Consider the following 46,632-nt stretch of genomic DNA (forward strand, 5'->3'; position numbering starts at 1 on the left):
CGCGCGATCGACGACGGTCATGGGCTGCTGCACCGCGACCGGGAGACCCTGGACGCGGTCGAGGCGGCGGTCACGACTCTCACCGCGGCGGAGCCCGCCCCGCAGAGCCGCGGCACCGTGCCGATCAGCGTGCTCGCTCACCGCCTCGGCGTACGACCCGCGACTCTGCGCAAGTGGGAGTCGGCCGGGATCCTGGGGCCGGAGCGCGACCGGGTGACCCGTCACCGCGTCTACTCGCCCGACGACGTCCGGGACGCCGAACTCGCGCACCTGCTGCGCCGGGGCGGATACCGGCTGGACCACATCGCCGACGTGCTACGTCGGGTGCGTGACGCCGGTGGCGCCGATCCGCTCGCCGCGTCGCTGCGCCAGTGGCGCCGACGGCTCACCGAGCGCGGCCGGGCCATGCTCACCGGGGCCGCCCGGCTCGCCGAGTACCTCGACACCGGCGTCGGAGATCAACCATCGCGGGCCTTGACCAGTGAGGCGAAGACCACCAGGTTGTCCGAGTAGCCCCGCTCACCGCCCACCCACCGGCCACCGCAGGTGATCAGCCGCAGGCTGGGGCGGCTGAAGTCGCCGTACACCTCGTCCACCGGCAGCCGGTCCTTGTCGAACCGCTGCACCGAGTCCACCTCGAAGACCGCGACCCGGCCGTCGGAGCGGGTGACCTCGATCTGGTCGCCCGCGCGCAGGTCCCGCAGCTGGTGGAAGACGGCCGGGCCGGTGGTGGTGTCCACGTGTCCGACGATCACCGCCGGTCCGTACTGGCCGGGGGTGGGGCCCTTGTCGTACCAGCCGGCCTCCTGCGCACGGGCCACGTCGGGCACGGCGATGGTGCCGTCCGGGGCGATGCCCACGTCGTGCAGCGGCGCCCGCAGGTCGATCTTTCCGATGGTGAGGGCGGTCGGTCGGCTGGCCGGCAGCACCGGGAACTTCTTCGGCGGCGGTCGCAGGCCGGCGCTGATCCGGTCCGGCAGCAGACTCACGCCGGTCACCTGCTCGACGCCCAGCATCGCCACGATCACCACCATCAGCGCGGCCACGGCCAGGACCGGAATTCCCGGCCCGGTGCCGAGCCCACGCCGCGTCGACCCGACCCGGCGGCGCGGCGGCAGCGGCTGCGCGTCCGGATCAGTGGTGGCGACGCTGGCGAACCCCGCCTGCCCGGCGGCCTGGCGCAACCGACCCGAGGCCCGGGCCGCGAGCCGTCCGGAGGCGCGCAGGGCCGCCGCGGCCCGGAGGCGGGCACGGTGGTCCGACCGCGCACGCGCGGATCTGCGGGTCATGGCAGGTCCGGCTCAGGAGCCGGCTCCGCTCCGACGCCGGCCGCCAGCCATGCCGAGCGCGACCGCGGCGGCCACCAGGGCCACACCGCCGACGACCAGGACCGAGCCGGTGCCCCGGCCACCAGCGGTGCCGCCGCCGCCCGTCGCCGGCCCCTTGCTGGGCGACGCCATGTTGAGCACGGTCAGCATCGTCTGGGCCGTCTGGTTGTTCTGGCAGCGCAGGTCGACCTGGTAGTCACCGGGTTCCTTGTTGCCCGGAACGGTGACCTCCCCCTTGAGGAAGCCGTTGTCCGGTCTGAGCATCACGTGCCCGAACGCGTCGGAGTGCACGTTGGCCTGTCGATCGTTGTTGTTGTCGCAGCTCGCGCGGATCGTGACCCGGCCGCCCGCCGGGACGCTGTTCGGCGTCACCTCGACGAAGGTGTTCTCACCGGCACGCGCGGGCGCGACCGACAACAGGACGAACGCCCCGATGAGCCCCACAAGTGTCAGGACGGACGAGAGCGCGCGGTTGATCGTGCGAAGTCCCTGCATGATTTCCCCCCAACCGGCGACGACCGCCGGAACCCTCCCCTGGGCACGGGCGCTGAGTTCCCGCTGGCCCGGAGGCAAACCAGCGGGCGGGGAGGGTCAGCGGTGTCGGGCGCCGGAGTCGGCGGGAGGCAGTGGGGTGATCGGCTGCCAGTCCAGCGGGGACGACAGGACCATGGTGCTCGACGGCTGGCCGTACGGGGCGAGCCGGTCGATGACCGCCTCGAAGTCACCGATCGAGCCGGCGGCCACCTTGAGCATGCTGCACGCGTCGCCGGTGATCCGGTGGATCTCCAGGATCTCCGGCCAGCCGGACACCTCCGGGTCGTGCAGGATGCACCGCGCGCCGTAACAGGACATCCGGATCAGGGCGACCACCGTCCGGCCGGCCCGGGTCAGGTCCACGTGGGCGTGGTAGCCGGTGATGACCCCGGCCTCCTCCAGCCGGCGGACCCGCTCGGCGACCGCCGGCGGGGACAGGTGCACCCGGCGGGACAACTCGCTGAAGGAGAGCCGGGCGTCGGCCTGCAACTCGCGCAGCAGCGCCCAGTCCATGTCGTCCACGCTCGAACCTTACTTTCGTGAACCGAATTCGCCTAGCTGCCTTTGGTTCGTCAGGTCACGTCGGTAAGTGCCGTTGATTCGGCATTCCGCAGGCCGATCCCACCGCGAGATCATGACGTCGGTTGGTCCGGGGGAGGGAGACGAGATGGTGGATCAGACGGAGCGGCGGGCGCCGAACCGCCGTGCCACGGTGCAACCGGTGACCCCCGGGCAGCGCGCGGCGCAGGCGGAGCGCACCGGCGGTGAGCCGACCCTGGAGTTCGCCGACATGGTGCCGTACGACGCGTACGTGCAGGCCAGCGCTCTACACAAGATGCAGCACCCGCTCAGCGACGACCCGGGCGAGATGTCCTTCCTGATGGTCAGCCAGATCATGGAGCTGTACTTCGGGTTGACCTGCCACGAGCTGCGGGAGTCCCAGCGGCTCATCCGCGCCGACCAGATCTGGGAGGCGCTGGCCCCGCTGGGCCGCGCCGAGCTGCACCTGGAGGGGCTCAACGCCGCCTGGCAGGGCCTGCGCTGGATGAGCCCGGCCGACTTCAACAGGTTCCGCAACCTGCTCGGTGAGGCCTCCGGCTTTCAGTCGGCGATGTACCGGCAGCTGGAGTTCCTGCTCGGGCTTCGCGACCCGACGCTGATCCGCCCGTTCCGGCGGCAGGCCGAGGTGTACGCCGAACTGAGCGCCGCACTGGCCACCCCGAGCCTCTGGGACGACGTGCTCGCGCTGCTCGCCCGGCGCGGCTTCGACCTTCCCGCCGACCTGCTGAACCGGGACGTGTCGGTCGAGCACGACCCGCAGCCGGCTGTCGAGGCGGCCTGGGTGCGGATCTACGACGACGGCGGTCCGGACAACCACCTGCGGCTGCTCGGTGAGGCGCTGAGCGGTGTCGCCGAGGAGTTCGGCGACTGGCGGTGGAACCACGTCAAGGCGGTGCAGCGGACTATGGGCGCCAAGGTCGGCAGCGGCGGCTCCGCCGGACTGGCGTGGTTGCAACGCAGCATGGCCCGGGTGGTCTTCCCGGAGCTGTGGTCGGCCCGCACCGCGATGTGACCGGAGAGCGAGAACAAGCAATGACGACCCCTGAAGCCGAGCCGCTGGGCCTCGCCGCTGGCGAAGCGCAAGCGCACCGCCGCGACGAGGCCGACCCCGGCCACCGGCACCTGTTCCACGTGCCGCCCGCCGACGGCGGCGATCACCCCGAGTCGGCGTACCTCGCCGGCAACTCGCTCGGCCTGCAACCCCGGGCCACACGCGACGAACTCCTCGCCGACCTGGACGCGTGGGGGCGGCTCGGCGTCGAGGGACACCTGGAGGCGGAACGCGCCTGGCTGCCGTACCACGAGCTGTTGACCGGCCCGGCCGCGCGACTCGTCGGCGCCCGGCCCGCGGAGGCCGTGGTGATGAACTCGCTCACGGTCAACCTGCACCTGCTGATGGTCAGCTTCTACCGGCCGGCCGGCGTTCGCACCCGCATCGTCATCGAGGACAGCGCCTTCCCCTCGGACAGCTACGCGGTGCGTAGCCAGGCCCGTTTCCACGGCCTGGACCCGGACGACACCGTGGTCCGGCTGCGCCCGCGCCCCGGCGAGGACGCGCTGCGCACCGAGGACGTCACCGACTACCTGGCCGCCGAGGGTGACCGGGTGGCGCTGGTGCTGCTCGGCGGGGTCAACTACCTCACCGGTGAGCTGCTGGACATCCCGGCGATCACGGCGGCCGGCCGGGCGGCCGGCGCGGTCGTGGGCTGGGACCTGGCGCACGCGGTGGGCAACGTGCCGCTGGCCCTGCACGACTGGGACGTCGACTTCGCTGCCTGGTGCTCCTACAAGTACCTGAACTCGGGGCCGGGCGCGCTGGCCGGTGTCTTCGTGCACGAGCGGCACCTCGGCGACGAGGACCTGCCGCGCTTCGAGGGGTGGTGGAGCACCGCGGCGGCCACCCGGTTCGAGATGACGCCGGTGTCCCGGCCGCCGTCCACGGTGGAGGCCTGGCAGATCTCCAACCCGCCGATCTTCGCGATGGGCCCGGTGCGGACCTCGCTGGAGCTGTTCGACGCGGTCGGCATGCCGGCGCTGCGGGAGCGCAGTCTCCGGCTCACCGGCTGGCTGGAGTCACTGCTCGACGAGGTCACCGCCGACCGGCCGCTGCGCGTGGTCACCCCGCGCGACCCGGCCCGCCGGGGTTGCCAACTGTCGGTACGCGTCGGCGCCGGCAACGCCGCCGAGCTGACCAAGCGGCTGCGGCACGAGCACGGCGTCATCGCCGACGCCCGGGAGCCGGACATCGTCCGCTTCGCCCCGGTGCCGCTCTACTCGACGTACCTCGACTGTTGGCGGGCCGCCGCCGCGTTGGCGGCGACTGTGGGGCGGGTGACCTCATGACCGCGCGACGCGACGAGATCGCGATCATCGGTGCTGGCCTGGCCGGCTGTCTGGCCGCCTGCTTCCTGGCCCGGCGCGGCTATCCGGTGGCCCTCTACGAGCGGCGGCCGGATCCGCGTACCGGCACGGCCGAGCGGGGGCGCTCGATCAACCTTGCGCTCTCCGAGCGCGGGCTGGACGCGCTGCGCCGGATCGGCCTGGCCGAGCAGGTGATGACCGACGCGCTGCCGATGCGCGGCCGGATGATCCACCCGGTCGAGGGTGAGCCGCAGTTCCAGTCGTACAGCGCGGCCGGTGACCGGGCGATCAACTCGATCAGCCGGGGCGCGCTGAACAACGCCCTGCTGGATGCGGCGGCCGCGCTGCCCGGGGTCCGGATCGTCTTCGACCACCGGCTCGTCGGGCTCGATCCGGCCGACGGCACCCTGAGCTTCGACACCCCGCAGGGCCCGGTCGGCGCGAAGGCGTCGGTCGTCCTGGGCGCCGACGGTGCCGGCTCCGCGGTACGCGGGCAACTGCTGGCGTACGGGCTGCTGCGCGAGAGCGTGGACTTCCTCGACTACGGCTACAAGGAGCTGACGATTCCGCCGCTGGGCGGGGACTTCGCCCTGGATGAGCACGCCCTGCACATCTGGCCGCGGGGCACCTCGATGATGATCGCGCTGCCGAACCCGGACCGGTCCTTCACCTGCACGCTGTTCTGGCCCAACGAGGGCGCCGGCAGCTTCGCCGCGCTGGACGATCCGCTGGCGATCGAGCGGCACTTCGCCGAGCACTACCCGGACGTCGTCCCGCTGGCCCCGAACCTCGTCGACGACTACCAGCACAACCCGGTGGGGGTGCTCGGCACGGTGCGCAGCACCCCGTGGCAGGTCAACGGCACCGTCGGCCTGCTCGGCGACGCGGCCCACGCCATCGTGCCGTTCTACGGCCAGGGCGCCAACTGCGCCTTCGAGGACGTGGTCGAGCTGGACCGCTGCCTGGACGAGTGCGCCGACGACTGGTCGGCGGCGCTGCCGCTGTTCCAGCGCCGTCGGCAGGAGAACGCCGAGGCCATCGCGCGGATGGCGCTTACCAACTTCGTGGAGATGCGGGACAAGGTCGCCTCACCGGTCTTCCAGAACTGGCGACGGGTGGAGCACGCACTGGAACGGGCCCTGCCCGGCCGGTACGTTTCCCAGTACGAGTTGGTGTCCTTCTCCACCACCCCGTACGCCGAGGTGCGCCGCCGGGTCCGCCGGCAGCACCGGGTGCTCGGGTTGGTCGCCTGTGGTGCCGCGCTGTTGCTGGTCGGCGCGATCGGCGCGGCACTGAGCCGAGGGAGGCGCGCATGACCGGCACCTGGGACGCCACGCTGATGACCGGCCACGCCCCGGCCGGGCCGTCGCGGCTGCGCAACTTCGTGGGCGGCGAGTTCGTCGACGGCGTGTCGACGTTTCCCAAGGTGAGCCCGGTGACCGGCGAGCCGGTCTTCGAGGTGGTCGAGGCGTCGCGGTCCACCGTGGACGACGCGGTGGCCGCCGCCCGCGCGGCGCTGCGCGGCCCGTGGGGCCGGATGGGGGAGCGGGAACGCGCCGAGGTGCTGCGCCGCGTCGCCGACGAGCTGGAACGTCGCTTCGACGACCTGGTCACCGCCGAGGTCGCCGACACCGGGAAGTCCATCGCCCAGGCCCGTACGCTGGACATCCCGCGCGGCGCGGCGAACTTCCGGGCGTTCGCGGAGATCGTGGCGACCGCGCCCACCGAATCGTTCACCACCGTCACCCCGACCGGCGGCCGGGCGCTCAACTACGCGCTGCGCAAGCCGGTAGGTGTGGTCGCGGTCATCGTGCCGTGGAACCTGCCGCTGCTGCTGCTCACCTGGAAGGTCGCCCCGGCGCTGGCCTGCGGCAACGCCGTCGTGGTCAAGCCCAGCGAGGAGACGCCCGCCTCGGCGACGGTGCTCGCCGAGGTGATGGCCGCCGCCGGCGTACCCGACGGGGTGTTCAACCTCGTGCACGGCTTCGGCCCGGACTCGGCGGGGGAGTTCCTCACCCGCCACCCGGGCGTGGACGCGATCACCTTCACCGGCGAGTCGGCCACCGGTGGCGCGATCATGCGGGCCGCCGCCGACGGCGTGAAGGCGGTGAGCTTCGAGCTGGGCGGCAAGAACGCCGGCCTGGTCTTCGCCGACGCCGACCTGGACGCGGCGTTGGCCGGGTCGATGCGCTCAAGCTTCACCAACGGCGGGCAGGTGTGCCTCTGCACCGAACGCATCTACGTGCAGCGTCCGGTCTTCGAGGAGTTCACCGCCCGGCTGGCGAAGCGGGCCGGCGAGCTGGCGTACGGGTGGCCTACCGACGAGGCAACCGCCACCATGCCGCTCATCTCCCCGCAGCACCGGGCGAAGGTGCTCGGCGCGTACGAGCTGGCCCGCGCCGAGGGCGCCGAGGTGCTCACCGGCGGCGGCACGCCCACCTTCGGTGACGCCCGCGACGGCGGTTCGTACGTGCAGCCGACAGTGCTCACTAGCCTCGGCCCGGACGCGCGCACCAACCGGGAGGAGATCTTCGGCCCGGTGGTGCACGTCGCGCCGTTCGACACCGAGGAGGATGCGTACGCGCTGGCCAACGGCACCGAGTACGGCCTCGCGGCGACCGTGTGGACCCGGGACGTGGGTGTCGCGCACCGGGCCGGCGCCCGGCTGGACGCCGGCATCGTCTGGGTCAACACGTGGTTCCTGCGTGACCTGCGGACCCCGTTCGGCGGGGTGAAGGCGTCCGGCATCGGCCGGGAGGGCGGCGTGCACTCGTTGAACTTCTACTCCGAACTCACGAACGTCTGCGTGGACCTGTCGTGAGCCGTAGCGAGGGAGCGGGCATGGAAGCTGACATCGAGGCCGCCAACCGGGAGCTGGCCGACGCCCGCAGCACCGGCAAGCCGTGCGCGCCGCTGCGGGGCCGGCTGCTGCCGGAGGGCGACGTCGAGGCCGCGTACCGGGTGCAGCAGCTCCAGGCGCGGGCCTGGCAGGGCCGCGGCGAACGCCGGGTCGGCGCGAAGATCGGGTTGACCTCTCGGGCGGTGCAGGAGACCTTCGGGGTGTTCCAACCGGACTTCGGGATGCTCACCGATGCGATGGCGGTCGGCGACGGGGTCGAGGTGCCGATCGACCGGCTGCTCCAGCCGCGGGTCGAGGCGGAGATCGCCTTCGTGCTCGACAAGGATCTCGCGGACCCGCAGATCACCACAGTCGACCTGATCCGCGCGGTGGACCACGTGCTGCCGGCGATCGAGATCGTCGACTCGCGGATCGCCGGCTGGGACATCTCCATCGTGGACACCGTCGCGGACAACGCCTCCAGCGGGCTCTTCGTGCTCGGCACCACGCCTCGCCGCCTCGCCGACGTCGACCTGCGGCTGTGCGGAATGGTGCTGGAACACGCCGGCGAGCCGGTCTCGGTGGGCGCGGGCGCTGCCTGCCTGGGCAACCCCTTGCACGCCGTGGCGTGGCTGGCGAGCACCCTCGCCCGCGCCGGTGACCCGCTGCGCGCCGGGGACGTGGTGCTCTCCGGGGCGCTCGGCCCGATGGTGCCGGTCACCCCGGGCGCCGCGTACGAGGCCCGGATCTCCGGCCTCGGCTCGGTGCGGACATCCTTCAGCGACAGGGGCGGCCAGTGACCACCAACGTTGCGGTGCTGGGATCGGGAAACATCGGCACCGATCTGATGATCAAAGTGTTGCGGCTGAGTGACAGCCTGCGGATGGTGGCGATGGCCGGTATCGACCCGGCCTCCGACGGCCTGGCGCGCGCTCGCCGGCTCGGCGTGGCCACCACCGCCGACGGAGTGGACGGGCTCGTGGCGATGCCCGAGTTCGCCGACATCGAGCTGGTCTTCGACGCCACCTCGGCCGGCGCGCACCGCAGGCACGACGAGGTGCTGCGCGCGCACGGCCGGACTGTGGTCGACCTGACCCCGGCCGCGCTCGGCCCGTACGTGGTGCCGCCGGTCAACCTCGACGAGCACCTGCACGAGCCGAACATCAACATGGTGACCTGCGGTGGGCAGGCGACAGTGCCGATCGTCGCCGCAGTACGCCGGGTCACCCCGGTGGCGTACGGGGAGATCGTCGCGTCGATCGCGTCGAAGTCCGCCGGGCCGGGCACCCGGGCCAACATCGACGAGTTCACCGAGACCACGGCCCGGGCCATCGAGGTGGTCGGCGGGGCCGAGCGGGGCAAGGCGATCATCGTGTTGAACCCGGCGGACCCGCCGCTGCTCATGCGGGACACCGTCTACTGCCTCTGCCCGGACGCCGACGCCGACACTGCCGCCATCGCCGCCTCGGTGGCCGAGATGGTGGCGACTGTGCAGGAGTACGTCCCCGGCTACCGGCTCAAGCAGGACGTGCAGTTCGACCGGGTGCAGGCGTACGTGCCGACGCTCGGGCGGCAGCTCAACGCGTTGCAGGTGTCGGTCTTCCTGGAGGTCTCCGGTGCCGGGCACTACCTGCCGGCGTACGCCGGGAACCTGGACATCATGACCTCCGCCGCGCTGCGCACCGCGGAGCGGCTGGTCGCCATGCGTTCTTCGGAGGTGGCCGCGCCATGACCGACCTGTACATCCAGGACGTGACGCTGCGCGACGGCATGCACGCCATCGCCCACCGGTACACAGTCGACCAGGTACGCACCATCGCCGCCGCGCTGGACGCCGCCGGGGTAGCCGCGATCGAGGTGGCGCACGGTGACGGGCTCGCCGGTTCCAGCGTCAACTACGGCCACGGCGCGGCCAGCGACGCCGAGTGGATCTCCGCTGCCGCCGAGGTGCTGACCACGGCGAAGCTGACCACGCTGCTGCTGCCGGGCATCGGCACGATCGCCGACCTGAGGGCCGCGAAGGCGCTCGGGGTGACGAGCGTCCGGATCGCCACCCACTGCACGGAGGCGGACATCTCCGCCCAGCACATCTCCTGGGCCCGGGAGAACGGCATGGACGTGGCCGGGTTCCTGATGATGTCGCACATGAACGATCCGGCCGGGTTGGCCGGGCAGGCGAAGCTCATGGAGTCGTACGGGGCGCACTGCGTCTACGTCACCGACTCCGGCGGCCGGCTGCTGATGTCCGACGTGGCGCAGCGGGTCGACGCGTACCGGCAGGTCCTCGCCCCGGAGACGCAGATCGGCATCCACGCGCACCACAACCTGTCCCTCGGGGTGGCCAACAGCGTGCTCGCCGTCGAGCACGGCCGGATCCTCGGCGCCGGCCCGCTCGGCTCACCGTCCGGCCGGACCGTCCGCGTGGACGCCTCCCTCGCCGGCATGGGCGCGGGCGCGGGCAACGCGCCGCTGGAGGTCTTCGTGGCGGTCGCCGAGCTGCACGGCTGGAAGCACGGCTGCGACGTGTTCGCGCTGATGGACGCCGCCGACGACATCGTCCGCCCGTTGCAGGACCGGCCGGTCCAGGTCGACCGGGAGACGCTCTCCCTGGGGTACGCCGGGGTCTACTCCAGCTTCCTGCGCCACGCGGAGCGGGCCTCCACCAAGTACGGCGTGGACGTCCGGTCGATCCTGGTCGAGCTGGGCCGCCGCCGGATGGTCGGCGGCCAGGAGGACATGATCGTGGACGTGGCACTGGACCTGGCCGACAAGGAAGGTGGCGCAGCATGATCGGCGTAGACATCGCGGGGATCGCCGACAAGCTGGGTGCGGCTGCCGACACCGCCACCGCGATTCCGCAGCTCGCCGCCGAGACCGGTCTCGACGTGGACACCGCGTACGGCGTGCAGGCCGCACTGGTGCAGCGTCGCCTGGCACGTGGCGAGCGATTGGTCGGGCTGAAGATGGGGCTGACCAGCAGGGCGAAGATGGCCCAGGTCGGCGTGGACGAGGTGATCTGGGGGCGGCTGACCGACGCGATGCGGGTGCCCGACGGCGGTGCCGTGGACCCGGCCGCGTACATCCATCCCCGGGTCGAGCCGGAGGTGGCGTTCCTGCTGGACCGGCTGCCCGAGCCGGGTGAGCCGGTCGGCGACTTCGCCGGCGCGGTCCGCGCGGTCGCGCCGGCCATCGAGCTGATCGACTCCCGGTACGCGGACTTCCGCTTCTCGCTGCCGGACGTGATCGCCGACAACACCTCGGCGGCCGCGTTCGTTATCGGGCCGTGGTCGCCGGTGCCGTCGGGGTTGGACAACCTGGGTGTGCTGCTGGAGGTCGACGGGCGGGTGGCCCAGGTCGGCTCGACCGCGGCGATCCTCGGTGATCCGCGCCGGGCGCTCGACGAGGGCATCCGGCTGGCCGGCCGGCACGGGGTGCGGCTGGAGTCCGGCTGGGTGTTCCTGGCCGGAGCGGCCACGGCGGCGGTGCCGTTGCGTCCCGGCGCCCACGTCCGCGCGGTCGTGGAGAAGCTCGGCACGGCGTCTCTGCGGGCTTCGTCGTGAGGGGTCTCGTGGGCGCGGCCGTGGGGGTTCCGGGCAGCCCGACCGGCTCCGGGCGGTCAAGCTTGATCCCTGCGCCGGTCGGGCTGCCCGGAACCCCTGACCTGGTTGCGGTCCGCACGGCGGTGCCCGGGGGTGGGTGGTCATGAGTGGCGTCGCGCGCGTGGTGGCTGGCAAGGCTGTGCCGCGGGGGGCTTTTCCGCACGTGAAGGTCGCGGGTGGGTTCGTCTTTGTCTCCGGTACGTCGTCGCGGCGGCCGGACAACACGTTCGCCGGCGTGTCGGTGGACGGGTTCGGGACGACGAACCTCGACATCCGGGTGCAGACCCGGGCCGTCATCGAGAACGTGCGGGATCTGCTGCGTTCGGTCGGGGCGGACCTCACCGACCTCGTCCAGGTGACGTCCTACCTGGTCAACATGAACGACTTCGGTGGTTACAACGAGGTGTGGGCGGAGTTCTTCGACGCGTCCGGGCCGACCCGCACCACTGTCGCGGTGCACCAGTTGCCGCACCCGCACCTGCTCATCGAGATTCAGGCCGTGGCCCTTCTTCCCTCGGGAGGTCAGTCGTGAGTGAGATCGCCGAGCCGTTCAGCTTTCCGGGCTGGATCGCGGACAACCAGCACCTGCTGAAGCCGCCGGTGGGCAACAAGGAGATGTTCCCCGGCGGGGACGACTTCATCGTGATGGTGGTGGGCGGTCCCAACCAGCGCACCGACTTCCACGTGGACCCGTACGAGGAGTTCTTCTACCAGGTCAAGGGCAACATGCACATCAACCTGATGACCCCCGAGGGGCCGCGTACGGTGCACGTGCGCGAGGGTCAGATGTGGATGCTGCCGCGCAACACACCGCACTCGCCGCAGCGGCCGGAGGCCGGTTCGATCGGCATGGTCGTCGAGCGGGTCCGCGAGGAGGGCACCCTGGAGACCTTCCAGTGGTACTGCCTGGAGTGCGGAAACAAGGTGCACGAGGTGGAGTTGCAGGTCCGCGACATCGCGGCCGACCTGCCGCCGGTGTTCCAGGCGTTCTACGCCGACGAGCAGGCGCGCACCTGCGCCAACTGCGGCACCCTGCACCCGGGCAAGGGCTGATGCCCGCTGGTGTGGTCGACGTGCACACGCACGTCGTACCCAAGGGATGGCCGGACCTCGGCGCGGCGTGCGGCGGGTCCGGCTGGCCGTGGTTGCGGGTCGACTCCGAGCGCGCCGCCATGATCATGGTGGGCGAGACGGAGTTCCGCCCGGTCGGCGCCGAGTGCTGGGACGCCTCGACGCGACTGGCCGACATGGACGCCGACGGCGTGGCCGTGCAGGTGGTCTCGCCGACGCCTGTCTTCTTCAGCTACGACCGCCCGGCCGACCAGGCGGTGAAGGTCGCCCGGATCTTCAACGACCTGACCCTGAAGGTCACGGCGGCCGGCGGTGACCGGCTGGTGCCGTTCTGCCAGGTGCCGCTCCAGGACCCGGACGCCGCCTGCGCCGAGCTGGATCGCAGCCTGGCCGCCGGGCACGTCGGCGTGGAGATCGGCAACCACGTCGGCGACCGGGACCTCGACGACGAGGGCGTGGTCACCTTCCTGCAACACTGCGCCGAGGTGGGCGCGCCTGTCTTCGTCCACCCGTGGGACATGCCTGGTGGCCCCCGGCTGGACCGCTGGATGGCCCGGTGGCTCGCCGGAATGCCTGCCGAGACACACCTGTCGGTGCTGGCGATGATCCTGGGCGGCGTCTTCGACCGGGTGCCCGAGACGCTGCGGATCTGCTTCGCGCACGGTGGCGGCAGCTTCCCGTTCTGGCTGGGCCGCGCCGACAACGCCTGGCACCGCCGCGGCGACCTGGTCCGGGGCGCGTCCGTCGCCCCGCCCAGCAGCTACGTCGACCGGTTCAGCGTCGACTCGGTGGTCTTCGCGCCGCCCGCGCTGCGGCTGCTTGTCGACACGATGGGGGAGGACCGGGTGCTTGTCGGCAGCGACTACCCGTATCCGCTCGGTGAACGCCCGGCCGGCGCGGTGGTCCGGGCCGCCGACTTCCTCACCGACGCCCAACGCGACAAGCTCCTGTCCATTAACGCCAGGCGTTTCCTGCACGGCTGAGCCCTCCACGTGAGCAGATCTTGGACACTTTCCGTCATCCGCGAACGGAAACTGTCCAAGATCTGCGGAGTGGGCGGGTGGAGCGGAGCGGATCGGGCCGCCGTGTCGACCGCTTCCGGCAGCTCGCAGCGGGCAGGATGACGGGATGGCCGAGCCGCACGACCTGACCGCGCTGGAGCAGGCCGCCGCGATCGTCCGCGGCGAGCTGACCAGCGTCGACCTGGTCGAGCACTGCCTGGACCGGGTGGCGGCGCTCGGCGACACCGTGGGCGCGTTCGTCACGGTCACCCCCGACCTGGCCCGGCAGGCCGCGCGCGCCGCCGACGCCGCCCCGGTGCAGGGGCGCGGCCCGCTGCACGGCGTGCCGACCGCGATCAAGGACCTCACCCTCACCGCCGGGGTACGCACCACCTTCGGCTCGGCCGCGTTCGCCGACTTCGTCCCACCGGTCGACGCCGACGTGGTCCGGTTCATCAAGGCCGCCGGCCTCGTCAGCCTCGGCAAGACGACCACCTCCGAGCTGGGCTGCTCGCTCTACTCCGAGGGCCGCGTCGCACCGCCGGCCCGCAATCCGTGGCAGCTCGCGTACACCGCCGGTGGTTCCAGCGGCGGCGCGGCGGCTGCGGTCGCGGCCGGGCTGGTCCCGATCGCCCAGGGGTCCGACGGCGGCGGCTCCCTGCGCATCCCGGCGTCGCTCTGCGGCCTGATCGGCTACAAGCCCAGTCGTGGCCTGGTCTCCGGCGGGCCGCTCGGCTCCGGCGCGTTCGGACTGCCCACCAGCGGCCCGCTCGGGCGGACCGTCGCCGACGTCGCCGCACTGCTCGACGTCATGGCCGTGCCGGTGCCCGGCGAGCCCTACCTGCCGCCGCCCGCGCCGCCCGGGGGATACCTGGCCGTCGCACGCCGGGCCGAGCCCGGCCGGCTGCGGATCGGCCGGTTCACCACGCCGATGCTCGCCGACGAGCCGGTGCACCCCGACTGCGTGGCCGCCGTCGACAGGGCCACCGCCCTGCTCACCGCCGCCGGCCACGAGGTGGTCGAGGTGCCGCCGCCGCTGGGGCCCCAGGCGTGGCCGCTGTTCGAGATCATCTGGTACGTGCTGGCGCTCGCCCCCGTGCCCCCGCAGCGCGAGGCGGAGCTGCTGCCGTTGACGCGACTGCTACGGGCCCGGGGCGCCACGGTCTCGGCGGGCGCGTTGGCCGCCACCCTCGGTGAGCTGCAGGCACAGGTGCGGCTCGGCGCCGCCCGCACCGCCGGCTGCGACCTGCTGCTCTGCCCCACCCTGGCCGCACCGCAGGCGCCCGTCGGCTGGTTCACCGCCGACGGCGACCCGGCTGCCGATTTCGACAGGCAACGCCGCTTCTCGCCCTACTGCGCCATCTTCAACGTCACCGGCGATCCCTCGGTGTCCCTGCCGGTGGGCGCCACGACCGACGGGCTGCCCGTCGGGGTGCTGCTCACCGGCCGGTACGGCGACGACGCGCGACTCATCGCGACCGCTGCGCAACTGGAGCACGCCAGTGACGGATGGGATCGGCACCCCGCGATCTGGCGGGCCGTCGACTCCGCTAACGTGAATGGTGACGGAGCTGGCCGGTCGCCATCATGATCGTCCATCCGACCCGATTGTTCGAGGTCCTTCTTCCGCCTGGGGGCGTTGGGATTGTCTGTTACCGAGACGTTGCTGGTCTTCGTCGGCATCCCGGTGGCCGCGGTGCTGGTGATCGCCGGCCTGTCGTACGCCGGTAGCCGTGGTGGTAGCGCCGGTGGCCGTGGTGGCGCCAAGCGCTACCGGCCGGGCCGGCCCTTCGACTTCACTCCGGTCTGGTTCCTGGGCCGCCCGGAGCAGCTGGCCGACTCGGCCGGCACCGCGCTGGCGGCGGGCGCGCAGGCCCCCGCGCTGACCAGCCACAAGCTAGAGCAGGCCAGCGTCGAGGCGCCGGCCGGTGGAACCGGAGGCGCAAGTGACCGTTGGTGAGAAGCAGACCGCGACGGACAGTCCGCCCGAGGTGCTGGACGGGCCGTTCTCGACCCGCCAGCTGCTGCGCATCGACGAGGCCCTGCGCCTGGCCGACCAGGGCACCGGCCTGGTCTTCTCGGTGTTCGTCGGCGGCCTCGACGAGCCGATCCGCGAGCACGCCCAGCGGCTGCACCGCCAGCTCGCCGACCCCGACAAGTCGGTGCTGATCGCCGTGTCGCCCAACCAGCGCAAGTTGGAGATCGTCACCGGGCGGCACGCCCGCAAGCGCATCCCCGACACGTACGCCAAGCTGGCGGCGCTCTCCATGGTCGGCGCGTTCAGCGGCGGTGACCTGGCCGGCGGCATCATCAACGGCCTCGACCAGTTGGCCAGCCACGCCGGCAAGGGCTGACCCCTTCCACGTACGACGAAGCCCGGTCCGCTCCTCAGCGGGCCGGGCTTTCACGTGTCAGCGGGGCCAGGCGCTCGGGTCCAACCTCATCGTCCACGGCTCGTCCACGGTCACCGCGTCGTCCGGACCGATGGTGCCGACCAGGTCGTAGTGCACGTCCTTGATCAGGCGGTAGCGGTAGATGATCGGACCGAAGTCGCCTCGCTCCACCCGCCAGTAGTGAGGGATGCCTGCCTCGGCGTAGAGGCCGGGTTTGGTGAAGCGGTCATGCCGGCGGCTCGTCGGTGACTCCACTTCGACAACGAGACTGACGCCCTGCGGTTGATGCCAACGCACACCACGTGGGGTGTCTGGCTTCAGCACCGTCACATCCGGGATCAGGTTGCCCGATGGCAGCCCCAGCCCGATCTCACGAATAATCCGCCACCCATCTGGTGCCGTAGCCCCCATGGCGGTCCGGATTCTGTCGGCCAGTTCGTGGTGATCGTCGTCGGCCGGTGGGGTGACGTGCAGGCTCCCGTCGATGATCTCGTAGCGGTTCCCGTCCTCGGGAAGGTTGAACAGGTCCTGCTCGCGCCACGCGCGCGCCGGGGGCCGCCACTCGTAGGTCGGCTGTGCCATCGCGTCCACCTCCTTCCGCAACCATAATGGCCCGGGGCGGCGTGGACTCGCATCCACGCCGGCCCCGGGCCGCGTACTCGCTGGTCAGCTCTGCGCGGCGTCCTTCGCGCGGGCCTTGAGCGCCCGCACCACACCGTCGCGGCCCTCGGCGACCAGTCGACGCAGTGGACCGGGGTTGCCGTCGCCGGCCAGCCACGCGTCGGTGGCCGCCACCGTGTCGTCGTCCACCAGGTAGGTCGGGTACGCCAACTGGGCGAACTCCTGCGCAGGCTCGCTGTCCCGCGTGGCCCACACCTGGCCGACCGCTGCGAAGTACCTCTCCCGGTACGGGGCGACCAGCTCCACCTGCGCCGGGTGGGCGAGGCCCTGCAACAGCGCCCGGTGCCGCCAGTTCGGCAGCGCGTCCGGACCGGTCAGCAGCGCCCACACGGCCGCCTTGTTCTCCGCGGTCGGCACCAGCGCGTGCGCGTACGCGGCCTCCCGCTCGCCGCTGGCGGTGCGGTCACCGGCCAGCTCGGCCTCGATCTCGGCGGCGCCTGCCGCGCCGTTTGCGACCAGCGCCCCGAGCACCGTCCAGCGCAGCTCGGTGTCCACGGTCAGGCCGGCCGGCGCACCGCTGCCGTCCAGCCAGCCGCGCAGCGTCGCCAGGTCCTCCTCGGACCGGGCGGCCGAGGTGTACGCGCGGGCCCACGCCAGCTGGAAGCCGCTGCCCGCCTCGGCTGCGGCGAGCGCGTCCTTCGCCGTCCGGGCGAGGGCCGCCCAGCCGGTGGCCGCCCACGCCGGGTCGGCGTAGAGGGTGAGCGCGGTGGTGGCCTGGCGCAGGGTCGCGGTCACCAGGTTGATGTCCGTCTCCGCGGGCAGCCCGGCCAGCACCAGCGCCACGTAGTCGCGGGTGGCCAGCTCGGCGTCGCGGGTCATGTCCCACGCGGCCGTCCAGCACAGGGCGCGGGCCAGCGACGAGTCGAAGCCGCCGATGTGCTGCACCACAGTGGCCAGCGACCGCTCGTCGAGGCGCAGCTTGGTGTAGCTCAGGTCGTCGTCGTTGAGCAGCAGCACGTCGGCCGCCCGGACGCCGCGCAGGTCGGCGAGGTCGGTCCGCTCGCCGGTCACGTCCACCTCGTACCGTTCGCGGCGGACCAGCCGCCCGTCGGTCAGGTCGTACAGGCCCACGCCGATCCGGTGGGTGCGCAGCGTCGGGTACGCCGTCGGCGCCTCCTGCCGGACGACCACCTGCTCGTACGTGCCGTCGGCGCCGATCGTCACTTCCGGGCGCAGCGTGTTGACCTGCGCGGTCTCCAGCCACTGCGCCGCGAACTTGCGCAGCTCCCGGCCCGACGCCGCCTCCAGCTCGGTGAGCAGGTCGTCGAAGGTGGCGTTGCCCCACGCGTGCTTGCCGAAGTACGCCCGCAGCCCGGCCACGAACGGCTCCTCACCCACGTACGCGACGAGCTGCTTGAGCACGCTCGCGCCCTTGGCGTAGGTGATGCCGTCGAAGTTGACCTCCACGGCCTCCATGTCCGGCATCTCGGTGTAGACCGGGTGGGTGGAGGAGAGCTGGTCCTGCCGGTAGCCCCAGTTCTTGCGGATGGACAGGAACGTCGTCCACGCCTCGGTGAAACGGGTGGCGTTGGTGTTGCACCAGTGGCTCGCCCACTCGGCGAACGACTCGTTGAGCCACAGGTCGTTCCACCAGCGCATGGTGACCAGGTCGCCGAACCACATGTGGGCCAGCTCGTGCAGGATCGTGTTGGCGCGCTGCTCGTACTCGAAGTCGGTGACCTGCGAGCGGAACAGGTAGTGCGACTCGGCGTGCGTGACGCAGCCGAAGTTCTCCATCGCGCCGGCGTTGAAGTCGGGCACCCAGAGCTGGTCGTACTTCGGCAGCGGGTAGCGCACGCCGAACTTCTCGTGGAAGAAGTCGAAGCCCTGCTTGGTGACGAGGAACAGGTTGTCGGAGTCCAGGTACTGCGACATGGACGCCCGGGAGAACACCCCCAGGTCGATGCCGTCGTGGGTGTCGCGCACCTCGTGGTACGGCCCCGCGCACAGCGCCGTGATGTAGGTGCTCATCCGGGGCGACTCGGTGAAGTGGAGGGTCTTGAACCCTTCGTCGGCCGGCTCCTCGCGCTGCACCGGCATGTTGGACACCACGCGCCAGTGCGCCGGCACCGTCGCGTGCCAGGTGTAGACGCTCTTCAGGTCGGGCTGGTCGAAGCAGGCGAACACCCGCTGCGCGTCGGCCGTCTCGAACTGGCTGTAGAGGTACGTCTCGCCGTCCACCGGGTCGACCGTGCGGTGCAGTCCCTGCCCGCTGTTGGAGTAGGCGAAGTCCGCGTCGACGACAAGGGTGTTCTCGCTGGCCAGCCCGGACAGGGTCAGACCCTTCTCGGCCGACCAGTCGGACAGGTCCACCGGGGTGCCGTTCAGTGTGGCGGACCGCACCGAGTCGGCGGCCAGCTCGATGAACGTGCTCGCCCCCGGTTCGCCGCAGCGGAACCGGACCTCGGTCGTCGACCGGAACGTACGGCCGTCGGCCGCCAGCACGGCGGTCGACAGGTCCAGACTGATGTCGTACCCGGTCACCTCGAGCAGGCGGGCCCGCTCGGTCGCCTCGACCTGCGTCAGGTTACGCACTCCCGGCACTGTTCGTCTCCATCCCACGTCTCGCCGTACGCCCGGCGGCGCCCGTCTGCCGACCGCTCGTGACGTCCGGCCCGATCCGAGTCTTCCACGGACCGGCAGCCGGCGGTGGCCGAGGTCACGCTCTCATTCGGGTACCGGTCGATGTGCTCCGGGGTGAGGATCGGAGGAGACGTCGGACGTCCGGCGTCACCCGTCGCGAAGGGACCGCACCGTGACCGAACGTGTCGCCGTGGACATGTGGTTCGACCCGATCTGCCCGTGGGCGTGGATCACCTCTCGCTGGCTGCTGGAGGTCGAGCAGGTCCGCGAAGTGACCATCCGCTACCACGTGATGAGCCTGTCGGTGCTCAACGAGGGCCGGGACCTGCCCGAGCAGTACCGCGAGTTGATGGACAACGGTTGGGGCCCGGTGCGGGTCTGCATCGCCGTGGAGCAGGCCCACGGCGCGGACGCCGTCCGTCAGCTCTACACCGCGTTGGGCACCCGCATCCACCTTGGCAAGGAGCAGCTCGGCCCGAAGTTGTTCGCCGCCGCCCTCACCGACGTCGGGCTGGACCCGGCGTTGGCCGCCGCCGCCGACAGCACCGAGTACGACGAGGCGCTGCGCGCCAGCCACGAGGCCGGTATGCGGCCGGTCGGCCAGGACGTGGGCACCCCGGTGATCCACGCTCCCGGCCCGGACGGCACGCCTGTCGCCTTCTTCGGCCCGGTGATCACGCCGAGGCCGAAGGGCGAGGCGGCCGGCCGGCTCTGGGACGGCGTGCTGCTGGTCGCCGGCACTCCCGGCTTCTACGAGCTCAAGCGCACCCGCGACCTGGGCCCGATCTTCGACTGAGCCGCGATCGCACGCGCCCCCGCCGGCCACCGTCTCGTGGTCCGGCGGGGGCACGCCGCGCCGGTCGGCGGGTACGCCTCGCGGTCAGGCGTCACCGCTGGGCGGGGGGCGTCGTTTCCCTCGGTGTCCGCCGCAGCGACCCGCAGGGCCGCACCCCGCAGCTCGTGGAGGCAATCCCGATGGCCAAGCACCGCGCGTCCGGTGACGATCAGTTGACCCGACAGGGGGTGAACGAGACTCCCGGAGCGGCGTACTGGTCGGTCGACGACTCCCGCTGGCCGACGGTCCGCCCGGACCTTCCCGCCCATGTGGTGGACCTGCTCGCCCCGCCCATCGTGGTCGGCGTGGCCCGGGTGCCGGTCACCTCGCGCCTGATGCCCGGCCCGGTCACACCGACGCCGGCGATGACGACGCCGGCCGTGCCGATGCCGATCGTGTCGACGGCGCCGGTCGTGGCGACCCCGGTCGTGGCGTCGCCGGTGGTGGCGACGCCGCCTCTCGTGCCGGCGGTGTCGGATCCGGTCGTACCGTCGGCCGTGGAGCCGGTCGTGGCGGCCGCGCCGGCCGAGCCCGCCCCACCCCCGCCGGCACCCACCGCCCCGCGTCCCGTGCCGACGCCACCGCTGAACCCGCGACCGGTTCCGGCGCCGCCGCCGGAACCGCGTCCCGTACCGGGGCCGCCCGCCGCCCCTCGCCGCAATGCGATCACCGGACCCGCCGCGAACGGCCGGCGGGGTAACGCCGGACCGGTCGTGGCCGGCCGACACCGGCGGCACAACGGCGCGTCCGGCCGCGCCGGCTGACCACCACGTCCCGGCCCGGCACTTTCAACTGGTGGACGCCGCGCGGGTCCCCGTCGCCCGCGACGTCGCCGCCGGTAGCGTCAGTGGGCATGACGGTCGTGCATCCGATCGCCCGGGCCTGGATCACCACTGGGGGCACCGGCGCGCAGAACTACGACGAGTTCGCCGACGACGCGGAGATCACCGCGATCATCGAGGCGAACCCGCACAGTGCCCTCGGCATCGAGATGCCGCACCGGGCCCCCGACAGCCTGGGCACGTCGTTCCTCGACGCGCTGCCGGCCTCGGTGGCCCGGCTCGCCGAGGCCAAGGCCGACGGCAGTTACACGCCCGCCGAGCAGGTGGTCGTGCTGTACCGGATCACCGCCCCGGGCGAGGAGACGGCGTACGGCCTCTTCGCGATGGTGGACACCGACCAGATCTCCACCCGCGCCGATGAGCCGGGCCTGGTGATCCGCAACGAGGACGTCTTCATCGCCAAGGTGCGCGAGCGCGTCGCGTTGGCCGAGGCGCTGGGTCACCTGCTCTCACCCGTACTCCTGCTGCAGACCGGGAGCGGCGACGAGCTGCACGCCGCGCTCGCGGCGGCAACCGACGCGGCCGGGGCGCCCGCCGCGACCGACACCGACCAGGCCGGGCGCACCCACGCCATCTGGCTGGTCGGCCCCGGCCCGGAGCAGGATGCGCTCACCGCGCTCGCCGGTGGCGGCGAGCTGGTCGTCGCCGACGGCAACCACCGCAGCCTGGCCGCCCAGACCGGCGGGTTGTCGCGCTTCCTGGCCGTGGTGACGACGCCCGCGTCGGTGGCGATCCAGCCGTACAACCGGCTGGTCAGCGAGCTGACCACCACGCCGGGTGAGCTGCTCGACCGGTTACGCGCCGCGGGGGCCGAGGTCACGCCGATCGACGGCCCGGTCGAGGTCCCGGCGGCCGGCGGCACCGTCGGACTCCGGCTCGCCGGCCAGGGGTACGCGGTGCGCCTGCCCGCCACCGCCGACGCCCGCCTGGAGAACCTGGACCACGCGCTTGTCGAGCGACTGCTGCTGCGCGACGCCCTCGGGTTGGACCCGGGCGACAAGCGGATCACCTACGTGGGCGGTGACTACCCGGCGAGCTGGCTCACCGGGGAGGTCGACGCCGGGCGGGCCGAGCTGGCCGTCCTCATCGCGCCGGTGACCGTGGCGGACTTCGTCGCGGTGAACCTGGCTCGGGAGAAGATGCCCCGTAAGAGCACCTGGTTCACCCCGAAGGCGCGCGGCGGCCTCGTGGTCGCCGAGCTGTCGCGCTGAGTGACCACCCGCACGACCGTGTGACGAACCCGGCTCTCCGGCGCCGCCCCTGCGGCGTCGGAGAGCGCGGCCTGACACACTGCCCGGTATGCGCGTCTACCTGGGATCCGATCACGCCGGTTTCGAGTTGAAGGTGCACCTGGCCAATCACCTGGCCAAGCAGGGGTACGACGTGGTCGACGTCGGCCCGCACAGCTACGACCCGGACGACGACTACCCCACGTTCTGCCTGCACACGGGTGACCGGGTGGTGGCCGACGAGACCTCCCTGGGGGTGGTGATCGGCGGGTCCGGCAACGGCGAGCAGATCGCCGCGAACAAGATCGTCGGCGTACGCGCCGCGCTCGCCTGGAGCGTCGAGACGGCTCAGCTCGCCCGCCAGCACAACGACGCGAACGTCGTCGCTGTGGGCGCCCGCCAGCACACCCTGGACGAGGCCACCGGCATCGTCGAGGCGTTCCTGAACACGCCGTTCTCCGGCAACGAGCGGCACGCCCGCCGGATCATCCAGGTCGCCACGTACGAGCAGACCCGGCAGTTGCCCGACCTGCCCTGACGCGTGTGCGGTCCGCTCGACGCCGACCGGGCCGGTCGCGGTCGGCCAGGCTGGCCCGATCGGGCGCGGTCAGCGCGGCGGGCGGGGCAGCTCTTCGCGGGGCACCCAGTTGCGGCGGACGACGACCACCCGGGCCTCCGCCTCGGCGAGGTCGTCGTCGGTGGGTCGGGCGGCGTCCCGGGCCCGCAGCGCGGCGCTCAGCCCCACCTGGGACGAGCCGGAGCCGACCAGCCCTCGTAACCCCCGCTCGCCGTCGCGGTCGTCGCCGCTGGGCCCCCGACGCCGCGGCGGCGACTCCACGCCGTCGTGTACGCCGGCGGTGTTGACCGTCGCACCGTCGGCGCCGCGCACGGCAGGATCGGAGTCGGACTGGTGGCGCAGCCGTCGCCTGCGTCGCTCCGGATCACCCATCAGCCGACCGTACCTCGCCCGGTGTGGAAATCGACACGTCGTGCCGGGTTCGCGCCGGACGGCGGTCGGCGACCGATTTGCCGGCTGGCTACCCTCGGATTCGGGCGGTGGTGGTGCCGCCGGTCAGGGGGAGGACGAGATGGCAGACCAGACGCAGCCGTGGGCGGAGCGAACCGTGGAGGTCCCACCGCAGGCCGGCGTCGGGGTGCCGCCGCAGCGGGACGGGTTCCGCCGGGGTGTCGCGCCGGTGGGCCAGCCGCGCACCTCACGGACCGAACCGTTCCCGGTGGTGGAGCAGGAGCCGACAGGTACGGGCTGGCCGGGTGAACCGGCGCCGCGCCGGCCGTTGAGCTGGCGCCTGGCCCAGTTGCGTCGCGGCGGAGAGTGGAGCGCGGCGGGCGGACTGTTCGCGTTCGTGTGCTGGGGGATCTGGGCGCTCTCCGGTGGAGGCAACCTGTCCGGTCCGCTGCTGGTGCTCGTGTTGAGCCTGCTGGTGGCGGTCGGCCTGTTCGCGCTTGCCCGGGTGATCGGCCGGTTGGTGCTGGAGCGGCAGCTCGGGCGGGTCCGGCGCAGCGCGCGGGGGGCCCACCTGGCCACCGCCGTCTTCCTCGTCGGTCTCGGCGTGGCCTGGCTGCAGCAGACCGAGTGGGTCGTCTCGGCCTGGAACTGGATCACCTCGAACTGAACCGGCGCGCGCACGGGCGGGCCGGCCACCGCCGCCCGCCCGTGCGTCAGCGTCGCGGGACACCGCGACACCGGTCGTCTCCCCACCAGGCAAGGCCGCCGCTTACCCGGCCGGCCCCGGTTCATCCGCAGCCGGCCGGCGTGACCGTCGTTCGGGTCCGCAAGACCTGCGGGTGCTCAGCGGTCGCCGCCGTGCCCCTCGGCGTCGGCCCGGGGCGAGGCGACCCGGGCGGCCGGGTCCTCGACGCCGGGCTCGCCGCCGTCCGGGGCGACCACCCCGTCGTAGTTGTAGAGCGGTCGACCGTCGTCGTGCTGCTTGGTGGTCTTGATGTAGCGGTGCATCATGCCGTCGATCTCCACCTCGACGAGGGCGCTGCCGCCGGTGTCGTGGGTGCTGCCGTCGCGCGGGCCGCCGACCAGATGGGCTGTGGTGTTGGTGTCCATGTGCTTGCCCTACCCGGCGGCCGGGAGCCAGAAACAGGTGAAATGTCGCCCGGAAGTCCCAGGCGAAGATGCCCAGGGCTCTACTCGGCGTACGCCAACTGGACGAGGGTGGTGCGACGACCACGGCGTACCAGCCGTCCCCGCCCCGGTGGCTGGACCGAGAGATGGGCCTGCGGCCAGAGCTGGCCCTCCTGCCGCTCGCCGGAGAGCAGCAGGCCGGCGCAGCCGACCTCCTTCATCCGCTGCGGCACCGGCTCGTGGACGGCCCGGCCGGCGCCACCGCTGCGGCGGGCCAGCACCAGATGGAAACCGAGGTCCTTCGACTGCGGCAGGAACTCCAGGAACGGCGCCAACGGCCCGGCGCCGCCGGTGGGAAGCAGGTCGTAGTCGTCGCAGAGCACCACGATCTCCGGCCCCTTCCACCACGACCGACTTCGCAGCTGATCGACGGTGAGGGTGTCCGGCGGCAGCCGCTTGCGGACCTCGTTGGCGACACCCTGCACCAGACCCTGGGCGGCGGTGGCGGTGCCGGCGTACGCGCCGAGGTACGCCTCGGGAACCGCGTCCAGCATGGTGCGCCGCAGGTCGACGACCGCGAAGACCACCTGGTCGTCGGTGAACTGCGCGGTCAGGTCCCGGACCAGCAGACGGAGCAGGGACGTCTTGCCACTTGCCGAATCACCGAAGACGAGCAGGTGCGGGTCGGTGCCGAAGAGATCGAGCATGGTCGGCCGTAGCTCCGCCTCGTCGAGCCCGAGGCGCACCCGCCCTTCGGCGGGCAGCCCGCCGGCCACCTCGGCGTACCCGATCATCGTGGGTAGCATCCGGATGGCCGGGGCCGAGGGGCCGGTCCAGGCCGTCGCCACCCGCGACACCAGATCGTCCAGCCCTTTCGGCAACGTGCCCACGTCGTCGCTGCCGTCGATGCGGGGAAGCGCGATGTGCGCGGTCAGGGCGTCCTGGGTCAGGCAGCGGCCGGGGGTGTCGGCCCGCAGGTTCTCCGCGGCCTGCCGCTTGATCGTCGAGTCCAGCGGGTCGTTCAACCGGAACTCGATCTTCGAGCCGATCACCGCCTGGAGCTGCATCCGCAGGTCCGACCATCGACCGGCGGTCAACACCAGGTGTACGGCGTAACCGAGCCCGCGCGCCCCGATGTCCTGTACGAGGTCCGCGAGATCCTCGAACTCCGCCCTGAGCACCGGGTAGTTGTCGATCACCAGCACCACGTCCGCGGCGGGCAACTCGGGCAGCCGGCCCTCCCGGTGCATCCGCCGCATCGTGTCGATGGAGTCGATGCCGTGCGCGGCGAAGAGCTCCTCCCGCTCGGTCATCAGCATGCTGACCTCGGTCACCGTGCGGCGGATCCGGTCCGGGTCCAGACGACCGGCCACCCCGCCGACGTGTGGCAGGCCGGCCAGCGCGTTCAGCGCGCCGCCACCGACGTCGACGCAGTAGAACGCGATGTCCTGCGGTGTGTGGGTCAGCGCCGCGCCGGCCACCAGGCTGCGTAGCAGCGTCGACTTGCCGGTCTGTGGCGCGCCGAGGATGCAGACGTGCCCCCCGCCGCCGGAGATGTCCAGGACGAACGGCTCCTGCTTCTGCTCGGTGGGCCGATCGAGCAGGCCGAGCGGGATCCGCAGCCGTCCGCGCCGTTCCATCGGGGCCACCAGGCCGTACGCCGGATCGGTCTCCAACGGGCCCACCACGGCATCCAGCGGCAGCGCCGCCGGCAGCGGCGGCAGCCAGATCTGGTGCGCCTGACGGCCGTGTTCACGCAACCGGTCGACCACCACGTCCAGCGTGCTCGGCGCCGTGACGCTCTCGTCGGTCTCCGCGTTGTCGGTCGTCAACGGTTTCGGCAGGTGTCGGGCCATGTTGTACATCAGGAACACCATCGGGTCGGGTGCGGCGTCCACCACCTCCTCGCCGGCCGGAGGGCGGTACGTGCCGGACACGTACGCCGCCTTGAACCGTTCGAAGACAGTGGTGTCGACCTTCAGGTAGCCCGAGCCGGGCAGCGGCGGCAGCCGGTACGCGTCGGGCACACCCAGCACGGTGCGGCTCTCCTGCTCGTTGAAGGTGCGCAACCCCAGCCGGTAGGACAGGAACGACTCCAACCCCCGTAGTCGGCCCTCCTCCAGCCGCTGCGAGGCGAGCAGCTGGTGGATGCCTATCGAACGGCCGATCCGGCCGATGGCGATGAACAGCTCGATGAATTCCGGTTTGGCGGTCAGCAGCTCACTGAACTCGTCGATGATCACCATCAGGTTGGGCAGCGGGGGCAGCGGACGGCCGGCGTCACGCCGCCTGTTGTACTCCGTGATGTTTGCCAACTGGCCGGCGTCGAGCAGGATCTGCTGGCGGCGTTTCATCTCCCCCTGGATCGCGTCGTGCAGCCGGTCCACCAGCCCGGCGTCGTCGGAGAGGTTCGAGATCATCGCCGAGGTGTGCGGCAGGTGTTCCAACCCGGCGAAGGTGGCGCCGCCCTTGTAGTCGACAAGGACCAGGCTCAGCCGCTCCGGCGGGTGGGTCATCGCCAGGGTGAGCACCATGGTCCGCAAAACCTCGGACTTGCCGGAGCCGGTCGCGCCGACGCAGAGCCCGTGCGGGCCCATGCCGCCCAACGCGGCCTCCTTGATGTCCAGGTGTACCGGATTGCCGTCCGGACCCACCCCGAACGGCACCGTGAGAAAGTCCGGCAGCATCCGCGGCGCCCACAGCGAGCCCACGTCGTAGCTCGCCTCGTCGACGATGCCGAGCAGGCCACGCAGGTCGACTGTCGCCTCCAGCGGTGCGTCGTCCACCGTGTCGGCCACCAGCCGCAGCGGCGAGACCCGCCTGGCCAGCAGCTCCATCTCCGTCAGGTCGAGCCGGTCGACAGTCCCGGTGGCCGCGCCGCGCATCCGCTCGCGCTGGGCCAGGATCGTCGGCGCCCGACTGTCGGTGACCTTCCGCAGGTCCTGGACGGTGATGCGGTCGTCCTCGCAGAGCACCCGCACGTCCACGTGGGACGGCTCGTGCTGCCGGTCGTCGACAAGCACCACCACCGCCATGCCCAGGTCTTCCGGGGCCAGGCCGGCCTCCAGGTGGGCGAGCGGGTCGGCCCGCCCGGCCGAGATCTGGTCGACCACGACTACCAGCCGGTTGCCCCGGAAGCGGTGCTGCGGGTCGCCCAGTCGCCGGGCCCGGTTGACCTCACCGACGCGCCGGGACAGCTCCGCGGTGAGCAGCGACGCCAGCGACATCGGGTCGGCGGCCACGAGTCGCTGCGGGGCCGGACCGTCGTACTCGCTCGGGTGTAGGCAGTGTGGAAGCCACTTCAGCCAGTCGAACTCCGGCCCGGCGGTGCCGCCGAGCAGCCAGGCGAGGCGTACGTCGTCCGGGGCGTGCAGGGTGGCGAGCTGCGCCACCAGCACCCGGACCAGGTTGCGGGTGGCTGCCGGGCTGCCGACCACCGACACCACGCCGGTGACCGGCACCGCGACGGGCATGCCGTCGAGCAGCCGATCCCGGTCCACCACCAGCCGTGCGGCGGCCAGGGTCACCGGGTCCAGGTCGACGAGCGGGTTGTTCTCGTCGGCCTGGAGGGTGACCCGGCGCCAGAGGCGGTCCTGGCCCTGACCGACCCGCAGCACCAGAAAATCCGGGTCGGCGAGCCGCCGCTCCCACCGCCGGTGCGGGTCACGCAGCAGGTCCGGCAGCACCTCCGGGGCGGGGTGCCGGTGCTGGGCGGCGGCGCGCTGGGTCACCGCGTCGGCCCTGATCTGGTCGCGTACGCGGTCGATGTACTCCAGGTACCGCTGCCGTTGCCGCGCGAAGCGCCGCGCTGCGCCGGTGCGCTGGGTGACGTACGCGGCGATCCCCCCGAACACCGTGGCGACGAGCATGGCGAGCCCGGCGATCATCATGATCGGGTTCTTGTTGGCCATCATCATGAGCAACATGCCGGCACCACCCATGATCGGGAGGAAGACCTGCATGACGCCCGCGAACCCGCCGCCACCGTCGGGCAGCGCCGGTGGCGAGACCACGTCGAGCGCGGTCGGCTCCGGTTCCGGTGGCGAGATCCGGGCCGGTCGGTGGATCACCCGCTGCGTCATCGCGACCCCTTCCGGGCCGGACCGATAGATGCATCGGCCGGGTTACCGGTAGTGCTCCGACTGCCTACAGTAGTACCGGTCGACACACTGAGCCGACCGTGCGGGGACGGAGGGTCATGGCAACCCGATTCACCCGAGTGACAGTGGTGGCCGGCGGGCGCAGCCTCGACATCAGCCTGCCGGCGGCCCGTCCGGTGCTGGAGTTCGTGCCGCAGATGTGCGAGTTGCTCTCGCTCGCGCCCGAGACCGCCGGCCGCTGGAGCCTGTCCACTCTGGGTGGTGGTGGGCTGGATCCCCGTCGGTCGTTGGACGAGGCCGGGATCATCGACGCCGAGACGCTCTACCTGACTCCGCCCGAGCAGGCGCCCCTGCCGCCGCTCGTCGACGACGTGGTGGACGAGGTTCAGGCCACTCTGGACGGTGACGGCAGCGAGTGGCGTGACACCGCCCGGCTGACGGGCACCGCGGCACTTGCCGGTGTCGTGGTGCTGACCCTCACGTACGCGCTCACCACCATGCCCGTGCCGGAGGCCGCTGCCCCTGCCCTGCTGGCCACGGTGGCCGCGCTGGCGGTGCTGGCCGGCCGCGTGCGTGGCGCGCCCGGCGGCACGCTCCTGACTGCGGCGGCCGTGCCGGCCTGGCTGGTCGCCGGCGTCGCGCTGGCCCGCGCCGCCGACTGGCCGGAGTCGGCCTGGTTCACCGCCGGCGCCGTCGGAGGCGGGCTCGGCGCCGCCCTGTTCGCCCTGATTGGCGAACGCTGGTACGGGGTGGCGGCCGGCGGAGTCGCGGTAGCGGTTCTCGGGGGGCTCGGCACCGCGCTGCTCGCCGCCGGGCTCGACGTGCAGCAGGCGGCGGCGGTGGGCTCGGTAGTGGTCGTCTTCGCGGTGGGGCTGGCACCCCAGCTCGCGCTCGGTTCGGCCCGTCTCGTCGATCTGCTGCGCCGCCAGGAGGAGAGCAAGTGGGTCGGGCGGCACCTGGTCGCGGCGGCGGTCCGCCGTGGTCAGGCCGTGCTGTCCGGTGCCGTGGCGGGTGTCGCGCTGGCCGCCACCGCCACCTGCGTCGTGCTGCTGACCGGGCCGGCCGGCGTCGGCGTGGTGCTGGGCGGTGTGCTGGGACTGGTGTTCGCGCTGCGGTCGCGGGTCTTCACCCGGCTGGGTCAGGTGCTGCCCATGCTCGTGCCACCGGTGACGACGGCCACCGTGGCGGTGCTCGGCGTCGTCCGTCTGGCCGACGCCGACGACGTGGTGACGGCCTGGTTGACCGCGGTCGGCGCGTTGGTGGTGGCGGCGGTGGTGCTCTGGGCCGGTCGTCCCCGGCTGGACGACGTCGGTGCCGCCCGGCTGCGACAGCTCTTCGACCTGGCCGAGGTGCTCGCGGTGGTCAGCCTCGCGCCGCTGGTGATCGCGGTATTCGGTGGCTTCGACTGGGCGGCCCGCTGAGCGGGTGGTGAGCGCCATCCGCTGCTCAGCCGCTCAGCGCGGCCGGCGCTGGGTGGGCACGAACGTGGCGGCCGGCTCCGACCGGATCATCGGCTCCGCCGCTCGCACGAGGAACGGACGTACGCCGTCCGGCGGCTGTTGCGGGGCCACAGCGGGGGCCAGCCCGCGTTTCTGCCGCTGTTCGGCGAGCAGTCCGCCGATGGTGGTGACGGCCCAGACCGCGACCAGCAGGAGGGCGCCGACGACCAGGCTCGCGATCACTGCCGCGTAGGGGCGGCGCAGATCGCGTGGGCCGCGCCGTGACCCGTGCAGCAACGCGGCCTTGGCCGTGGCGGTGCGCAGTGCGTGCGCCTCGACCACCACCCGGTCCCGGCTGTCAGCCACGGCCGCGCTCAGTCATGCTCGCCGTCTCGTTGGGTCTCGTGGTCTCGTTCGGCCTCGTGGTCTCGTCGCGCCTCGTGGGCCGCTGCCACCTCGGCCGGGTCGGCGGGGGTGATGCTCTGGGCCACCGCGACGATCACGTCGGTGAGCATCTGCTCCAGCTCGGGATGTGGCGTCGCGGCGCTCAGCACGGCCGTCCAGGTGGTGCCGGACAACGGCAGAAAGAGTTGCAGCACCGTCGAACGGACCCGGGTCAGCCCGCCCGGTGGGACCGTGGAGGCGACGTCGCGGTGCAGGATGCCCGGCCCGAGGGGGGTGTCGACCTCCTCCGCCGTGCCGGTGCGCGGCAGTGTCTGCCGGACCAGCGCGAGGCCTGCCGGCTGCGGCGCGGAGTCGAACCAGCCCAGGTGCAGCCCGGCGCTGCCGACCGCGCCGGTGGACATCCGGCCCAGCCGCACCAGGCTCAACGCGGTGCCGGCCCGTTGACAGTCGGCGACGAGCTGCTCGACGAACTGGAGCACCCCGCGACGCTCGGCAGCGCGTAGCCGCTGCCCGAAGAACCGGTCGTCGACCATCCGGGCAGCGCTGCGCTGCCAGGACTCCGGGTTGGTGTCGAGCAACGCCCAGTCCGAGGGAACCCCGATGAACCACGGAAAATCCGGATGCGGCGCGTGCGGATTGAGTTTCAGGTCGTGGGAGGGCAGCGGGTCGAGCATGGAAACGTCGCTCACGCCGCGCCCCTACGATTCGCTCGGGCGCAGCGCCGCAGCGGTCTGGCTGTCGAAGTCGGCGACCATCTTGCCGATCGCGCTGGAGAGCCCACCCCACTCACCGATGTTGTTCATCAACTCGAGAAGGCTGGTCTTCCACTCGTCGCGGAAATCGGAAATCGCGCCCTGGATATCGGAATGATCATCGCTGAGACCGGCGCAGTCGACCACCCCACGGTGGTCCGTCTCCAGCTGATCGGCAAGGGTGGTGAGATTTCCGCCTAGGCTGACCAGCGTCGCATAAGGATACTGAACGTACGTCATCCTGCCTCCCCGTCATCGCCCAGTAAGGCTAACAACTCACGTCTATACCGGAGAACCCGATGACCGAGTACCGACATATCGGCCGAACGATGGTGCGAGCCCTCGACCCCCGCATCACCGCACAGGTGCGCGCCGAGCGGGAGCGCGCGGAAATCCTCTCCGCCCGGCTCCGCCCGGGAACGATCGCCGTGGTCGGGCCGGGTTCCGGCACCGGCCGTTCCACGGTGGCGGCACTGGTGACCTCGGCACTGGCCCGGTACCAGGCCGCCGCGGTCCTCGCCGTGGACACCGGCCACGGTGGCGGCCTGCACGGCCGGCTGGCGATCCGGTCCGCCGGTTCCACGGACGCGGTGTTGACCGGTCTCGGTCTGCGGGGCGTCGCCGTGGGCCGCCGGCCGGCGGTGGGCCACCGGTGGCTGCGCGAGCGCCTCGCGCTGGCCGAGCGGGCGATGTTGCTGGCCGGCCCGCCGGGCGGCGTCGAGTCGCCGGTGACGGCGGCCGAGTACGGCACGGTCTCGGCCACCCTCAGCCGCTGGTTTCCCGTGCGGGTCGTCGACACCCCGCCGCTGACCGGTGATCCGGTCGTACCGGCGGTGCTGACCCGGGCGGACCGGGTGGTGCTCGTCGTCCCGAGCGATGAGCGTGGCCCTCGGTGGCTCGCCGACTGCCGGTCCTGGATCGCCCCGCTGCTGCGTGAGCCGTTCGACCGGGTGGGCCTACAGGTGCTGGTCCGCCGCGATGCGCAGTCCTCCGTCGCCACGACTGGGCCGTCGTCGGCCGGTACCGGTGGCGTCACGACAGTCGTTCTGCCGTTCGACCCGGCACTACGGGCCGACGGCCCACTGCGCTGGGCCGATCTGACGCCTGCCACCGAGAAGATCGTTCTCGACATGGCCGCGCACATTGTGCGAGATATGCGACTGAGGTAACACCGAAAGGTTGGTGTGGGTCTATGTTCGAATGACTGTGGGTCGAGTTCACGGGAGGGGCTTCGGATGGGTGCGAAGTTTTCGATCACCGACAATGCGGTCAACCAGCATTCGTCAAATCTGGACACTTCGGTCGCCGCGTTGAACAGCCAGGCGAGCTCGTTCATCAGCGCGATCGAGCCGTTGCCGGCCGTCTGGAAGGGCGCCGCGTTCCAAAGCTGGGACCAGCTGACGCAGCGGTGGAACACCGCGATGGCCGATCTCAACAAGGCACTGACGGACATCACCAGCCGAGTGGGCTCGGCCGGGCAGCTCTACGACACCTACCACTCGGAGCAGACCAGCCAGTTGCAGTCGACCATGGGGTCGTCCAACTGGGATGGCGCGAAGTTCCGGGGCTGACGAGAGGCTACGGGGATCATGGGTGACGTCTTCAGCTACGACGAGTCGACCGCTGGGTCGGCGCAGGGCGACATCGCTTCGGTCGCCAACGGGGTCCAGGCAAGCCTCGACGATCTGACCAACTTCGTCACCCGGGTGAAAGCCAACTGGGAGGGCGACGAGATGGAGATCTACAACGGCATCCAGATGCAGTGGAACACCGCTGCGGACACCGTGAAGCAGATCCTCGACTCGGTGAAGCAGGCCCTGGGACAGACCACCACGTCCGTGCAGGAGATGCGCGGCCAGGTGCGGGGGACTCTGCAGGGCTGATCCATTCACGCGGCCGTGTCCGGGCGTCGATCGGTGTCCGGGCGCGTCGCCGTAGCGGTACGGGGCGCCGGGCGAGCAGACGTTCCGGGTCGGCGCTTACCCGAAGCTGACCCCTTCGTTCGTTGAGAGGGGAGCACCTGCTGTGCGCCCTACTGTTGTGCTCCTGACTCCCACCAGCAGCGGCAAGGAATTGGCGGATCGGCTGCGGAGGGCCGGCGCGTACCAGGAGGGAGAGTTGTTCGATTACCTTGATCGGGAAACGTGCCGTTTTGGGCTGGATTTCTCCGGGGACGTGATCCAAGATCTCGATGAGGAAGATATCGATCGGATCCGGGGTGAGCTCGGCGATTTCAGCGCTATTACTGTCGAATATTCCGACATCTCGTGCATCCGTGATCTCCTCCATGACGTCACCCAGGGCATCGATGGGTTGATCGACACGAACTACGGCGAGATCCTGAGTTGGGCCGAAGTTCTTCAACGGTTGGATGCCGATCCCTCCTGGGACTGGCGAAGCTGCTAACCGTCAGTTTCCGAGTCGTTTCGTGAGTTTCGCCGGCCAGCCCTCTGCGCTGGCGCGATCGGCGATGGGGAGTCTCGCCGACGTTCGCGATGCGGCCACCCGGGTGATCGACCTGGCTGGCCGCGTCCACACCGAGTTGGTCGGCCCGGACGGCGAGGTCGCCTGGCAACATCCACGCACTCGGCGTGGCCCCCGGGTTCGGTCTTCGCTATGTCGATTGGCGTGCCGGCGCGATTGCTCAGATGGTGCGAGATGCGACCGAAGCATGGGCGGAATTCGTTGCATGTCTATGTTCGAATGACTGTGGAACGACCGCACCCGTGCTGCGTGGTGCCGGGCGGGTAGTTGCCTCCCGCGCTGCGGCGTCTTGCGGGTTGCGGATACGGGCTTGTTGGCGTGGACACGGGGAGGTCCGGGCGGCATGGCGGAGTTTCCGGCGCATCTGTTTCGGATGGAAGGCGACCCGTCGGCGATTCGATCGTCGGCGGTGCGGTGGCAGGGTTTCGGCTCGGCGGCGACGCAGGCTGCGGGTCAGATCACCGGCTTGGACACGAGTCAGTTCGTGGGGCCGGAGGCCGATCTGTTTCGGGAGGGCCTGAACGCGCAGATGCCGGATCATCTGCGGATTACCGGTGATGCGTTCGGCAGGGTGTCGAGCGGGTTGACGGCGTTCGCAACCTCGCTGTCGTCGTTGCAGGATCGGATGCGTCCGTTGGCGCAGCGTGCTCCGGGTTTGTGGGCGGCGTTGCAGGCCGCGCGGGGGCGGGCGGATCGGGCGGAGCAGGCTGACAAGCGTCATGAGCGGGAGGTTGCCGACCGGCCGGCGGACGAGGCTGCTGCCGAGCCGGACACGTACCGGTCGGACAGTGGTGCGGCGGGTTCGGCGTTGTCGCAGGCGCAGCGGGACTGGGATGAGTGCGTGGCCCAGGCGGGCACCCTGCGGGGTGAGTTGTCCACGGCGGTGCGCGACTGCGTGCGGGTCGTGAACGACGCCAAGGGTTTGCGTTTCAAGGAGAATCCGAAGTGGTGGGATCTGAAGGGTCAGTTCACCAACTTCGTGCGCGATAATCAGGAGCTGCTGGCGCAGCTTTCCGGCGCTTTGAAGATCGTCTCGCTGGTTGCCGGTTTGTTGTCCTTCATTCCGATCCTCGCGCCGATCACGGGACCGATCGCGATCGCCGCGGGTGCGGCGGCTCTGCTGATCGACGCGTCGCTCTATGCGGCGACGGGTAAGGGCAGTCTGACCAATCTGTTGATCGATACGGTGTTGACGGTCGTGCCCATCGGTCGTTTGGCCAAGTTGGCCAAGCCCGCCCTGGCCCTGGCCAAGCGGGGGCTGCCGGCGCTCGCGAGGGGTTTGACCAAGGCGCGTGCGGCGCTCCCGAACCTGCCCCGTCCGAGTATTCCCTTCGGCGCGCGCAAGGTTGCTGCCGATCCGATCGACGTGGCCAGCGGCGAGGTGGTGCTGACCCAGACCGACGTCGAGTTGCCCGGTCTGCTCCCGCTACTGCTGTCTCGTAGTCACCTGTCGTCGTACCGGGTGGGTCGGTGGTTCGGGCCGTCCTGGGCGTCGACTCTGGACCAGCGTGTCGAGGTCGACGACGAGGGGGTCTGCTTCGTCGCCGAGGACGGCATGGTCCTCACCTACCCGACGCCCGTGGACGGCGGGCAGGCTTTGCCGGAGACAGGCCCCCGCTGGCCGCTCACACCGACGGCTGACGGATACCGGGTCGACCAGCCCGAGACCGGTCGGACCCTGCACTTCCGGCAGGTGCCCGACCTTCCGGAGCCGGAGGGCGACGCCATTCCCGTACGGGTGCTGCCCCTGGATGCCGTCACCGACCGCAACGGTCACCGCATCGGGCTGGAGTGGAGCGACGGCGCGGTCACCGAGATCCGGCACAGCGGCGGGTACCGGATCGCGGTGGACACCCTGCACGGACAGGTGGCGGCGCTGAGCCTGCTCGACGCCGACCCCTCCGGTGACGCACGGACCCTCGTGCGGTTCACCTATGACGACGATGGCCACCTCGCCGAGGTGATCAACGGTTCGGGGCTTCCGCTGCGGTTCGCCTATGACGACGACGGTCGGTTGACCCGCTGGCAGGACCGCAACGAGCAGGAGTATCACTACACCTACGACGAGCAGGGACGCTGCGTGGCCGCCGCCGGCTCCGGCGGCTACGTGTCGGCGCAGTTGCGCTACGACCCGGCCGAGCGCAGGACCGCGGTGGTCGACTCGCTCGGCTCCACCACGACCTACGAGCTGACCGAACGCGGCCAGGTCCACCGAGTCACTGATCCACTCGGCAACGTCACGGCCTTCACCTGGGACAGCTTCGACCGGAAGCTGACCGAGACCGATGCTCTCGGCCGCACGACTCGTTGGTCCTACGATGACGACGGCAACCTGGTTGAGGTCACCCGCCCGGACGGTGCGCGGGCGACTGCCACGTACACCGATCTGCGTCAGCCGGCAGTCGTCACCGACGTCAACGGATCAATCTGGCTGCGCTCCTACGACGAGCGCGGCAACCTGACCATGGTCACCGACCCGATCGGCGCTGTCACCCGCTACCGGTACGACGAAGCCGGGCACCTCACCGAGGTGACCGACGCGCTCAACGACACCCTCCTGGTGACGACCGATGCGTCTGGGCTTATCAGCCGGGCCACGGAGCCGACCGGCGCGGTGACGAGTTACCGGCGGGACTCGGCCGGACGCCCCACCGAGGTGACCGACCCGGTCGGCGGCACAACCCGTTTCGGCTGGACCGTCGAGGGTCGTCTCGCCTGGCTACGAGCCCCGGACGGGACGAGCGAGGAGTGGACCTACGACCCGGAAGGCAATCTGGTCACCCACACCGACCAGACCGGGGCGACCACCGAGTTCGAGATCGGGCCCTTCGACCTGCCGGTGGCGCGCACCGGGCCGGACGGCGCGCGGCTGTCCTTCGCCTACGACACCGAGTTGCGGCTCACCACTGTCACCAATGCGCAGGGGCTGACCTGGCGCTACGACTATGACCCGGCTGGTCGGCTGATTGCCGAGACCGACTTCAACGGCAGGACCCAGACCTACGGGTACGACGCCACCGGTCAGCTCGTGGCCCGCACCAACGGGGCCGGGCAGAGCACCGAGTGGGTCCGCGACCTGCTGGGTGACGTCGTGGAGAAGCGCACAGTCGAGGGCGTCACCACCTTCGCGTACGACCTGACGGGCCAGCTGCTGCGCGCCAGCTCACCCGACGCCGACCTTCGGTTCGAGCGGGACCCGCTGGGTCGGGTGCTCGCCGAGATCCGGGATGGCCAGGTGCTCAGCTGCTCCTACGACGTGCTCGGCCGGCGAACGCACCGGCGTACGCCATCGGGAGTGGAGAGCGTCTGGGAGTACGACGCTGGGGACCGGCCGGTGGCCCTGCGCACCGGCACCGCGACGGTGGGTTTCACTCACGACGCGGCCGGGCGGGAAACCCGACGGACGGTCGGCGCTCTCGCCCTGACCCAGAGTTGGGACGCCAACCACCGGCTGCTCTCGCAGATCCTCACCGCCGCTCCCGCGGGACCAGCCGCGGTGCCGGACCTGGTCGCTCACCGCGCCTACCGGTATCGGGCCGACGGCTATCTGACCGACATCGCCGACCAGCTCACCGGTGAGCGTCGGCTGGAGCTGGACCGGGCCGGCCGCATCACCGCCGTTCGGGCCGGTGACTGGACCGAGTCGTATGCGTACGACGACGCCGGCGCCATCGCCACCGCAAGCTGGCCCGGGTCGGATGACAGTGGCTCGGGAGGGAGCGGGCGGGACTACACAGGCACTCTCATCCGTCGGGCCGGGAATGTGCGCTACGAGTACGACGCGGCCGGCAGGATGACGCTGCGGCAGCGCAGGGAACGCTCGACGAAGCCGTCCACCTGGCGTTACACCTGGGACAGCGACGACCGGTTGACCGGCGTGACCACGCCGGACGGCACCCGCTGGCGCTACCGGTACGACGCGCTCGGCCGTCGTGTCGCCAAGCAACGCCTCGACGCCAACGGAGGCGTGGCTGAGCAGGTCGACTTCGTCTGGGACGGCCCGCGACTGATCGAGCAGACCCACCGCGGCGAGGACGGCGGCCGGACCAGCACCTGGGAGTACGCCCCCGGCACGAGCACGCCGATCAGCCAGACCGAGGGGCAGGCCGATCAGGCTGAGGTGGACCGGCGGTTCTACGCGATCGTGACCGACCTGGTCGGCACGCCCACCGAGCTGGTCAGCCCGGCCGGTGACGTCGCCTGGCAGCAGCGGACGACCATCTGGGGTGTTCCGACCCACGTCAGCAGCGCCGGGGTGGACTGCCCGCTGCGCTTTCCCGGTCAGGTCCACGACCCGGAAACCGGCGCTTCGTACAACTATCACCGCTACTACGATCCGCACACCGCCCGCTACGCCTCCGCTGACCCTCTCGGTCAGCAAGCAGCGCCTGATCCGCATGCGTACGTGCCGAATCCGACGTATGAGATCGACCCTCTCGGTCTGGCTCCCTGCACGCCGAACATATTCGCAAAGTTCGGAAAGTGGATCAATGGGGGCAACAACTTCATCCGTGTCGGCCGGATCATTCCCGGCACGCCGGTGCGGGTGTCGCTGGGGCCTGCCCCCAAGCACTACAAGAAATTGGGTCCTCTGGGTAAGGCTCTGTCACCCATCCATCTCCACCTCGAGCTGCGCAAAGTCGGTATTGACCTGAATTGGTTCGGCAAATCTTATTACAAGAGTTGGTAGCTGATGGCTCAGAAGATGGACAGCGAGATTGATCTCGTGATGGCACGGCTCAGCCAACGCGGCTTCGACGTCAACCTCGATGCCAGAGGCGAGGTGCGCTCGTACCGGGTCTCGGGGAAGCTCTTCCACCTGCGGGTGGGCGTCGGCCCGACCGGCATCCTGCTCGAGTTCGTCGTCGACCGCGACGGGGAGTCACCCGAGCTCCGGTACAGCATCGACACCGACCTCTACGACATCTCTGATCCGCGGCAGCGGTGGTTCGCGGACGAAGTCCAGCACGACATCGCGTCCTTCCTTGATGCGCTGGGAAACGGAAGCCTCAAGGTGAGTCGTGGGCGGAACAGGACGGTGATCGCCTTTCCCCACGAGGGAAAATATCTGCGGGTGGAGCGGGGGCGCGTATTCACCCGTCAGCGTGAGTACGAACGTGCGGCGGACGCGGAAGCCGATGGCCAATTCCAGCCGTTCGGAGCGTGACCAGCAGCCCGGTCGGTGCCGGAGGCTGCTTGTTCGGTGTCGCCGGCTCGACGCCGGGCACCCCGAGATCGCTCAGGCGATGGACACCTCGCCGGAAGTGGTCGACGGCGGCTGTGGTTGGCACGCAACATCCGGAGCAGGGGAGGCAAACCCGCCCAGGCAGCGAGATCATGCGGTCCACCTGGGCCTTCGAGGGTGGAGCGGGCGACGAGAATCGAACTCGCGTAGTCAGTTTGGAAGACTGAAGCTCTACCATTGAGCTACGCCCGCGCTCGCCCCGCCGAAACGGGACGCGCCGACAGCTTACCCAATGCCCGTGTCCGATGCACAGCCGCGCCACCCGCCCCGCGGCGCCGCAGGCCCTCGCACCGCGCGCGAGCCGCGCAGGTGCCGGACTGGGAGACCGCTCTGGGGTCTTTCGGATGACTTGTCCGGGTGGGGGACGCCCCGGCACTGCCTGGGGCGCGGCGACGGCATAGACTGCACGTCGCCACGGGGTGTGGCGCAGCTTGGTAGCGCACTCGCTTTGGGAGCGAGGGGCCGTGGGTTCAAATCCCGCCACCCCGACTGTCGTGAGTGCCCGGGTCGCCCCGGGCACTAGCAGCCGGCCGTGTCGGCTCGCCTACACTCGATGGGCCAATCGAAGGCCCAGAATCAAACCCAGATCCGTCAAGGAGTACGCCTGTGAAGAGCACCGTCGAGACTCTGAGCCCGACGCGCGTGCGGCTCGCCATCGAGGTGCCGTTCGTCGAGCTCGAGCCGAGCCTCAAGAAGGCGTACCGGGAGATCGGTTCGCAGGTCCAGGTCCCGGGCTTCCGCCGGGGCAAGGTGCCGACCGCCGTGATCGACCAGCGGGTGGGCCGGGGGACCGTCCTCAACGAGGCGGTCCAGGACGCCATCCCGGAGAACATCCTCGCCGCGGTGCGCGAGCACGACCTGAAGACGCTGGGGCGTCCGGAGGTCGAGATCACCGAGTTCAACGACGGTGACTCGCTGAACTTCACCGCCGAGGTCGACGTCCGTCCGGAGATCACGCTGCCCGACGCGTCCACCATCGAGGTGACAGTCGACGAGCTGCAGATCGACGACAGCGAGATCGACGAGCAGGTGAAGAACCTGCGGGAGCGGTTCGCCACCCTCAAGACGGTCGAGCGGGCCGCCGCCGAGGGCGACTACGTGCAGATCGACCTGAACGCCACCGTCGACGGCGAGGACGTGCCGGGCGGCCAGGCGAGCAACATCTCCCATGAGGTGGGCAGCAAGCAGCTCCTGCCGGGCCTGGACGAGGCCGTTGTCGGTCTCGCCGCCGGCGACAGCACCACCTTCACCACCCAGTTGGTAGGCGGCGACTTCGCCGGCCGGGACGCCGACGTGGCGGTGACCGTGCGTACGGTCAAGGAGAAGGAGCTGCCGGAGCTGAACGACGAGTTCGCCCAGATGGCCAGCGAGTTCGACACGATCGAGGAGCTGCGCGGCGACCTGCGGGGGCGGGTCACCCAGGGCAAGCAGGTCGAGCAGATCTACGCCGCCCGGGACAAGGCGCTGGCGCAGCTCGTCGAGGCCGCCGAGGTGCCGGCGCCGGAGGGCGTCGTCCGCGAGGAGGTCGAGAGCCGCAAGCAGGCGATGGTCGACCAGCTGGAGCGGATCGGCGCCTCCCTGGAGGAGTACCTGGCCGCCGAGGAGAAGACCGAGGAGCAGATCGACGCCGAGCTGACCGAGGCGGCGACCGAGGGCGTCAAGGTCCAGCTCCTGCTGGACACGCTGGCCGACGCGGAGGACGTCCAGGTCTCCGACGACGAGTTTGGTCACGAGATCGTGCACCGGGCGCAGCGCGCCGGGATGGCCCCGCAGCAGTACTACGACCAGCTGGTGCGCTCCGGCGCTGCCGCCGCGGTCTTCGGCGACGTGCGGCGGGGCAAGGCGCTCGCGGCCGTCATGGAGCGCATCTCGATCAAGGACTCGGCCGGCAACGAGGTCACCCTGGACGCGCTGCGCGCCGCCAACGAGGCGGAGCACAACCACGAGCACTGATCGTCGGGTGGGGCCGCCGTCCGCCGCTGCGCGGTGGGTGGCGGCCACATCCTTTCCGGGTACGCCCGGGCAGCAAGCACTGCCGGGTCCGCCCGGAAGCCCCGCGCCGCGGGTGCGCCCGACGCAACTGCGCTGAGAGCGAACAGTGCCCCGACCGGGACTCTGCCGCCCCGCACAGCGGTTAGTGTCGGGAAAGACGGTACGGAGAGCGAAGGGCTGCCATGACCGACATGCACATCCCCAAGAAGTCGCTCCGGGCGATTGACGCGCGCGGTGGCGACTCCATTGGCAACCTCGACGACTCGGTCTACAACCGGTTGCTCAAGGAACGCATCATCTTCCTGGGCAGTGAGGTGACCGACCAGGTCGCCAACCGCATCTGCGCGCAGCTGCTGCTGCTCGCCGCGGAGGACCCGGACCGCGACATCAACCTGTGGATCAACTCGCCGGGTGGCTCGGTCTACTCGGGCATGGCGATCTACGACACCATGCAGTTCATCGACAACGACGTGTCGACAGTGGCGATGGGCATGGCCGCCTCGATGGGTCAGCTGCTGCTCTGCGCGGGCACCAAGGGCAAGCGTTACGCCCTGCCGCACGCTCGGATCATGATGCACCAGCCGTCCGGTGGTCTGGGCGGCACGGCGTCCGACATCGCCATCCAGGCGGAGCAGATGCTCTACACGAAGCGGATGTTCCAGGAGCGCGTGGCGCACCACACCGGCCAGAGCCAGTCGCAGATCGAGGCGGACTCGGACCGGGACCGTTGGTTCACCGCCCAGGAGGCCATGGACTACGGCTTCATCGACAAGGTGATCATCGGGGCCGCCCAGGTTCCGGATGGCGCCGGGACCCTGAGCTGAGGAGCTGACGATGACCGATCTGAGCTTGCCGCCCCAGTTCGCGGCCGTGCACAACCGCTACGTGCTGCCGTCGTTCGTCGAGCGCACGTCGTACGGGGTCAAGGAGTCGAACCCGTACAACAAGCTCTTCGAGGACCGGATCATCTTCCTCGGTGTCCAGGTGGACGACGCGTCGGCAAACGACGTGATGGCCCAGCTGCTGACGCTTGAGGGCACCGACCCGGACCGCGACATCATCATGTACATCAACTCGCCGGGTGGCTCGTTCACCGCGATGACGGCGATCTACGACACCATGCAGTACGTCCGTCCGGACATCCAGACGGTCTGCCTCGGGCAGGCCGCCAGCGCGGCGGCCGTGCTGCTGTCGGCGGGCACCGCTGGTAAGCGGATGGCTCTGCCGAACTCGCGGATCATCATCCACCAGCCGGCCACCGAGGGCGGCTACGGGCAGGGCTCGGACATCGAGATCCAGGCCCGGGAGATCCTGCGGATGCGGACGCAGCTGGAGGACATGCTCTCCCGCCACTGCAACCGCCCGATCGAGCAGGTTCGCAAGGACATCGACCGTGACAAGATCATGACGGCCGAGGAGTCCAAGGAGTACGGGCTGGTCGACACGATCCTGACCAGCCGCAAGAAGGGTCTGCTGGCGACCCACTCCGCCAGCTGAGCAATACCGGGTCAGAGGTTGGCCGGGGCGCCCGTTCCCGGCCGACCTCTGACACACCCGTTTTGGGGGTCGGAGAATGCCCCGCCAGCGGGTAACGTCGGGTCCGTACCGCTTCGCCGGTTGAGCCGGCGAGGTGAAACAAGCCGGGCGGCGCGCAGCGCCCGCAGGTCAGGGCCGGGTCTCCGGCCGATGAGTGCAGGGAGAACGTAGGTGGCACGGATCGGTGACGGCGGCGACCTACTGAAATGCTCCTTCTGCGGTAAGTCGCAGAAGCAGGTCAAGAAGCTCATCGCGGGCCCAGGGGTCTACATCTGCGACGAGTGCATCGATCTCTGCAACGAGATCATCGAAGAGGAGCTGGCCGAGTCCGGCGAGGTGAAGTGGGAAGAGCTTCCCAAGCCGATGGAGATCTGCCAGTTCCTCGACAACTACGTGGTGGGTCAGGATCAGGCCAAGAAGGCGCTCGCCGTCGCGGTCTACAACCACTACAAGCGGATCCAGGCAGAGGCGGCCAACGCGCCGGGCTCCGGCAGTGATGCCGTCGAGCTGGCCAAGTCCAACATCCTGCTGCTCGGCCCGACGGGTTGCGGCAAGACCCACCTCGCGCAGACCCTCGCGCGGATGTTGAACGTGCCGTTCGCCATCGCCGACGCCACCGCGCTCACCGAGGCGGGCTATGTCGGCGAGGACGTGGAGAACATCCTCCTCAAGCTGATCCAGGCCGCCGACTACGACATCAAGCGCGCCGAGACCGGCATCATCTACATCGACGAGGTCGACAAGATCGCCCGCAAGTCGGAGAATCCGTCGATCACGCGGGACGTCTCCGGCGAGGGTGTGCAGCAGGCTCTGCTCAAGATGCTGGAAGGCACGGTGGCGAACGTGCCGCCGCAGGGCGGCCGCAAGCACCCGCACCAGGAGTTCATCCAGATCGACACCACGAACGTGCTGTTCATCTGCGGCGGCGCGTTCGCCGGTCTCGATCAGATCATCGAATCCCGCACCGGTCAGGGCGGCACCGGCTTCGGCGCCCGGCTCCGGTCGGTCTCCGACCGGTCGACCGATGACATCTTCAGCCAGGTCATGCCGGAAGACATGCTCAAGTTCGGGCTCATCCCCGAGTTCGTCGGCCGGCTGCCGGTGATCACCAACGTGCGCAGCCTGGACCGCAGCGCGCTCGTGCGGATCCTCACCGAGCCCCGCAACGCTCTGGTCCGTCAATACCAGCGCCTGTTCGAGCTGGACGGCGTCGAGTTGGAGTTCGACGAGCCGGCTCTGGAGGCGATCGCCGATCAGGCCATGCTGCGGGGCACCGGCGCCCGTGGCCTGCGCGCCATCATCGAGGAGGTCCTCCTCTCCGCGATGTACGAGGTGCCGAGCAACCCCGACGCCGCCCGGGTGCTGATCACCCGCGAGGTCGTCCTGGAGAACGTCAACCCGACAATCGTTCCGCGCGAGTTCACCGGGCGTCGGGCCCGGCGGGACCGCGAGGAGAAGTCGGCCTGATCCTCCCCACCTCACGCCGGCCGTTCGCTACTGACGCGGCCGGCGTGACCGTGTTCGGCGGTCCCACTCGCCCGACGGGGTGACAGTCACCATCATCAGCCGGGCTGGCTCTCCGGCGTCGTTGCGGTAGCCGTGCTCCCGGTCCGCGTGGAACTCGATCGTGTCACCGGTCCGGACGGCGTGGTCCTGCCCGTCGACGTGGACGATCACCGCGCCGGTGAGGACGTGCAGCACCTCGCGGGTGCCACGGGGGTGGTCGGCGGAGCGGTGTGCCTCCCCGGGTTCCATCCGCCAGTCCCAGAGCTCGACCAGATCGGGCTCGCCCAGCCCGCTCAGCAGGCGGCCGGTGCCGCCGTGTTCGCCCTGCCAGAGCACCGGTGCCTCGGCCGTGGGGCTGATCCGCACCACCCGCTCCTCGTCGGGTTCGACGAGACGGGCGATGTTGACGCCGAACGCGTCGGCGATCCGGCACAGGGTGCCGACGCTGGGGTTGGTGCGCGCGCCCTCGATTTGCACGAGCATCGCCTTGCTCACCCCGGAGCGGCCGGCCAGTTCTTCGAAGGACCAGCCCCGGGCGGCGCGCAGCTCCCGTACCTGCCGGGCCACGGCGGCGGTCACCGCGCCCACCCGGCCACCTGTGTCGGTCATTAAACTATCCCTTGCGGTCACTATTGTGGTACGACAGTGGCATGCTACCCATTCTCCTGGCAGCGGTGTCCGCGCTCGCGTTCGGCACCGCCGACTTCTCCGGCGGCAAGGCGTCCCGTCGTGCGGACCCGATCGCCGTGACAGTGGTCTCCCAGCTACTGAGCGTCCCCCTGCTGGTCGCGCTGGTGCTGGTGGTGCCCGGGACACCGACGGGGGCCGACATCGCCTGGGGGCTGCTCGCCGGGGTGGCTGGCACCGGCGGCGTCATGCTGCTCTACCGAGCCCTCGCCGGCGGAATGATGGCAGTGGTGGCGCCGGTCACCGCGATCACCGCCGCGGTGGTGCCGATCGTCGCCGGCCTGTTCACGTCGAGCTTCCCCGGCGCGCTGGCGCTCACCGGGGCCGGCCTCGCCGTGGTGGCGATCGCCCTGGTGAGCCTGGGCGAAGGGGGCAGCGGCTCGGGTGCTCCCGCGCGGCTGGTGGGCCTGGCCCTCGCCGCCGGCGCGCTCTTCGGCGTCTTCTTCACGCTGCTCGGCCAGGCCAGCGAGAGCGCCGGCATGTGGCCGGTGGCGGCGGTCCGGGCCAGCTCGATCGCCTTCGGCCTCGTTCTCGCCGCCGGCACCGGGGTGCGGCTTCGGCTCGACCGGCGGGTGCTGGGCTGGGCGGCCGTCGCCGGTCTGCTCGACAGCGCCGCCAACGCCCTCTTCATGGCGGCCGCCGCGCGGGGTCACCTCAGCATCGTGGCGGCGGTCGCCGCGCTCTACCCCGCCAGCACGGTGCTGCTCGCGCTCGCCGTCGACAGGGAACGCCTGCGGCCGGTCCAGATCGCCGGCCTCGGGTTCGCCGCGGGGGCCCTGGTGCTGGCCAGCATCTGACGCTGTCCGCGTCGGCCGTCCCGGCCGTACTCTGGGCTCATGCGCGTCGCCGTCTGCCAGCTGAACGCCCGGGATGACCGCAAGGCCAACCTGGCCGCCGCCGAGGTGCTGCTGGAACGCGCCGCTGACGGCGGCGCGGACCTCGCCATCCTTCCGGAGTACGTCGACTACCTCGGCCCCGCGGCGGGTCTGCCCGCGCCGGAGCCTGTCGACGGCGAGGTGGGCAGCTTCTTCGCCGGGGTCGCACGGCGGCTGGGCATGTGGGTGCTGGCCGGGTCGTTCCACGAGGCCGGCCCGGACCCGGAGCACACCTGGAACACGTCGCTGGTCTTCGACCGCGCCGGCAGCCTGGCCGCGAGCTACCGCAAGATCCACCTGTACGACGTGGAGATCCCGGGTCGGGTCTCCTACCGGGAATCGGCGAGCGTCGCGCCAGGCGTGCAACCCGTCGTCGTGGACGTGGAGGGTCTCCGGGTCGGGCTGTCGATCTGTTACGACCTGCGCTTCCCCGAGCTGTACCGGCGGCTCGCCACCGAGGGTGACGCCCACCTGTTGGTGGTTCCGGCGGCGTTCATGCTGCACACCGGGCGGGACCACTGGGAGGTCCTGCTGCGGGCCCGGGCGATCGAGAACCAGTGTTTCGTGGCGGCGGCCGGCCAGACGGGTGACCACGAGCCCGGCCGCACGTGCTTCGGGCGCAGCATGGTGGTCGACCCGTGGGGGACTGTCCTCACGCAACTCCCGGACGGCCCCGGGGTGGCCGTCGCCGACCTGGACCTCGACCGCCTCGCCGCGATCCGGGCCGAGCTGCCCAGCCTGGCCAACCGCCGGCTCTGAGCGTTCAGCCCTCCAGCAGGACGCCGATCGTCGCAAGACCGGCGATGACGACTGCGGTGACCACCAGGGCGGTCGTCATCCGGGATCTGCCCCGGCGGGCCAGTCTTCCCACCGAGAGCACGAGGACCACCAGCACGACCGCGCCGATCACCAGCTGCCAGAACGGCAGGAGGACGCCGAGCAGCGCTTCCTCGGCAAACACCGTGGCGTCCAGCCCGGACTCATCCATGCCTGACACTCTGGCACGACGGCGCGCGCCGCGTTGCCGACCGCAGCGCAGACCGCGCCGATCCGCTCGCCCGAACCAGTGATGAACCCTGATTTGCCTTCTCCGGGCTGTCCGCGTAACTTTCTCTCTGCACGGGGGAGGCCGGACGAACTGGCCGAGACCGGGCACCAGGATCGTGGCGGGAACGCCGAGCGGGACTGGGGATCGGGCGGTGCGGAACACTCCGGAAACGGAGTTGCGAACGCGAAGCCGACCGGGTAGAGTTCTGAAGCCGGCAGGAGCCGGGCGGAGAGCCGCGAAGCGGTGATCGGCCGGTCTGCGGCTTCCCACGAGAGTAACGACCGCCGGGTACGGCGTGCGTCATCGTGGGTCCGGACGAACCAGATTGATCACCTCGGATACGAGGTTGACAATCAAAGTTCGACCAAGTAGGTTTGAGCGGTTGCCCCGAAACGGGGTTCCACTGATGTGGGGCTTCTGATCGGTGTGTGGTTGTTCTTTGAGAACTCAACAGGGTGCTTGTAAAGCCAGTGCCAATTATGATTTATACCCCGGACTGGTCGGGCCTTCGGGTCGGGCTGGTTGGGATTCCTTTGGCAACATTTGTTTGTTGTCAGGATGCTGTTCAACTAATTTTTTGTTGGAGAGTTTGATCCTGGCTCAGGACGAAC

General features: G+C 70.9%; 46 protein-coding genes and 2 tRNA genes (1 of these 48 cut by a window edge). 34 read left to right on the forward strand and 14 right to left on the reverse strand.

Annotated elements, in window-relative coordinates:
- Positions 1 to 513: the 3' portion of a TioE family transcriptional regulator gene (locus tag ACGFIE_RS27145; protein ID WP_393299684.1), read on the forward strand. The gene continues 267 nt to the left of window position 1, outside the view; 513 of the gene's 780 nt are visible here — the last part of the coding sequence; its start codon lies beyond the left edge, outside the window; its stop codon occupies positions 511 to 513.
- Here the strand turns inward: ACGFIE_RS27145 and ACGFIE_RS27150 are convergent.
- The 3 genes from ACGFIE_RS27150 to ACGFIE_RS27160 form a co-directional block, all read right to left on the reverse strand.
- A complete protein-coding gene (locus ACGFIE_RS27150) occupies positions 459 to 1,226 on the reverse strand; it encodes a class F sortase (protein ID WP_393299816.1) in 768 nt (255 codons plus the stop codon). The genes ACGFIE_RS27145 and ACGFIE_RS27150 overlap by 55 nt on opposite strands.
- A 75-nt stretch (positions 1,227 to 1,301) precedes the next feature.
- Positions 1,302 to 1,823, reverse strand: coding sequence for a hypothetical protein (locus ACGFIE_RS27155; RefSeq protein WP_393299687.1), 522 nt, complete (start codon positions 1,821 to 1,823; stop codon positions 1,302 to 1,304).
- 96 nt (positions 1,824 to 1,919) lie between these two features.
- Positions 1,920 to 2,384, reverse strand: a complete 465-nt coding sequence (locus ACGFIE_RS27160; protein ID WP_393299690.1) for an Lrp/AsnC family transcriptional regulator — start codon at positions 2,382 to 2,384, stop codon at positions 1,920 to 1,922.
- A gap of 148 nt (positions 2,385 to 2,532) precedes the next feature.
- On the opposite strand from ACGFIE_RS27160, the gene ACGFIE_RS27165 reads away from it, so the two are divergent.
- From ACGFIE_RS27165 to ACGFIE_RS27230, 14 genes are all read left to right on the forward strand, one after another.
- On the forward strand, positions 2,533 to 3,435 hold the full coding sequence (locus ACGFIE_RS27165; RefSeq protein WP_393299819.1) for a tryptophan 2,3-dioxygenase: 903 nt from the start codon (positions 2,533 to 2,535) through the stop codon (positions 3,433 to 3,435).
- 20 nt (positions 3,436 to 3,455) lie between these two features.
- Complete coding sequence (gene kynU, locus ACGFIE_RS27170; RefSeq protein WP_393299693.1) at positions 3,456 to 4,766, forward strand: kynureninase; 1,311 nt, start codon at positions 3,456 to 3,458, stop codon at positions 4,764 to 4,766.
- Complete coding sequence (locus ACGFIE_RS27175) at positions 4,763 to 6,100, forward strand: FAD-dependent oxidoreductase (RefSeq protein ID WP_393299696.1); 1,338 nt, start codon at positions 4,763 to 4,765, stop codon at positions 6,098 to 6,100. Before kynU ends, ACGFIE_RS27175 begins: the two co-directional genes overlap by 4 nt.
- 23 nt (positions 6,101 to 6,123) lie before the next feature.
- Positions 6,124 to 7,605: a 2-hydroxymuconic semialdehyde dehydrogenase gene (locus tag ACGFIE_RS27180; protein ID WP_393299822.1), complete on the forward strand. Its 1,482-nt coding sequence runs from the start codon at positions 6,124 to 6,126 to the stop codon at positions 7,603 to 7,605.
- A 20-nt stretch (positions 7,606 to 7,625) separates the two neighbouring features.
- The gene (locus tag ACGFIE_RS27185; RefSeq protein ID WP_393299699.1) at positions 7,626 to 8,423 is read left to right on the forward strand and encodes a 2-keto-4-pentenoate hydratase; all 798 of its coding nucleotides are present in this window, start codon (positions 7,626 to 7,628) and stop codon (positions 8,421 to 8,423) included.
- Entirely contained in the window at positions 8,420 to 9,355 is a 936-nt protein-coding gene (locus ACGFIE_RS27190; RefSeq protein ID WP_393299702.1) for an acetaldehyde dehydrogenase (acetylating), read from the forward strand. The genes ACGFIE_RS27185 and ACGFIE_RS27190 overlap by 4 nt, the downstream gene beginning before the upstream one ends.
- Positions 9,352 to 10,413, forward strand: a complete 1,062-nt coding sequence (gene dmpG / locus ACGFIE_RS27195) for a 4-hydroxy-2-oxovalerate aldolase (protein WP_393299705.1) — start codon at positions 9,352 to 9,354, stop codon at positions 10,411 to 10,413. The genes ACGFIE_RS27190 and dmpG overlap by 4 nt, the downstream gene beginning before the upstream one ends.
- Positions 10,410 to 11,183: a 2-keto-4-pentenoate hydratase gene (locus tag ACGFIE_RS27200; RefSeq protein WP_393299707.1), complete on the forward strand. Its 774-nt coding sequence runs from the start codon at positions 10,410 to 10,412 to the stop codon at positions 11,181 to 11,183. Before dmpG ends, ACGFIE_RS27200 begins: the two co-directional genes overlap by 4 nt.
- Positions 11,184 to 11,325: 142 nt before the next feature.
- Positions 11,326 to 11,754, forward strand: a complete 429-nt coding sequence (locus tag ACGFIE_RS27205) for a RidA family protein (protein ID WP_393299710.1) — start codon at positions 11,326 to 11,328, stop codon at positions 11,752 to 11,754.
- Complete coding sequence (locus tag ACGFIE_RS27210) at positions 11,751 to 12,275, forward strand: 3-hydroxyanthranilate 3,4-dioxygenase (protein WP_393299712.1); 525 nt, start codon at positions 11,751 to 11,753, stop codon at positions 12,273 to 12,275. The genes ACGFIE_RS27205 and ACGFIE_RS27210 overlap by 4 nt, the downstream gene beginning before the upstream one ends.
- On the forward strand, positions 12,275 to 13,276 hold the full coding sequence (locus ACGFIE_RS27215; protein ID WP_393299715.1) for an amidohydrolase family protein: 1,002 nt from the start codon (positions 12,275 to 12,277) through the stop codon (positions 13,274 to 13,276). Before ACGFIE_RS27210 ends, ACGFIE_RS27215 begins: the two co-directional genes overlap by 1 nt.
- A 145-nt stretch (positions 13,277 to 13,421) precedes the next feature.
- The gene (locus tag ACGFIE_RS27220) at positions 13,422 to 14,885 is read left to right on the forward strand and encodes an amidase (protein WP_393299718.1); all 1,464 of its coding nucleotides are present in this window, start codon (positions 13,422 to 13,424) and stop codon (positions 14,883 to 14,885) included.
- Positions 14,886 to 14,957: 72 nt separating this feature from the next.
- On the forward strand, positions 14,958 to 15,254 hold the full coding sequence (locus tag ACGFIE_RS27225) for a hypothetical protein (RefSeq protein ID WP_363690089.1): 297 nt from the start codon (positions 14,958 to 14,960) through the stop codon (positions 15,252 to 15,254).
- Positions 15,241 to 15,648: a DUF5130 family protein gene (locus ACGFIE_RS27230; protein ID WP_393299721.1), complete on the forward strand. Its 408-nt coding sequence runs from the start codon at positions 15,241 to 15,243 to the stop codon at positions 15,646 to 15,648. Before ACGFIE_RS27225 ends, ACGFIE_RS27230 begins: the two co-directional genes overlap by 14 nt.
- A gap of 57 nt (positions 15,649 to 15,705) precedes the next feature.
- On the opposite strand, the gene ACGFIE_RS27235 is transcribed toward ACGFIE_RS27230, so the two are convergent.
- Both ACGFIE_RS27235 and pepN read right to left on the reverse strand, forming a co-directional pair.
- On the reverse strand, positions 15,706 to 16,269 hold the full coding sequence (locus tag ACGFIE_RS27235; RefSeq protein ID WP_393299724.1) for a Uma2 family endonuclease: 564 nt from the start codon (positions 16,267 to 16,269) through the stop codon (positions 15,706 to 15,708).
- An 84-nt stretch (positions 16,270 to 16,353) separates the two neighbouring features.
- On the reverse strand, positions 16,354 to 18,903 hold the full coding sequence (gene pepN / locus ACGFIE_RS27240) for an aminopeptidase N (RefSeq protein ID WP_393299727.1): 2,550 nt from the start codon (positions 18,901 to 18,903) through the stop codon (positions 16,354 to 16,356).
- A gap of 220 nt (positions 18,904 to 19,123) precedes the next feature.
- Here pepN and ACGFIE_RS27245 point away from each other — a divergent pair, with 220 nt between their 5' ends.
- The 4 genes from ACGFIE_RS27245 to ACGFIE_RS27260 all read left to right on the forward strand — a co-directional run bounded on the left by ACGFIE_RS27245 (position 19,124) and on the right by ACGFIE_RS27260 (position 22,395).
- Positions 19,124 to 19,747 carry a DsbA family protein gene (locus ACGFIE_RS27245; protein ID WP_393299730.1) on the forward strand — a complete coding sequence of 208 codons (624 nt, stop codon included), beginning with the start codon at positions 19,124 to 19,126 and terminating at the stop codon, positions 19,745 to 19,747.
- Positions 19,748 to 19,926: 179 nt separating this feature from the next.
- Entirely contained in the window at positions 19,927 to 20,550 is a 624-nt protein-coding gene (locus ACGFIE_RS27250) for a hypothetical protein (RefSeq protein WP_393299733.1), read from the forward strand.
- Positions 20,551 to 20,639: 89 nt separating this feature from the next.
- Entirely contained in the window at positions 20,640 to 21,839 is a 1,200-nt protein-coding gene (locus ACGFIE_RS27255; protein WP_363690075.1) for a DUF1015 family protein, read from the forward strand.
- 88 nt (positions 21,840 to 21,927) lie between these two features.
- Positions 21,928 to 22,395 carry a ribose-5-phosphate isomerase gene (locus tag ACGFIE_RS27260; RefSeq protein WP_393299736.1) on the forward strand — a complete coding sequence of 156 codons (468 nt, stop codon included), beginning with the start codon at positions 21,928 to 21,930 and terminating at the stop codon, positions 22,393 to 22,395.
- Positions 22,396 to 22,464: 69 nt separating this feature from the next.
- Here the strand turns inward: ACGFIE_RS27260 and ACGFIE_RS27265 are convergent, their stop codons facing one another.
- A complete protein-coding gene (locus tag ACGFIE_RS27265) occupies positions 22,465 to 22,806 on the reverse strand; it encodes a hypothetical protein (protein WP_393299739.1) in 342 nt (113 codons plus the stop codon).
- A 139-nt stretch (positions 22,807 to 22,945) separates the two neighbouring features.
- Between ACGFIE_RS27265 and ACGFIE_RS27270 the strand changes: the two genes are divergently transcribed.
- Positions 22,946 to 23,491 carry a hypothetical protein gene (locus ACGFIE_RS27270; RefSeq protein ID WP_393299742.1) on the forward strand — a complete coding sequence of 182 codons (546 nt, stop codon included), beginning with the start codon at positions 22,946 to 22,948 and terminating at the stop codon, positions 23,489 to 23,491.
- A gap of 176 nt (positions 23,492 to 23,667) precedes the next feature.
- On the opposite strand, the gene ACGFIE_RS27275 is transcribed toward ACGFIE_RS27270, so the two are convergent.
- Entirely contained in the window at positions 23,668 to 23,934 is a 267-nt protein-coding gene (locus tag ACGFIE_RS27275) for a hypothetical protein (RefSeq protein WP_393299744.1), read from the reverse strand.
- Positions 23,935 to 24,014: 80 nt separating this feature from the next.
- Complete coding sequence (gene eccCa, locus ACGFIE_RS27280) at positions 24,015 to 28,034, reverse strand: type VII secretion protein EccCa (RefSeq protein ID WP_393299747.1); 4,020 nt, start codon at positions 28,032 to 28,034, stop codon at positions 24,015 to 24,017.
- 116 nt (positions 28,035 to 28,150) lie between these two features.
- On the opposite strand from eccCa, the gene eccD reads away from it, so the two are divergent.
- Positions 28,151 to 29,473, forward strand: coding sequence for a type VII secretion integral membrane protein EccD (gene eccD / locus ACGFIE_RS27285; protein WP_393299750.1), 1,323 nt, complete (start codon positions 28,151 to 28,153; stop codon positions 29,471 to 29,473).
- A gap of 33 nt (positions 29,474 to 29,506) precedes the next feature.
- Here eccD and ACGFIE_RS27290 read toward each other — a convergent pair whose 3' ends face one another.
- From ACGFIE_RS27290 to ACGFIE_RS27300, 3 genes are read right to left on the reverse strand one after another with little or no spacing between them, the layout of a single operon-like run.
- Positions 29,507 to 29,857, reverse strand: coding sequence for a hypothetical protein (locus tag ACGFIE_RS27290; RefSeq protein WP_393299753.1), 351 nt, complete (start codon positions 29,855 to 29,857; stop codon positions 29,507 to 29,509).
- Between the two features lie 8 nt (positions 29,858 to 29,865).
- On the reverse strand, positions 29,866 to 30,585 hold the full coding sequence (locus ACGFIE_RS27295; protein WP_393299756.1) for a hypothetical protein: 720 nt from the start codon (positions 30,583 to 30,585) through the stop codon (positions 29,866 to 29,868).
- Between the two features lie 9 nt (positions 30,586 to 30,594).
- Positions 30,595 to 30,888: a hypothetical protein gene (locus tag ACGFIE_RS27300; RefSeq protein ID WP_363690058.1), complete on the reverse strand. Its 294-nt coding sequence runs from the start codon at positions 30,886 to 30,888 to the stop codon at positions 30,595 to 30,597.
- 59 nt (positions 30,889 to 30,947) lie between these two features.
- Here ACGFIE_RS27300 and ACGFIE_RS27305 point away from each other — a divergent pair, with 59 nt between their 5' ends.
- From ACGFIE_RS27305 to ACGFIE_RS27330, 6 genes are all read left to right on the forward strand, one after another.
- Positions 30,948 to 31,817: a hypothetical protein gene (locus ACGFIE_RS27305; protein WP_393299759.1), complete on the forward strand. Its 870-nt coding sequence runs from the start codon at positions 30,948 to 30,950 to the stop codon at positions 31,815 to 31,817.
- Positions 31,818 to 31,883: 66 nt separating this feature from the next.
- Positions 31,884 to 32,219 (forward strand): WXG100 family type VII secretion target, encoded by a 336-nt coding sequence (locus ACGFIE_RS27310; protein WP_363690054.1) that lies wholly within the window; start codon positions 31,884 to 31,886, stop codon positions 32,217 to 32,219.
- 18 nt (positions 32,220 to 32,237) lie between these two features.
- Positions 32,238 to 32,531: a WXG100 family type VII secretion target gene (locus ACGFIE_RS27315; RefSeq protein ID WP_203177115.1), complete on the forward strand. Its 294-nt coding sequence runs from the start codon at positions 32,238 to 32,240 to the stop codon at positions 32,529 to 32,531.
- Positions 32,532 to 32,673: 142 nt separating this feature from the next.
- Entirely contained in the window at positions 32,674 to 33,054 is a 381-nt protein-coding gene (locus ACGFIE_RS27320; protein ID WP_393299762.1) for a hypothetical protein, read from the forward strand.
- A 421-nt stretch (positions 33,055 to 33,475) separates the two neighbouring features.
- On the forward strand, positions 33,476 to 37,822 hold the full coding sequence (locus ACGFIE_RS27325; RefSeq protein ID WP_393299765.1) for a DUF6531 domain-containing protein: 4,347 nt from the start codon (positions 33,476 to 33,478) through the stop codon (positions 37,820 to 37,822).
- A 3-nt stretch (positions 37,823 to 37,825) separates the two neighbouring features.
- Positions 37,826 to 38,299 (forward strand): hypothetical protein, encoded by a 474-nt coding sequence (locus tag ACGFIE_RS27330; protein WP_393299768.1) that lies wholly within the window; start codon positions 37,826 to 37,828, stop codon positions 38,297 to 38,299.
- A 196-nt stretch (positions 38,300 to 38,495) separates the two neighbouring features.
- Here ACGFIE_RS27330 and ACGFIE_RS27335 read toward each other — a convergent pair.
- Positions 38,496 to 38,569 (reverse strand) — tRNA-Gly (locus tag ACGFIE_RS27335).
- Positions 38,570 to 38,792: 223 nt separating this feature from the next.
- Between ACGFIE_RS27335 and ACGFIE_RS27340 the strand changes: the two genes are divergently transcribed.
- The 5 genes from ACGFIE_RS27340 (at position 38,793) to clpX (ending at position 43,372) form a co-directional block, all read left to right on the forward strand.
- Positions 38,793 to 38,866 (forward strand) — tRNA-Pro (locus ACGFIE_RS27340).
- A 117-nt stretch (positions 38,867 to 38,983) separates the two neighbouring features.
- The gene (tig, locus tag ACGFIE_RS27345; RefSeq protein ID WP_393299771.1) at positions 38,984 to 40,330 is read left to right on the forward strand and encodes a trigger factor; all 1,347 of its coding nucleotides are present in this window, start codon (positions 38,984 to 38,986) and stop codon (positions 40,328 to 40,330) included.
- Between the two features lie 221 nt (positions 40,331 to 40,551).
- Entirely contained in the window at positions 40,552 to 41,193 is a 642-nt protein-coding gene (locus tag ACGFIE_RS27350; protein ID WP_007464111.1) for an ATP-dependent Clp protease proteolytic subunit, read from the forward strand.
- Positions 41,194 to 41,203: 10 nt separating this feature from the next.
- Positions 41,204 to 41,866, forward strand: a complete 663-nt coding sequence (locus tag ACGFIE_RS27355; protein ID WP_007464109.1) for an ATP-dependent Clp protease proteolytic subunit — start codon at positions 41,204 to 41,206, stop codon at positions 41,864 to 41,866.
- A gap of 210 nt (positions 41,867 to 42,076) precedes the next feature.
- Positions 42,077 to 43,372: an ATP-dependent Clp protease ATP-binding subunit ClpX gene (gene clpX / locus ACGFIE_RS27360; RefSeq protein ID WP_007464107.1), complete on the forward strand. Its 1,296-nt coding sequence runs from the start codon at positions 42,077 to 42,079 to the stop codon at positions 43,370 to 43,372.
- Positions 43,373 to 43,399: 27 nt separating this feature from the next.
- Here clpX and ACGFIE_RS27365 read toward each other — a convergent pair whose 3' ends face one another.
- Complete coding sequence (locus ACGFIE_RS27365) at positions 43,400 to 44,020, reverse strand: helix-turn-helix domain-containing protein (protein ID WP_393299774.1); 621 nt, start codon at positions 44,018 to 44,020, stop codon at positions 43,400 to 43,402.
- A gap of 41 nt (positions 44,021 to 44,061) precedes the next feature.
- Here ACGFIE_RS27365 and ACGFIE_RS27370 point away from each other — a divergent pair, with 41 nt between their 5' ends.
- Positions 44,062 to 44,895 (forward strand): EamA family transporter, encoded by an 834-nt coding sequence (locus ACGFIE_RS27370; protein WP_393299777.1) that lies wholly within the window; start codon positions 44,062 to 44,064, stop codon positions 44,893 to 44,895.
- A gap of 39 nt (positions 44,896 to 44,934) precedes the next feature.
- Complete coding sequence (locus tag ACGFIE_RS27375) at positions 44,935 to 45,732, forward strand: carbon-nitrogen hydrolase family protein (protein ID WP_393299780.1); 798 nt, start codon at positions 44,935 to 44,937, stop codon at positions 45,730 to 45,732.
- 4 nt (positions 45,733 to 45,736) lie between these two features.
- Here ACGFIE_RS27375 and ACGFIE_RS27380 read toward each other — a convergent pair whose 3' ends face one another.
- Entirely contained in the window at positions 45,737 to 45,961 is a 225-nt protein-coding gene (locus ACGFIE_RS27380; protein WP_363690037.1) for a hypothetical protein, read from the reverse strand.
- Positions 45,962 to 46,632 lie beyond the last annotated feature (671 nt).

The organism is Micromonospora sp. NPDC049275 (assembly GCF_043197115.1).
Lineage (GTDB): Bacteria > Actinomycetota > Actinomycetes > Mycobacteriales > Micromonosporaceae > Micromonospora.

What these genes read in the sequence shown, in the direction of transcription:
- ACGFIE_RS27155 (WP_393299687.1), bottom strand. Translation starts at nt 1,823, where the DNA reads ATGCAGGGACTTCGCACGATCAACCGCGCGCTCTCGTCCGTCCTGACA.
- kynU (WP_393299693.1), top strand. Translation starts at nt 3,456, where the DNA reads ATGACGACCCCTGAAGCCGAGCCGCTGGGCCTCGCCGCTGGCGAAGCG.
- ACGFIE_RS27175 (WP_393299696.1), top strand. Translation starts at nt 4,763, where the DNA reads ATGACCGCGCGACGCGACGAGATCGCGATCATCGGTGCTGGCCTGGCC.
- ACGFIE_RS27180 (WP_393299822.1), top strand. Translation starts at nt 6,124, where the DNA reads ATGACCGGCCACGCCCCGGCCGGGCCGTCGCGGCTGCGCAACTTCGTG.
- ACGFIE_RS27185 (WP_393299699.1), top strand. Translation starts at nt 7,626, where the DNA reads ATGGAAGCTGACATCGAGGCCGCCAACCGGGAGCTGGCCGACGCCCGC.
- dmpG (WP_393299705.1), top strand. Translation starts at nt 9,352, where the DNA reads ATGACCGACCTGTACATCCAGGACGTGACGCTGCGCGACGGCATGCAC.
- ACGFIE_RS27200 (WP_393299707.1), top strand. Translation starts at nt 10,410, where the DNA reads ATGATCGGCGTAGACATCGCGGGGATCGCCGACAAGCTGGGTGCGGCT.
- ACGFIE_RS27205 (WP_393299710.1), top strand. Translation starts at nt 11,326, where the DNA reads ATGAGTGGCGTCGCGCGCGTGGTGGCTGGCAAGGCTGTGCCGCGGGGG.
- ACGFIE_RS27215 (WP_393299715.1), top strand. Translation starts at nt 12,275, where the DNA reads ATGCCCGCTGGTGTGGTCGACGTGCACACGCACGTCGTACCCAAGGGA.
- ACGFIE_RS27220 (WP_393299718.1), top strand. Translation starts at nt 13,422, where the DNA reads ATGGCCGAGCCGCACGACCTGACCGCGCTGGAGCAGGCCGCCGCGATC.
- ACGFIE_RS27235 (WP_393299724.1), bottom strand. Translation starts at nt 16,269, where the DNA reads ATGGCACAGCCGACCTACGAGTGGCGGCCCCCGGCGCGCGCGTGGCGC.
- ACGFIE_RS27250 (WP_393299733.1), top strand. Translation starts at nt 19,927, where the DNA reads ATGGCCAAGCACCGCGCGTCCGGTGACGATCAGTTGACCCGACAGGGG.
- ACGFIE_RS27255 (WP_363690075.1), top strand. Translation starts at nt 20,640, where the DNA reads ATGACGGTCGTGCATCCGATCGCCCGGGCCTGGATCACCACTGGGGGC.
- ACGFIE_RS27260 (WP_393299736.1), top strand. Translation starts at nt 21,928, where the DNA reads ATGCGCGTCTACCTGGGATCCGATCACGCCGGTTTCGAGTTGAAGGTG.
- ACGFIE_RS27265 (WP_393299739.1), bottom strand. Translation starts at nt 22,806, where the DNA reads ATGGGTGATCCGGAGCGACGCAGGCGACGGCTGCGCCACCAGTCCGAC.
- ACGFIE_RS27270 (WP_393299742.1), top strand. Translation starts at nt 22,946, where the DNA reads ATGGCAGACCAGACGCAGCCGTGGGCGGAGCGAACCGTGGAGGTCCCA.
- ACGFIE_RS27275 (WP_393299744.1), bottom strand. Translation starts at nt 23,934, where the DNA reads ATGGACACCAACACCACAGCCCATCTGGTCGGCGGCCCGCGCGACGGC.
- eccCa (WP_393299747.1), bottom strand. Translation starts at nt 28,034, where the DNA reads ATGACGCAGCGGGTGATCCACCGACCGGCCCGGATCTCGCCACCGGAA.
- eccD (WP_393299750.1), top strand. Translation starts at nt 28,151, where the DNA reads ATGGCAACCCGATTCACCCGAGTGACAGTGGTGGCCGGCGGGCGCAGC.
- ACGFIE_RS27300 (WP_363690058.1), bottom strand. Translation starts at nt 30,888, where the DNA reads ATGACGTACGTTCAGTATCCTTATGCGACGCTGGTCAGCCTAGGCGGA.
- ACGFIE_RS27305 (WP_393299759.1), top strand. Translation starts at nt 30,948, where the DNA reads ATGACCGAGTACCGACATATCGGCCGAACGATGGTGCGAGCCCTCGAC.
- ACGFIE_RS27310 (WP_363690054.1), top strand. Translation starts at nt 31,884, where the DNA reads ATGGGTGCGAAGTTTTCGATCACCGACAATGCGGTCAACCAGCATTCG.
- ACGFIE_RS27315 (WP_203177115.1), top strand. Translation starts at nt 32,238, where the DNA reads ATGGGTGACGTCTTCAGCTACGACGAGTCGACCGCTGGGTCGGCGCAG.
- ACGFIE_RS27325 (WP_393299765.1), top strand. Translation starts at nt 33,476, where the DNA reads ATGGCGGAGTTTCCGGCGCATCTGTTTCGGATGGAAGGCGACCCGTCG.
- ACGFIE_RS27330 (WP_393299768.1), top strand. Translation starts at nt 37,826, where the DNA reads ATGGCTCAGAAGATGGACAGCGAGATTGATCTCGTGATGGCACGGCTC.
- ACGFIE_RS27350 (WP_007464111.1), top strand. Translation starts at nt 40,552, where the DNA reads ATGACCGACATGCACATCCCCAAGAAGTCGCTCCGGGCGATTGACGCG.
- ACGFIE_RS27355 (WP_007464109.1), top strand. Translation starts at nt 41,204, where the DNA reads ATGACCGATCTGAGCTTGCCGCCCCAGTTCGCGGCCGTGCACAACCGC.
- ACGFIE_RS27365 (WP_393299774.1), bottom strand. Translation starts at nt 44,020, where the DNA reads ATGACCGACACAGGTGGCCGGGTGGGCGCGGTGACCGCCGCCGTGGCC.
- ACGFIE_RS27370 (WP_393299777.1), top strand. Translation starts at nt 44,062, where the DNA reads ATGCTACCCATTCTCCTGGCAGCGGTGTCCGCGCTCGCGTTCGGCACC.
- ACGFIE_RS27375 (WP_393299780.1), top strand. Translation starts at nt 44,935, where the DNA reads ATGCGCGTCGCCGTCTGCCAGCTGAACGCCCGGGATGACCGCAAGGCC.
- ACGFIE_RS27380 (WP_363690037.1), bottom strand. Translation starts at nt 45,961, where the DNA reads ATGGATGAGTCCGGGCTGGACGCCACGGTGTTTGCCGAGGAAGCGCTG.